The organism is Rahnella sp. ATs2, assembly GCF_051851855.1.
Taxonomy (GTDB): domain Bacteria; phylum Pseudomonadota; class Gammaproteobacteria; order Enterobacterales; family Enterobacteriaceae; genus Rahnella; species Rahnella variigena.
The window spans coordinates 1-56,179 of record NZ_JBLYPL010000025.1; the positions used below are offsets into that span (position 1 = coordinate 1).

The window sequence follows — 56,179 nt, forward strand, 5'->3', positions numbered from 1 at the left end:
AGATGGTGAGATGGTGAGATGGTGAGATGGTGAGATGGTGAGATGGTGAGATGGTGAGATTTTATATCCTGATGCGGTCATGTCCAGTCATTTGATTCAACATGTACTTCCTGTCATCTGGAGATAACGGGATAATTGAATCTCAAGATTCAGAGATTCAGAGATTCAGAGATTCAGAGATTCAGAGATTTAATAATCACCGGATAGCAGGGTTGACGCAAACGCATTGCAAGCAGGTTCAACCAAAACCTGAAGATTTCGTAATCCTAAAATCATTAAATCCTGACCTCATAAAATCCTGTGATTTATGCGAATTGCCATTCTCGTATTATCGAATGACGACTTCAATAACAACACAGAATCCTGTAATCATGGGATATTGTAATTCGATAATCCTTAAATATTGAAATCCCAGGCTGCAAACTTTATAGTAGCACTCCAATCCTGTGATTCATGGATTAGAAAATCTCAGAATCCTAAGATTACAAACTTTATGAATCCTAAAATCTTATGATTTTGGAATCCTGATATCTTTACTGAACGCTTCATTAAGAGGTTGTCATGGCAGCGAAAATTATTTCCTTTCTTAACGGGAAGGGCGGAGTAGGGAAAACCACGACATCAATAAACATCGCAACCTGTCTGGCAAGACAAGGCCATAAAGTGGTGATGGTTGATACCGATCCACAGGGAAGCATCAGCAACTGGTATGACGAAAGCAAATGCCAGTTTGACCTGGCTGAAGCCGCTTCAGAAAAAGAAGTTTATACCGTACGCAAGCAACTGAAAGAATACGATTACGTAGTGATCGATGGGGCAGCCGCCATTTCTGCAATTTCATCTGCAGCGGTTATGGTCAGTGATTTAGTCCTGATCCCCGTGACACCGTCACCTTTAGATTTTGCCGCCTGTGGCGCTATTCTGGCCGTGGTAGAAGCCCGCGAAAACCTGCAACCGGTAATTGCCCGTTTTCTGATCACTAAAAAAGTGGCATCCGCTAAAATGCTTGAAGTACTTAAAGAATCCATTGCCGACACGGGTGTTCCTGCACTGCGTACCGGCACGACCCAACGCCAGGTTTACATACGAACCATGATGGACGGCGGCACCGTTTTCGATACAACGGACGGCAATGCGAAGGGTGAAATTGAAATTATGACCAAAGAAATCACGGAGTTGCTGAAATGAAAATGAAACTTGGCCAGCACAGACAACTGACTACAGCACTGGACGCTGTGGCTAAACCACCTGCATCGGTGAAAAAATTACAAACGAATATCGATGAGGAACTGCATCGCCGGTTCAAAACCAGCTGCTTCCTGCAGGATCGCGAAATGAAAGATGTTCTGACAGAACTGATCGAAGCATGGCTCATCCACAACGAACGCGCATAAGAATATGATCACTGGCTGGATCGGGTCTTACAGGCCCGTTTCAGGTTTCATCCAGCCTGTAACCTTTGCTTTATCTGCCTTAAACGCTAATCAATCCCTTCCTGAAGTATTCTCTCCGTTGTTATCAGATCCCAAGATCAAATAATGTTTTGTTTATTTTATAAGTTTAGATGTTTCTCTTTAGGGAGCACTTTTACTTTTAATTATCATGTAGTTAAAACACATATTGTGGAGTCATTTCCTGCCAGAGGTGGAGATCCTTCATGTTAGATGTGGATCCTTTTCATGGTCAATGTAGAGTCTTTTTCTGTGGATAATTTCTATAGGGATCAAGCCATTAACAAGGTGGAGTAATTTTCTGTGGATACTTTCCTCCTGTGTGATCCTGCACTGCCCAAATAGCCCAAATAGCCCTAAACTGCCTAACATACTGCCATAACTGCCTTTTCTCATACGTGGAGACTTTTCCTGATCGAGGAGGAAAGTGGGTTATGTGGAAGAATTTCCTGTGACAGCGTCACGTGATGTCACAAAGACCAAAATAGGATCCCCGAAAAGGCTGCTGGCAGGGGACAGAAGGCTATTCAGGGCGGATAAAGCCATTATGTGGAGATTTTTCCTGATCCCTGAAAGCCTATATGTGGAAACATTATCTGATCCCAAAAAGAGTATTTGGGATCAAGATTGAACTCGGGTCATTGAAAATCAATGAGTTAGATTTATTGTGACGGTGTCACTTTATGATATGTGGAGATTTTTCCTGATCCAGGACGTCGTTTAAGCTTTCAAACACCAGATTGAAAAAAGAAGTGCCCACAATAAGTGGAAAGATTTCCTGATCCCGTAATCCGGTATATGTGGAAAGATTTTCTGTGATCTGATCGCTGCGGCTATGTGGAGAGATTTCCTGATCAAATGCCCGTCGCGTCGCTAATGTGGAGACATTTTCTGATCCCACTCACAGGCATATGTGGAAAGTTTTCCTGATGATCCATTTGGGGACCCGAATACAGCCTTAAAACGAAGTGAGAAGGGGATCACATTGCAGAGATTGATGGTTAAGCGTGCTATCACACCTCTAATGTGGAGGAATTATCTGATCATCGGCCAGTGGAAGGGGAGGTTCTGTGCTGCATGAACGTTGAGGATCCCTGAGAAGATATGTGGAGTGATTTCCTGTAAAAAGACTGTCGATCCAGCATGTTAAAAAAAGGATCCCTGCTGGGCCTGAAATGCTTATGTGGAGATTTTTCCTGATCGGATTTTTTCGATCCTTACTTAACGCAATGATTTATAGGCATTAAATAAGCCTTGTTTTTACTTTACGACAGCATTTTTTATGTGGAATAATTTACCTACTTTCCACTTATGGATCCTGCTACATGGAACTGAATAAACTCACAGTAGTTCAGGGGAACGATCTTCTTGAAGGCGCCTATAGCGTTACTCTGGATGAAATGCGCCTGCTTAACCTGGCGCTGGCTCAAATTGATAGCAGGAAACCGCAACCGGATACGCTTTATCGACTTTTCCCTCAGGATTATCAGCGGATCTACGGGGTTAACCCGACAAGCAGCCACCGCCAGTTGCGCGAAGCAGCTGAAAGCCTGATGAAAAAGCCGGTGACCATCTACAAGCCTGATGTGAAAACCGGCAAAGTGCGTACCGTGCAGCTTTCCTGGTTTTCACGTCTGGAATACGTCAGCAGTGACGATCATAGTGCAGTCGTACTGAGATTCGGGCAGGACGTGGCTCCGTATCTTTATGAACTTAAAGAATCTTTTACCAAACTCAATTTCGCCAATATCGCGAAACTGGATACCCCGTTCTCCGTACGCCTGTATGGCTGGCTAATCAAAGCCAAGAACCTCTACGGGCGACGCAGTGGCAAAGCCATCGAAGTGACGCTTGATCTCAACTGGATGCGCGAGAAGGCCGGTTTGGCGGGCAAATACGAGGACTATCGTGACTTCCGCCAGAAGCTGCTTGAGCCGACGATCAATCGGATCAATGCCAATACGGATATTTCAGTGGTCTGGGAGCCGGTAAAACAGGGCAGAACGGTCGTATCCATTAAGTTTGCCTACGTGGATGAATCTGCACCAGAAGCCAGCAAGCCGCTGCGTCCGCGCTTACCACGACGTCCGCGTGCCGTGGCCGGTTCCGCACTGGAAGGCGAGTGGGCACGTCGCTGCATCGCCATCTTTGAAGAGTATCGTGAGAAATTAAGTGCTTACGATGTTGAGGAAAAGGCTACCTTACCGGATCTTCGCAAGCTTTCAGGTTGGTACAAAATGATTGGCGAAAAGAACAAGCAGAAAGAGATCCTCGCAGAAGTCAGTTCCCGCAGCAAAAAAGTGGCTGCCTGACCTCACAGCATTCATCTTCACATTCAACGGCGTATCCTTAAAAAGATACGCCGTTTTTCTTTGCCTGTAATCCGGCAGAAATAGATAAGTTTCCTAAAGTGCTTCTGATGTAGTTGGCTCTGTGAGGTTAGTAAGTACTCACTGGGTGTGATCAGATAATCTTTCCACATTAGCCGTTTTGGCGGCTTTTTCAGCGTACTGTTGCAAAAGCTATAAGCCATACGTTACGAAAATGGATCACATGAGCCATAAAACCCAGGGTGGAAGCCTATTTCTAGCGTATATGCAGGTTTGGGATGTAAGTGAGTACTGACACCATCTGCCACGCATTTCCTTTAATTGCCAGTATGCACCATTTGCACCGCCATTTTATCGCCATTTAAGCCAGGGGGTTTAGCCTCACTGCTTCCTCAAGATGCTCGGGTGCAAAGTGGGCATAACGCATTGTCATTTTGATATCGGTGTGGCCTAAAACACGCTGCAAAACGAGAATGTTTCCCCCCTTCATCATGAAGTGAGAAGCGAAAGTGTGACGGAGCACATGCGATGATTGACCGGCTGGTAACTGTATATCGGTGCGTTGCAAGGCAGAGCGAAATTCGCGGTAGCAGTCTGTAAATAGCCTCCCGCTTTTTACTGCTGGTAACGAGTCGTATAGGCCTTTACTGATCGGTATGGTTCGATTCTTACGGCCTTTAGTCTTCGTGTATGTGACTTTATATTCCGTCACCTGGCTTCTGTTGAGTTCCTGAGCCTCCGACCAGCGTGCGCCCGTTGAGAGGCATAGTTTTACAATACATTCTAAGTCGCCGTTACTTTCGTTCCTGCATTCCGCCAAAAGCTGCTCTATCTGCTCTTTTGTCAGAAAAGCCATTTCGCTTTCATCTGTGCGGAACGGCCGAACATTCTTGATCGGGTTTTCACCTTTCCATTCTTCAAGGCGAATAAGCTCATTAAAAACAGCTCTAAAATATGCCTGCTCAAGATTGATCGTTTGTGGGGTGATCTTCTTCACTCTGTTGCCGCGTGAAAAATCCCCTAAAAGTCTCTTTTCCCGATAACGGGAAAACATCTTTGCATCGAATTCCCTGGCAAGTGGTTCGCCCATGCAAACAGAAGCGTGTGTCATTACGGCGAGACGTCTGTCTGCATCTTTTAGCGTAAGGCCATGGGCGTAGTACCAGATTTTCAGCACTTCTATCAGAGTGCGGTTATCGTCCTTTTCATCCTGCCAGGGTTTGGTAATGGTGTGTTGCTCGAAGGCCAATGCTTCGCCTTTGGTGGCGAATTTCTTGCGTATACGCTTACCCTTTGCACCGTTCGGATAAAGCTCGCACAGCCACCATCCATCAGCCTGTTTTCTGACTGCCATCAATTTACCTCTGCATAAATCCCTATCACACGACCAAGCGTTTTTATCTCATCAATGCCGCATTCAAAAGGGACTTTGCCGCCAGCAACGTGAAGCCTCCTTGCCGGTAATAACGTCAAGTCGCGGATGCTGATAGATCCTTCAATATCGACCAACCATGTTCCATCAGAAAGAGACGCATCTTTTTCAACCATATGAGTCTTTCCATCAGACTTAACACAGATAGGTTGAGTAAGAGCTTTACCAAAAAGCTTGTGATCGATGTTCAAAGAACCGTCTTCACTAAGTTTTCCTTCACTTAAAGTGAATAATTTAAATGTTGAAGAAGAGTTTTGAGTATTTGAAGCATCTAAACCACTTCTTAAGCTTTGTCCTTCCCCAGTAAGCAACCAGCGTGTCTCCGCTCCGGTTTCGAGAGAGCAGTGAACTAAGAAGTCATAGGAGATGGAGCCGCGTGTATAGCGGTTTTGCAGCGAACTTGCGGCAATGTTGAAGTGCCTGGCTAGCTGGATTTTCTGGCTAAATCCGTAGGCTTGGCAGATTCGATTAAGAACATCTTCATTACTTATCCCAGCATCTTTTTCCATGAAATACGTACCTACGTATTGATTAATGCGTTTTTACGCATTAAAGTGCGGTTAAACCTGATTCATTGATGGCGATAGTTGGCAAACGGTGGCAATCAATGACAAATAAATCACTAAAAAGGGAATGATGCATTATGACCGCTCTCATTACAATTAAGATCCCCCGTGCAACTGTGCACCCAGAAGAATTCGCAGCCCTCGAAGGTGTATCTGTTCGTACCGTATATCGCCAGACAACCGGCGAAAACCCTCGCATTCCAATAGAACCGCGCACTATCAAGAAGGGCAACAAGCGCGCCGGTGGTCCAATCAGAATTCTGTACGCTCGTTATAAAGAAATGGAAGCCAAAAAGAATCTTGGTCATTCACGATTTCAAATTGTTATTGGCGCTTAATTCACATTAAGTGAATTTTGAGAGGTAAACATGTTTGATTTTCAGGTTTCCAACCAGCCGCACTTTGATAACGCGTGTCGTGCTTTTGCCGTTCGTCACAACCTGTCAAAACTTGCTCGCACTATTGGAATGAAAGAACAGACCCTGCGTAACAAGCTAAATCCTGATCAGGTTCATCAGCTTACTGCCATTGAAATTGCAGTGATAACTGATGCTACCGAAGACGCAACTCTGATCGATGGATTGCTGGCTCAGATGAAATGTATGCCTGCGGTTCCAGTGAATGAGCTGGCCGAGGGGAATATTGCTACCTACACGCTTCACGCCACGGCAGCGTTGGGATCGGTTGCTGCGGGTGCGGCATCACCGGAACGACAAACACGCCAGGCTAAAAACGCAATTATGGAAAGTGTGAACGCAGGGATCCGCCACTTGTCGCTGATCGGCTTGGCGATTCAGGGGCGGGTAGAAGGTTCACCAGTGCTGGCCTCTGCCGTCGGTGCCGTCGCCAGCGTTGCTACCAATGGGATGATGTGATTATGCCAATCTCAATTGCACCACTTCTGAAACAGCAAAGTCCTTTACGTCACTTTGGTCATGGTTGCATCGAGTTGCCAGGCGGAAAGCGTTGGAGTCCTTCACTGTTAAAAGCCACTGCCCCGCAGGCCGTTAGAAATTCAATGCCGCTTCTTAAGCGACTGTTTAGTTGAGGTGACTATGTTTTTAGGGAACGAAGAACATATCCAGATCGGTAAAAAGCATCTGACAAGAATTAAAGAGATGTTGGAACACAAAAAGAATGTAGCGCAGGAAACATTTGATAGTCAGCCGCTACATATGCGCAAAACGATCTGCTTTCATGCTGGCCTGAAAAATCGCCACGTAGAAATGAAGTTTGCAGAACTAACGCCGACTGAGCGGCATCAAGTGGTTGCGGCGCTGAATTCCTTACTGGGTTTAACTGAGTCACTTCCGAAATTTATCAGTGAAGATGACTGCAAGATAAATATCAGACACTAACCCGAATTGAAATTAATTGGCGTAAACCCGCCGGGCATTTTTTTGCCTAAAAACAGGAAATTATTATGCGAAATATTGAGACTCACCCAATCAAATTTTCATCTAATCAGGGGGCAGCGCAGGCCGAATATATTGCTTATTTAGCTTCATTATCTGATGCACGTTTAGACGAAAGGCGAAATCTGGCTGCCGTATTCTCTGCCCGCCTTGATGCGATTGCGGCTTTCATTCTTCAAAAGGATGTTGGGGGGCGTGGTGCTGTTGAAATACTGCGCCAAGAAGCTGAGCGCATTCAAAACCAAGCGTGGGAGGTTGTCTGATGCCGGATTTACTCGATTCAATCACAGAGCGTCAGGCAGAAATACTTGAGTCCCAGATTAACGCAGTTAGACAGGTAGTGACGGGTGTTTCTGCAATGTTCTGTCTTGACTGTGAGCGCCCAATTCCCGAAGAACGCCGCGCAGCTCTGCCAGGTGTTGAGCTTTGTGTGTATTGCAAAGAACTTCGTGAACTCAATGCCAAACACTACCGAGGCAACCAGTGATCATATTCGCGGTGGTGTTGCTCGTATTGGCTGCTATCAATGCGGGCTATCTGGTCATTGATCTCAAAGACGGCATGTAATGCAGACCAGCCGCTTTACTCCGCAGATTAAAACGCCCGAAGTCTGGGCGTTTCCCTGGAACAAACCACGCCAGGCCGTTTCTGGCCTGGAAAGACCGCTTACCCGTGATGAATACGATCAGGGGCAAGCTGTTTTAATCAAAGTAAAAAACCTCTCCACCGATCTCCGCGAAATTTTTACAGGCCGCTATAAATTTCTGCTGAAAGAGCAGGGCGTTCACGCTGCACATAAATATCTGGTCTATACGTTGGGGCGCAGCATTCTGCCGCGTGTGGATGCAGTCAATTCTGCGCATGAAATGAATCTTAATGCCTCCATGAAGTTTATGTCTGAGGCTGACACCTATCACCGGCTGCCGAGCATGAGCGATAAACCGCTGCGGCGGTTCGCTCAGGACATCGCCGGACAACTGAAAGAAATCTATGAAGACCGTTGTGATCAGCTGCTTGCTCAATACAACGGGGATAATTCGATTCTTTTTGAGGGTGATACTCAGTGCGAGCTGTACAGCGAAATCGCAGGTATGGCACAGGCTTTCAATGTCACGCCGATGTACTGGACAAGGTATTGCAAAGGCAAGCTGGATGCCGTTTCCGCTATCGCCTCCATGTCGCGCCTGGTTAATCCGGATTGGTGGTTACGCCAACTGAAAGGCCAGCGCACCCGCTGGCGTGAATCCTTACTGATCGCCATCGGCAAAGTGAACCGCGACGCTTCCCCATATGCCAGTAAGCAGGCTATCCGTGAAGTACGTGCGCGCCGTCTGTCGAATCTCGACTACCTGAAAAGCTGCGACCTGGAGAACATCGAAACCGGCGAACGTTTCAGTCTGATCGACAAAGTGATGGCGAGTATTTCTAACCCTGAAATCCGCCGTATGGAGTTAATGAGCACGATCGCCGGCACCGAAAAATATGCCGCTGCGAATGGCGACGTCGGGATGTTCCTGACCATCACCACCCCTTCCAAATATCACCCGACCCGCATGGTGAGCAAGGGCGATAAAAAGCGCGTTCAGCGAAATCACGCCTGGGACAAAGAAGCCTATACCCCGAAAGATGCGCAGCGTTATCTGTGCGGGATCTGGAGCAAAATGCGTACCGCGTTCAAGGATAACGGTCTGTCACTCTACGGGATGCGCGTTGTCGAACCTCACCACGATGCGACGCCGCACTGGCACATGATGTTATTCACTAAACCTGCCATGCGGCAGCCGGTGATCGATATCATGCGCAAATACGCCATGAAAGAAGACGGTGACGAGCGCGGTGCGTTAAAGAACCGCTTTGACTGTAAGCATCTGAACCGTGGCGGCGCGGCTGGCTATATCGCCAAATACATTGCAAAGAACATCGACGGTTACGCCCTGGAAGGCGAGCGCGACCACGAAACCGGCGAGCTGCTGACAGATTCTGCTGCCGCTGTTACTGCCTGGGCTGCTACCTGGCGTATCCCGCAGTTTCATCCTATCGGCCTGCCTACCATGGGTTCATACCGTGAGTGCCGCCGTATCCGTTCCATCAGTCTGACTGAAACCTTTGACGAAGAAGTGGAAGCTGTCCGCGCTGCTGCTGATGCCGGTGATTTTATGGCGTACATGTCAGCTCAGGGTGGCGCAAATGTCCCACGCGACGATCAGACGGTGCGTGTCGCCCGCCGCGTTGCTAACGAGCTGAACGCATATGATGAGGAAGTGAAAAAGGTTGTGGGCATTTTCGCGCCTCACCTCGGCGACTCCCGTGTTTATGAAACCCGTACAACTCAATGGCGGATCGTTTCTTCCGCCGTTGACGTTGAGGTTTTGACCTCAAAAAGCGCCCACGGCGCGCCTCGGAGTCCTGTCAATAACTGTGGGTTAGGTGGAAAGAAACAGGCCACAAATTGGCGTGATAGCCAGGCTGGGAGCACTGCTACAGCGTCCAATTCTGACAACCTGCGAGTTATTGACTGGACAGACACAGCCGCCGTGAGGGCGATTGTGGCGCGTATACGAGAGGAAACACCGAGGGTGAGTAAGTTACAGCGAAGTTTTGACCCAACGAAAGCCCGGGACGTTGCTCCATCGGCAAGACTGACTGCTGAGGAACGGGCGCGATTGCCTCAGATTGGACGGGAATTGATGAAAAACGGCATCACTGCGCATCGCTGGGAGCTGGAAGCATTAAGCCGCGGGGCGAAAGTTAGCTTTGGTGGTCTGGTTATGAGTTTTGAACCGCTGCACGATTGGGCTGAATTTGAATGATGTGTATCGAGCATAACGTTAGGGCGATGGATGATATCTATACGTTCTAGATATATAAATTTCAATAACATATAGATTTTTATGGAAATTATATTCATATAATTTTATAGTACTGTATAAACAAACAGTATTTTTTTGGGGGCAGAATGGATTTTTTACACACGGCAGTACTATTGGAACGCATATCTTTGATTGCGAAACTTTCCACTCGTGTTGACTGCGATGCAGAAGAACGGGAGATGGTTGCTGCGTGGATTTCGGAAATGGCATCGTCAGCGAACGAGGAGCTGCTTAAAGTCATTTTTAACGTAAACGCCCCAGGAAAGATCCACTGAATTCCAAGTAAAAGGTTCTAAGTGAACGCCGCATGCACTATATGCATGGTTTTGCATGATCCCTAAAGGATCAAAAAAGACCTGATCATCCTTTGGGCAGGGCTTTGCGGCGTTCTAAGACATGCATTAAAATCGGTAAGATAAGTCAGAAGCGGGCAGGCGGGTAACATTGCGCGCAAGGGGCGAATGCACATTGAGATATGTACAAGTAGGTAAATTCTCAAAAATGCTTTATATTTTTGAAATTACGTATCCTCTCAGGGATGAATGTCAATGCATAAGCAAGATGACACTGATGTGTTTGAGATTTTTAAGGACTATGAAGATGCTGACCAAGGCGGTCAACATGGGATTTTGGGGTTTAGTTACCAAGTTTGGTGGGCTGTTCAGGAAGCGTTAGTTCGACATGCCACTGAGGACGATTATGCGGTGGTGCTTGAATGGCTTCAAGATGTGGCAATTTTGGATTCATCCGTCAATCCAAGTAAAGTTCATTTTATTCAACTAAAGAAAAATGAATCAACACTTAATTGGACGCTTGCATCCTTAATTAAGGCAGAGGGAGAGGAGGAGAATACTATTGCTCCTACAACTGTGCCAATCCTTTTGCCACAGCAGTCAGAGAATACACAGAAAATTAATAAAAAGGTTAAAGTAAAAAAAGCGAAGACCCCGAAAAAGTCAATTTTATCGAAATTATATCATCATAGGGATCGTTTCAAATCGTGTAGTGATATTAAGTTAAGCTTTATATCTAATGCCCCATTTACCTATAAAAATGACGATAATGGAACTTCGAAGTCTAAGGATGAGGTTGTGCTGTCATCTCTATCCATAATTCAAAAGGGAGAAATCGAAAATGCTATAAGAAAACAATTGGAACTTAGTGATGAATCAATCATTAACCTTGATGATTTTCTTTTGTGTAAATCAGTTTTACCCGTCCATGAAACACATGTTTTTGTAACCGGGGTTTTAGCTAGTATGATCGAAGAGAACAAATTCAAGTATGAAATTGTCTCGCCACTGAAAACAGTTCTAATTATTGCGCAATATGTTTTTAACAAGGCTGGAAAAATCAGATTTGCAAAAGATTTTAATGGGTTGCTAGAAAGGGCAATTACGAGAACTAATGTTAATGAATATATAATGATGGCCAATGGTTCAAGTACAAATACAAAAAAAGATATTGAATCTGTTGTCGCTAGGCTTGATAGTGAAGTTGCTCCTTTTTACATGATAGAAGACATGCGCACCGAGTTAAATAAGGTTTGCATCGAAGTGACTAACAGAAATAGCCCCATTTGGGGGTTAATTAAAAATGTTAAGTCCGTTTATGACGTTAATATGTTGTCTTTTAGAAAGTTGAGAACGTTAACAGATGTATTTGAAGAGTGGCTTTCAAAGTTAAAAGAACTTTCTAACTTTGAATCCGGTATATACAGTGAAGGATGTATTTATTGCCTAATGGCTATGGTGATTAAAAATGCTGATCCAATCAGACAGTTACAACATATTAAAATTAGTTCGGAACCGGAGGAAGCGAAATGAGATCAGTAGTCGTATACGAAGAAATCTTATTGCTCTCAGAAAGAGACGGCAAGGCCAGGAAGATAACATTTAGCCCAGGTAAAAATATAGTCTATGGAGTTAATGAAACAGGGAAGTCTAGAGTAATAAAAAATTTATTATGGTGCCTTGGTGGTGATGCTTCATTGCGGGATGCTGGCGGGTTCGACCCAAATATTGTCTGTGCTTTATCGCTTAGTATTAATGAGAAAAAATATATTATTGTTCGGCAGAATAAAAAAATGGGTTTCTTCCAGCAAGATAACCATGATTTAGTTTTTTGGTGTTCAACAGGTAAAGAGTGGGCGGAGCTATTCTCAAGTTATTTTAATTTTCCGATAAAGCTTCAAAGGAATGATGACGGAGAATTTGATTTTGCAGGGCCGGAATATGCTTTGTTACCTTTTTATATAGATCAGGATAATAGTTGGGGAAATAGATGGTCAACATTTATGCATTTGGGCCAATTCCAAAATTGGCAATCTACTGTTTTTAACTATTTCACCGGCATTAAAAGTGCTCAATTTCTTTCTTTAAAGTTATTATTTGATGAGCAAAAGCTTCAGGCGAATGAATTTAGGCGGCAAATAAAGTCAAATAAAAACTTTCATGAAAAGGTGCTTTCTTTACTGCCAGTGAAAAATTTAACATTAAGTACTGATGCATTCAAAACGGAAATTACCACATTAGCTGCGACAACTGAAAAGCTTATTATAGATCAAGAAAAGCTTAGGGATAGCATCATAGATATTGCTAGTCAGCGGCAAAGATTGAATACTGAACTACGACTTGCAAAAAGAGCTGAAGTTGAAACTTATGGTGATATTGAGTATTTATCTAAGTTTGTTGATAATCAAGAGTTAGAGTGCCCAACGTGTGGAACTATCCACATGGTAACATTTCACGCGCGCTTGGATTTATCAGAAGAGGCAGATCAATTACATCATTTTATTGTTCAAACTAAAAATGAAATTGATGCCCTTACGATTAAAGAGAAAGTTCTTAAAGAAAAATATAGTGTTATATCTGAAGAGATTATATCCGTAAGAAATTCGATTCAAGTTGAACATAATGGGGTATCTTTAGATAGCATCATAAATGCTCGAAGTGGAGATGTTTTACATGAGGCAATGGCGCTTACTACAAAAGTTATTGAAGATGAGATTGATATTGCTAATATAAAGGCTACGAAATATCAATCTCAAATGGATTCTATTTCCGATCTAAATCTTGAGAAAGAAATTAGACGTTATTGTAGAGAACAATATAGAGCATATAGTTTGAATCTTTTAATAGATCGTTCTGAGTTAGGGGACATTACGGCTATTGGCTCAAGACCCTCGACTACAGGTAGTTCTGGCCCTAGAGGTATATTAGCACTTCATTGCAGCTTGTTAGCTACATCATTTAAATACACACAAAGCACTTTCTTTCCTTTTGTTGTTGATACACCACAGCAGTCAGGCCAAGATGAGTCAAATTTGAAACGAATGCTCGATACCTCGTTAGGCATGTCTAAATATACAGGGCAAGTCATTGTTGCAACTGAAACAATACCAAATGAATGGAACCCTGAAAGTGTGAAAGTCATCCACTTAACCGAGAAAAGAAGCCTTCTTTCAAGTGAGGAATATAACCCAATAATAAAATTCATCAGGCCATTGTTGCAGGATATTAATTCTCGACTTGAAAACTCCTAGTTAAGTTGGGGGGCTGCCCCCCGATTTAACTAATGTGAGTAAGACTCAGACCGTAATGGGTTAAAATTCATAGGGTTTAAATTCAATTATAATTTCCTTTAGCCAAAGATTTAACTCCTTCATTCGTTCCTGCAACGGCGTCAGCTCATTCCTGACAAATACCTGTGCAGCCTTCTCTACATCCCCAAAGCCGCCGCTGTTCTCCGGGATAATCCCCATCATCTGTGGCGGCACGCGGTGCGCGCAAAGCAGGTCGTTCTGGCTGGCTTTCTTGATGTTGAAGAAATCGTCTTTGGTGGCGACTTCACTCAGCGGCAAAATCTTGATCCCGTCCGGCTTGCCGTTCGGCGCGTACATGAACAGGTTGCGGAAGTTGCCCAGGCCTTTTGTGTCACGCATCGCCTTACGCATCTGGTCAATATCACTGCTGCTCTGTGCCGCATCAGTCATGTACAGGATATATCCGGCGTGCGCGCCGTTCTGGTAGTACTTGCGGCGGAACAGCGTCGCGGCCTCATTCAGCCAGGCTGAGTTCAGGGCGCTGAGATATTCCGGCAGGCCGTACAGCTCCTGATTAATATCCGGCTCAATCAGATGAAATACGCTGCCTGCCTCGAACTGATGGGCATCTTTCCATTGTTGCACAAACCAGTAAGTATCTGGCTCAACGCCTCGGCGGGCGTATTTTGCAGGCACGGTTTTCATCACCACGGCGTCGCCGAGCTGGTTGCGGATCACTTCCAAAAACGCATTCCCGAATACCAGATAATCCAGGGCAAACCGGCTGAACTCCTGCTGTGATAGCAACGGGTGCGGGACATAGGTCGAGGCCAGAATATTACGCTTAACGTACAGCGACGAACTGTGGTGAACCGCAGCGCGCAGCGTGCGAGCCAGACCGTCAAAGCTGACCGGCGGCTCGTACCACTGACCGTTCCCCGTACATTCGATGTAATCCAGAATTTCACGGCGGTCTAATACCGGCGTCGGGTCGCCAAAGCTGAACGCCTCCGCGCCGCTGGTCTGCTGTACCGTTGCGGTGACCGTTGTCTGTGCCGCCTTGCGGAATTTGCGCTTACTCATAATTAATAAAACTCCAGGATGTTAGGGCTTTGACCGCCGTTCGCGGCTGTCAGGGGCTCGTTGAGCAGTGCGTGCATGATTGCCCAGGCGACATCGGCGTGGCTGGCCTCCTCGCTGCGGCTGGCCTCGTATGTGGAACGGCTGCCGCTGGCGGTCATGGTTTTGCGGATCGCCATGAATGACGACGTGATGTCTTTGTGGTTGGTGTCGTATTCCAGGCGGCCTGACGTGATGGTGTCTTTTGCTTTCAACACCATTTTCGTTTTGGTTTCGGGGCTGTAGCGGATTTCCATCGCGGCGGGGAAGAACTGACGGACAAGTTGGAACACGCCCTGGCCGATGCCGGTGGCATCCACGCCGATGTATTCCACGCAGTACCGTTTCGTTAACGCCTCAATGCTTTTCGCCTGCGCCGCAAAATCCATACCTTTCCACTGGTGGCGTTCCAGCACGCGAAATTTACCCCCGTCCACCAGCGGCGGAGCCACGACGGCACAGCCCGCGCTGTCGCCGGTGTGTGACGGGTCGTAACCAATCCAGACGGCGCGATAACCAAACGGACGCACGGCGAACGGGCTGAAATCCTTCCATTCTTCCACGCTTTCCACCATGCAGCGCTGTAGCTCCGCGAACGGGAACACGGACGCCTGGTCGTCAACAAACTCGCACATGAACAGGTTGCGAAAATCCTCGGCGCTGTTTTCCTGTTTCAGCGTGTCGATGTTGAACAGGTTGCAGCCACCGGCTAACGCGTCCTCAATGGTGACGATTTGCCGCCATTGCCCATCCTCACAGAGCCGACCTTTCGCCAGGGCGTGATGGCCGATATCCAGCTCAATCCTGTCGCGAGGATTTTCCCGCCCCTTGTTAAACAGCTCACCCGACCAGAACGGATACGCGCCGTGCGTCAGCGCTGACGGCGTGGAGAAATAGGTGGTGCGCAGATGTTCCTGCGACGCCATGCCGCTGGCCACCTTGCGCAGCTTCTGGAAGTTCGGGATCCAAAAGATTTCATCCACGTACAAATCGCCATTGTGGCTTTGGGCGGTGTTGGAGTTGGTGCCTAAGAAAATCAGCTTTGCGCCGTTGTTGCCGAGCACTATCGGGTCGCCGGTCAGTTCGACATCGACCAGCCGCGCAAACTGAATGATGTACTCACGGAACACGTAAGCCTGGGTTTTACTGGCGGACAGAAAAATCTGGTTGTGGCCAGTGGCCAGTGCGCGCAGCAGCGCTTCGCGGGCAAAGAAGAACGTTGCGCCAATCTGGCGGGATTTGAGGATGTCACGAATGCGATGCTTAAGCCCCGCGTCATACCAGACGCGCTGATACTGGAAGCACTGGGCAAGGAAAATACCCTCCAGCTTTTCCAGGGCGTCGTCGCTGAAATAGTTTTTAGTCGGCTTCTTGCGATCGCCTTTGTTGCGGTTGGCCACGTTGGGATTTAAATCCGCCTCGTTTCCGCTCTGGCTGTAGCGATTCACCCGTGCCAGGCGCTCAATCATCCGGCCTAACGCATCAATCTCTTTGTAATCCGCATTCCCCTTCACGTCCTTAGTGACGAGCTGAATTAAGCGCGCCTCCAGGCTGGATTCAACGCGGGTAATCGGCGCGGCGTTCTCCCACGCGTCGCGGGTTTTCCAGCTTTGCACCGTCGGTATTTTTTGGGTCAGCAGTTCCGCAATCTGACGCACAGAAAACCCCTGCCAGTAAAGCAGTGCCGCCTGTCGCCGTGGGTCGCTGATGATGGTTGAGTTTGTCGTTTTCATGGCTGCAACGTTACCGGCTGGCCTGCGGCTTTTCGCGCTGCCCACGTTGTGCCATCGAGCATCAACCCGCCTCGGCTGGCGGTGTCGGACGTGTGTCTGGAAACTTGGGTTTCTCAGAAGCACACACCGACTGGAGTCCGACAAATGGCAAAAGCAACAAAGCGCTTTCGTATCTGTACCGAAGGGGCAACCACCGACGGACGCGAAATTACCCGCGACTGGATCGAACAGATGGCCGCGACCTATGACCCGAAGGTCTACGGTGCGCGCATCAACATGGAGCACATCAAAGGTTATTACCCTGATAGCCCGTTCCGCATGTACGGCGATGTGACCGGCGTTTATGCCGAAGAAATTGCCGACGGTGCGCTGAAAGGCAAGCTGGCACTATATGCCGATATCGACCCGACGGCTGATTTAGTATCGCTGGTGAAAGCCCGCCAGAAGGTTTACACCTCCATCGAAGTGAACCCCTCGTTTTCCGACACCGGCAAAGCCTATCTGATTGGCCTGGCCGTGACCGACAGCCCCGCGAGCCTCGGCACCGAGTACCTGCAATTCAGCGCGAAGGCGCAGCAGAACCCGCTGGCTGGCCGCAAACAGGATGCCGGAAACCTGTTCACCGTCGCCGAAGAAACGGCGTTCGAGTTTGAAGAAGATAAACCGGCTGCCCCGTCGCTGTTCTCCCGCGTGAAGCAGCTGCTGTCCAGTAAGTCCGCCTCGGATGATGCCCGCTTCAAAGACGTCCATGACGCCGTGGAAGTGGTGGTTGAACACGTCGAAACCGGCCTGCAAGCCAGTGATGAAAAGCTGTCAGCGCTGCAATCCTCACTGACGGAACGCCTCAACGCGCTGGAACAGACAGCGAAAGATGACCGCGAACAGTTCAGCACGCTGAAAGGCAAGCTGGAGAAATCCGCGCCGCAGAACTACACGCAGCGCCCCGTTTCAAGCGGCGGCGGCAAGGGTGATGCAGCCAATTTCACCGACTGCTAAGCACAACGCTCGCTATTGACCCGTTAACAAACTTGGATAAAAACGCATGAAACAAACGACCCGTTTTCAATTTAACGCCTACCTGTCCCGCATCGCCGAGCTGAACTCAGTGGACACCGGCGACCTGGATAAAAAATTCAGCGTTGAGCCGTCGGTGACGCAGACGCTGATGACCCGCGTGCAGGAGTCCTCCGCGTTCCTCCAGATGATTAACATCATTCCGGTGGATGAAATGAAGGGTGAAAAGGTGGGCGTCGGCGTGTCCGGTTCGATTGCCAGCACGGCAGATACCACCGGCGACGGTGAGCGCAAAACGGCGGATTTCAACACCCTGACCGCAGAAGGCTATGAGTGCCGCCAGACGAACTACGATTTCCATTTCCGTTACGCCACGCTCGATCTTTGGGCGCGTTACCAGGATTTCCAGGCGCGCCTGCGTGACGCCATCGTGAAACGCCAGGCGTTGGATCGCATCACCATCGGCTTTAACGGCGTTGAGCGTGCGGCGACATCTAACCGCGCTAAAAATCCGCTGTTGCAGGACGTGAACGTGGGCTGGCTGCAAAAGTACCGCAACAACGCGCCTGAGCGCGTGCTGAGCAAAATCCTTGATGATGATGACGCCGTGATTTCCGAGACCGTCCGCGTCGGTGCCGGGGGGGACTTTGAGAACCTGGACGCGCTGGTCATGGACGCCACCAACGACATGGTTGACCCGATTTATCAGGACGACACCGGCCTGGTGGTGATCTGCGGGCGTCAGCTGCTGGCCGATAAGTATTTCCCGCTGGTGAACAAGGCGCAGGAGAACTCCGAAAGCCTGGCCGCGGATATGATTATCAGCCAGAAACGCATCGGTAACTTACCGGCGGTGCGCGTGCCAGGCTTCCCCGCTAACGCGCTCATGATCACCCGTCTGGATAACCTGTCCATCTACTGGCAGGACGGCACGCACCGCCGTCACATTGAAGAGGTGCCAAAGCGTGACCGTATCGAAAACTACGAATCCATCAATGAGGATTTCGTGGTGGAAGACTATCGCGGCGGCTGCCTGGTCGAAAATATCCAGATCGGCACCTTCAAAGCTGCCGCACCTGAATCAGCGGAATAAAGGGGGACATAACATGATTAGCCCTTGCCGTCGTCACATGCTGCGGCAGTCAGCTATCAACGCAGCGCAGCAGGCCTCCGGCCTGTTGCGTCACGCCACCGGCTACGAACTGCAAATGCAAAAGCTCAATGCGGATAAGCAGGAATTGAGCAAACATCAGTCCTTCCAGGCCAAAGCGGAAGTAAAACGCCGCCTGCTGCCGGAATATGCCCCGTGGGTGTCGGGCGTGCTGGCCGAAGGGAACGGCGCGCAGGATGCCATCCTGATGACCGTCATGATCTGGCGTATCGATGCCGGTGACATTGCCGGGGCGCTGAACATTGCCCGCTATGCCTTTAAGCACCGGCTCGCCATGCCGTTCGGCAACCGCACCACGGGCTGCGCCTTCACCGAGGAAGTGATCGACCAGGCCACGCGCGCCCGCGACGCCGGTGAAACGGTCAGCATTGAGCTGATGCTGGAGGTGCTGGAGCTGACCGACGCTGAGGATATGCCCGATAAAGTCCGTGCCCAGTTGCATAAGATTATCGGCTATCTCTACCGCGACGGCGGCAAGGAGGCGTTAGCCCTCGAACGCCTGAAAAATGCCTTAATTCTTGATAACAAATCAGGCGTTAAGAAAGACATTGAGCGCCTGGAATCCGCCATTAGAAAGGCATCCGGCAGCTAAAAGAATGCGCCCCGCGCAGGGCGGCACGCCAGCCGCGGCAGGTCTTTGACCTTGTTCAACGCTGGCGTCCACCGCCCCCCATTCAGAGGTCAACATGTCGTCTCTTGTTATACCTGCACCAAAGCCGGACGCCGCGACGGAACCCGCGATTAAGAACACCCATTTTTGGCCTGATGTTGACCCGCTTGAGTTGCGCGACACGCTGCGCCTGGAGGGCACCGTCACCGCTAAACGCCTGCGCGCCGCCGCGAAGTTTGCCATGACGGAGGTGAACGCCGAGCTGTACAGCTATCGCGAAGCGCAAAAGTCCCAGGGATTTAAGACGCTGGAAGACGTGCCCGCCGACCAGATTGACGATGAAAGCGTGAAGGTCGGTGCCTATCAACGCGCCGTGGCGTCCATCGCGGCGGCATTTCTGGCGGAGCGTTACCCGAACAGCGACACCACCGACGCGGGCAGCAAAAAGGCCGCGATCGTCGAAAGCACCGTTGATGATTTATGGCGTGACGGCCGAAACGCGATCAGCGACGTCGCCGGTGTGTCTCACTGCATCATCGGGCTGCTCTGATGAAAGTCATTGCCGAACAGGGCGACACCGTGGACTCGCTCTGCTGGCGATACTACGGGCGCACCGAGTCGGTGGTCGAGCAGGTTTACGCGGCTAACGTGGGGTTAGCTGCCGCCGGGGCAATATTGCCCCATGGCTACGCGGTGGAACTGCCGGATATTACTCAGGCCGCAGTCAGTGAAACCGTCTCACTTTGGGACTGATGACCATGGAGCGCATCACCTCGTTTATTTGTTATTGCGTCGCGGCCTTTCTTGCATGGCTCGGCGCAATGTCGCCGCAGGATATTGCCTTTTTAGTCGGTGCCGCCGTCGGCGTCGCGACCTTCCTGGTGAACTGGTACTACCGGCGCAAAACTTACCGACTGCTGAAAGCTATGGGCGTCAGAGGAGACATTAATGCAGCCATCAATCGTTAGACGCTGCGCCGTCGCCGCCGTCCTGGCGATTGCCGCGCTGCTGCCGCAAACGCCGACGTTGAAAACCTCCGCCGCCGGTCTGGCACTGATTGCCGATTTTGAAGGCTGCCGTCTTTCCGCCTATCAATGCAGCGCGGGCGTCTGGACAAACGGCATAGGGCACACCGCAGGCGTGAAGCCGCAGACCCAAATCAGCGAACGTCAGGCCGCCGTTAACCTGGTGGAAGACGTGATACGGGTGGAGAAAGGCATTGCCCGATGTATGCCGGTTGCCATGCCACAGCCGGTGTATGACGCCGTGGCGTCTTTTGCGTTCAACGTCGGCGTGACGGCGGCGTGTAAATCTACCCTGGCGTTTTTCATCAACAAGGGGGAATGGCGAAAAGCCTGCGAACAGTTGCCGCGCTGGGTATTTGTGAACGGTGTCCGCGTCAGCGGCCTAGATCGTCGCCGCGCGAATGAGCTGGCCTACTGCCTGCGGGGTGTCTGATGCGCATTTTAATTTTGTTAATGCTGGCCGCGTGCGCGCTGGCGGGGGTGCAAACCTGGCGTATCGGCGGCCTGCATGACGAGGCAGACCAGGCGCAGCGTATTATCGGCACGCTGTCCGCCGGTATCGAAAGCCGCGACAACGCCATTCACCGCCTGAACGATGACGCCGTGACGCGGGAACGCCAGGAGCAAAGCCTGCGCACCCAGCTCTCACGGGCAAGTCAGCAGGCACGCGTCCGTGAATACACAATTCAAAGGTTACTCAATGAAAATCAGGAAATGCGCGATTGGTATAGCGCTCGCCTGCCTGACGGCATTGGCCGGATGCACGCCCGTCCCGCCTTCGCCAGCGCCGCAGATTATTTACGTTGGCTGTCCGGCGGTGACGAGCTGCCCGATACCGGCAAGTTCACCCGCCACTAACGGCGATTTAAGCAGTGATGTCAGAAACCTGGAGGCCGCGCTGACAGCCTGCGGCCTCCAGGTGGAAGCGGTCAAACAATGCCAGGAGGAACACCGTGTTAAAACCCGCACAGCTACGAAAAGCCCTCACTGACGCCTTGCCGGTGCTGCAAACCAGCCCCGACCAGCTTCGGATGTTTGTGGACAATGGGCGTATCGTTTCCACGTTAGCCAGTTCGCTGTCGTTTGAATACCAGTATCAGACCGAGCTGCTGATCACCAACTTTGCCCAGGACTGCGATCTGATCATTGTGCCCATCCTTGCCTGGTTGCGTGAGAACCAGCCGGACATTATGGCGACACCGGAAAAGCAGCAGACCGGCTTTAAGTTTAAGGCCGATATGCTGGATGATGGTTCCTACGATATCGCGATTGATGTGCAGCTCACCGAGCGCGTGATCGTGAAACAGATTGATGCCGGTCTGTACGTGGAGCATTTTCCGGAACCGCCGCTGCCGGAGCCGGTGGAAAGGCCGCGTGAGCTGTACCTGCACGGCGAGTTAGTGAGTCAGTGGAATGAGTGAACTGTCTGCGTTTGATACCCGCCTGGCGGGATTGATTGCCGCGCTCTCACCGCAAAGCCGGAAGGCGATGGCGGCGACCATTGCGAAGCGGCTGCGCAAACATCAGCAGCAGCGCATTAAGCAGCAGGTTACGCCAGAGGGGCACCCCTTCACGCCGCGCCGCCCGCAGCCTCTAAGAGCAAAGAAAGGCCGCATCAAGCGGGAAATGTTCGCCAAACTGCGCACGGCAAAATACATGAAAGCCAAAGGCACCGCTGACGATGCCGTGGTGGAATTTACCGGCCAGGTGCAGCGCATGGCTAAAGTGCATCAGTACGGGCTGCGGGATCGTCCGTCCGTCCGGGCAAAAGAAATGCAGTATCCGGCGCGCCCGCTGTTAGGTCTGGATGGGGAGGATATGAAGATTGTGGAAGATGAGATTATCAAAATTTTGCACGGAGTTGAATAAAGTGCAAATTCCATTTAACTTTCCATCCATCAAAGATATTATTTATGATCAATTATTGTCTTTTCTAATAAGTTAATGATCGAATCAAATCCTGAAAAATCGATGGATTTGTATTCCTTCTTTATTATTTTTTCGACAAAAACTTGCTTACTATAATGCATTGTATTGTCAGTATCATTATCAGGATGAAAAGTTTTACCGTCTAACTTTCTAGCAAGCAGCTCTTTAGTGAAAAAGTCTTCAATTTTGCTACTATTCTTATCATTAAGCAAAGGCGTTCTTATTAAATATAAATTACTAGTAATGAAATATATTCCGTCTCTGTCTTCGGACTCCTTGTACTTCCCATTTATTGCGTGAATTAAACCTTTAATTCCGTCATCATTGTCAGTAAGAATAATAACTGGGTTGTTGAGAGGGGGGCATTTATACTTTGACAATCTTGTAGCATAAGACTCGACGAATCTTTTAATTGCAGTGGTACCTGTAAGAAGATCTAGCAAATGGTTCACTAAGAAAGAAGCACCTAAGATCTGTATTTTTAGTGCCTTCTCTTTTTTCTTAATTTCAACTAAGTTAGGATATTTTTCATATCTTGATTTTATTGCATGCTTCAAATACACAACATCAGTTTTACCTTCGCAAATTACAATCGGCTTATCGTTAGCCACAAAATTTTTATAAAAAAGAAAATCCGAATACAATCTATCGCTAGCATCAAGAATAGGTATTCCTTTGCCGTCACGAGGGATGGTACTGTCAAAGTTTTTGTGTATAGTAATTTTTCTAGTGCTATAAATATAACTGAGCATTCCATTTAGTTGATTTTGCGTCCCTTCAATACTTTCCCCGTCAGGAAGCTTTATATAAAACTCATTTGTTCTGAATAACTCATGAGCCATTGATTTAGTCAAGCGTCTATAATCACTAGGTACATTGACGAATTTATTTACTACTAATCCGGTAACATCTTGCCTAGAGTCTTTGTATTGAAGTCTTGTTTTTGATTTGTTTATTATAAATCCACACTTGGTGATTTCTTTATGTAGTTTGTTTCCAACAACCCAATCTCCAAGTTCATCTTTGACTATATCGATAGGAAATTCTTTCCTATTTGTAGAAAATGTTAAATCATCCGCATAACGAGTGTAATTACAACTATTCTTAAATGCTAAACTTGCTAGTCGGATATCCAGAATATTAAGTATTAGATTTGAAATTACAGGAGAGCATGGACTTCCTTGTGGTAATCTACCTTCATGACAAGCAATCTGGGAAAAAACAGTTGCTGCTTTTTCATCCATGGAAAAATATTTATTTTTTATGAAAAAGCCACGAACACGACCAAAGTTTATAGTATTGAAAAAATCAGATAAATCAATATTGAATACGAGGTTTTTATTTCTATGTTGACTGGCATTAGTAATAATTGTTTTTCCTTTCACAAAACCATGTGATATTTTATTTCCACCATGTGTATTGTAAATCTCATCCAAGCATTCACTTAAATATCCAGCTAGTATCTTCTGCAAAGATTTTAGTTTTTCATTGGGTGCATTAATAATCCGTACCCCACCACTTTTTTTATAAATTTCAAAAGATTTATATTTATTCTTTGCGAAATATAAAGAGTAAGCAAGGTTCTTCGGTTCGCAACCCAAAAAATCTGCAACATCGCTGAGACTTTTTAAACTACGTATATCCGCTAGTTTTGACATAATATCCATATTAAAAATTGAGGGGAGGGGTCTATAAACACTCTTATCGCACTCATACGGCGACCCACCGGTGGCCATATTATTTCAACGCGGCGGTTGTCTCCAACCTTACTTTCACTTATCGCGATACGCGACACAAAATCTGTTTATAGACCAAGTTTTTTTTATCACTTCTATCCAATAAAATCAACGTTTTTCGAAACTTGATTGGGTAGCGGAAAGGTATGTTTTTATCTTTTTAATACCCTACGTTGTGCCACCCGCCATCAACTCGCCTCAAATTGTATGCCGCCTGACAGGGCGGCATTCTTTTATCCATGAATACATCCATCCCAAACAACGATATTCCGCGCCTGCTGCGCAATCTGATCCGCATTGGCACCGTTGCCGAGGTGGATTTGGTTGCAGGCACCTGTCGCGTGAACACCGGCGGCAACGTCACCGACTGGCTGCACTGGCTGACTTCCCGCGCAGGGCGCTCACGTTCCTGGTGGGCACCGTCCGCCGGTGAACAGGTTCTGCTGTTCTGCCTGGGCGGCGAGCTGGATACCGCCTTTGTGATGCCTGGTGTTTTCTCTGATGAATTCCCTGCGCCGTCAGCGTCAGCCGATGCCGTGCACGTCACTTTCCCCGACGGCGCGGTGATCGAGTACGAACCCAAAACCGGCGCGCTGCTGGCAACCGGCATCAAGTCCGCCACGGTGAACGCTGCCGATAAGGTGGCGGTGACCGCACCAAATATCACATGTACTGCGACAACCCGCATCACGCTCGACACGCCGGAGGTGGTCTGCACGAAAAAACTCACCACCAGCACTATCGAAATTAAACAGGGCGGCAAGATGACCGGCAACCTCACACACAGCGGCGGCAGCATCACGTCAAACGGCGTGGTTGTGCATACCCATAAACACGGCGGCGTCCAGACGGGCGGCGGTCAGACGCAGGTGCCTTCATGAGTAACGCAAAATACATCGGCATGTCCCGTGAGACGGGCGGCAGCTTCGAAGACCTGGCGCACATTCAGCAGTCGGTCAGCGACATTTTGCGCACGCCCGTCGGCTCCCGCGTGATGCGCCGCGACTATGGTTCGCTGCTATCGATGCTGACTGACCGCCCGCAGAATGCGGCGCTACGCCTGCAAATCATGGCGGCCTGTTACAGCGCGATCCTGAAATGGGAGCCACGCGTCAGCCTGACCGGCATCACCTTTGAAACGACGTTTGACGGAAAAGGCGTAGTGGATATCACCGGCATCCGCATAGACACGTCCGCCGCCATTTCCTTAACCCTACCCGTGAGCTGAATTATGGCAACTATCGACCTGAGCCAGTTACCCGCCCCCGACGTGGTGGAGGTGCTGGATTACGAAATCCTCCTGGCGGAACGCAAAGCCACGCTGGTATCGCTTTACCCCGAAGACCAGCAGGCCGCCATCGCCCGCACATTGACCCTGGAGTCTGAACCGATTGTGAAGCTGCTGGAGGAGAACGCTTATCGCGAAGTGATCCTGCGTCAGCGGGTTAATGAAGCTGCGCAGGCGGTGATGCTGGCTTATGCCACCGGCACAGACCTGGACAATATCGCCGCCACGTTCAGCGTGGCACGCCTGACGATCACCCCTGCGGATACGGTCAGCGTGCCCGCCGTGGCGGCAGTCATGGAAAGCGATGCTGATTTGCGTATCCGTGCGCAGCAGGCGTTTGAAGGGCTGAGTGTAGCCGGTCCGGTCGGCTCCTATGAATATCACGGGCGCTCGGCTGACGGGCGGGTGGCGGATATTTCGGTGATCAGTCCGTCGCCTGCCTGCGTGACGATTTCCGTGCTGGCGCAGACCGGCAACGGCACCGCGCCCGCCGACCTGCTGGCGAAAGTTCAGGCCGCGCTCAATGACGAGAACGTCCGTCCCGTGGCCGACCGCGTGACCGTTCAGTCAGCAACCGTCGTGAATTACACCATCGATGCCGTGCTGTACCTGTTCCCTGGTCCGGAAGCCGAACCCATCCGCGCAGCCGCCGAAGCGAAGCTTATCGCCTACACCACCGCGCAGCACCGACTAGGCCGCGACATCCGGCTGTCGGCCATTTATGCCGCGCTGCACGTTGAAGGCGTGCAGCGGGTGGAGCTGAAAAGCCCGAAGGCCGACATCGAGCTGGACAAAACCCAGGCGTCATTCTGCACCGCGTACACCTTGAAAGTGGGCGGTTACGATGAGTGATCCTCTGCTGCCCGTCGGTTCCTCTGTGCTGGAAGTCGCCGCCGCCGATGCCTGCGCGGAGCTTGAAAACGTGCCGCTGCCGCTGCGGCAGCTCTGGGATCCGCTGACCTGCCCGGTGAAGTTCTTGCCCTATCTGGCCTGGGCGCTGTCGGTTGACCGCTGGGATGAAAACTGGCCGGTTGCCACTAAGCGGCGCGTGATTCAGTCGGCCTGGTTCATTCACTGCCATAAGGGAACCATCGGTGCCATCCGGCGCGTGGTGGAGCCGCTCGGCTACCTGATTAACGTGACCGAGTGGTGGGAAACGAATGACGAGCCAGGCACGTTTCGCCTGGACATCGGCGTACTGGAAACCGGCATCACCGAAGAAATGTATAACGAGATGGAAAGGCTGATTGCTGACGCCAAGCCTGCCAGCCGCCATCTGATCGGGCTGACCATCACCCAGGATATTAAGGGCGATGTTTACATTGGCGCAGCGCAATACCTTGGCGAACTGCTGACCGTTTACCCCGCATAAGAGGACGATATGAGCACATTTAAATCCGTTGTCACCACGCTCGGGCAGTCGCGCATTGCGGCAGCCATTGCGGCGGGAACTGACATCAACATTACGCAGCTTGCCGTCGGTGACGGCAACGGCAAGGCGACCACACCCGTCGCCACGCAGACCAAACTGGTTAAAGAGGTGTACCGCACGCCGCTCAATTCCTTAAAGCTGGATCCGACCCATGGCAACTGGGTGATTGCCGAGGCGGTGATTTCTGCCAGCATTGGCGGTTTTTGGATGCGTGAAATGGGGCTGTTTGCTGACGACGGCGCGCTGATTGCCGTCTGCAACATGGCGGACACGTACAAGCCAACTTTGGCGGAAGGTTCAGGCCGCACGCAGACGTTGCGCATGGTGATTGCCGTCAGCAACACCGAAGCGATCAGCCTGCTGATCGACGACTCGGTGATTATGGCAACGGAGCAGTATGTGAATGACCTGCTGGCGGCGCATGAAAAATCCCGTAACCATCCCGACGGTACGCTGACAGCAAAAGGTTTTGTGCAGCTTAACAGCTCGGTCAGCAGTACCAGCGAAACGCTGGCGGCGACGCCAAAGGCGGTGAAGACCGCCAACGACAATGCCAACACCCGCGTACCTTCCACCCGCAAGGTCAATAATAAGGCGCTGAGTGCTGATATCACTTTGGCGGCGGCGGACGTCGGGGCAATGAGCAATCTGATGCTGGCAACGGACACGACCAAGGTTAAGCGTTTGGATGACCCGTCCATTATTGACGTCACTAATCCCGTCAGTATTTCTGCCACGTTTGAAGATCATCCTCTGGGTGCGACCTACGTCGTTGCCGGTCAGTTGCACAACTGGCGGCGCTACTGGGCGGCGGGTGCGGCGGCCTATCAGCGCCTGATTAATAACGACGGACAGATTTTTGAGCGCATTGGATCATACACCGCAGCGGGCGGCTGGAAATGGTTCCTCAGCGACAGCGGTTATCCGTTCGGCTGGCGGAAGATTCTGGACAGCGGCAGCATGACGCTGACGGATTTGACGCGGCTGGGCGTCGCCCGATCGGGTGAGAACGCGGATATTACCGGCCTCAGCAAACTTACCGACATTGCGTCCAGCGTTAAAATGGCGGCTAACCTGGAGGTCGCCAGTTCGATCCAGGCTAATTATCGCGTCGGCATCATGAGACCGAATGACTATGAAGCTTACATGTCTTTCACCAGCCGCGTCGGCAAGGTGTCCGCCGCAAATCTTCCCTCTGCGCTGACCTCAATGGGGAATATGTATTTTCGTTTGCCGAATACGCTGACCGATACAGACCCGCACGCAGGGCGTGCGCTGGGTGGCCTGTCCGCTGCCATTTATCCCGCTGGTGAAGGCGTGATGCGTATGGATGCCAGGGATGAAACCGGCACCATTAAAGCCCGTATTGTCTGCGACGGACAAACTGACAGCGTACAAATCGCAAACGGCGTTTTACGGCCTGAGTCAGGTATTACACTTTCCTCAACGAATGCGAATTCAGTGATCCGCGGGCGTAATGATGCCGTCATTCTGCGTGACCATAACAACGGCAATGTCACCTTGTCAGCCAGTCTGAAGGATGCAGGTTCAGGCACCGGCGGGACGTTGTATCTGGGATATAACAGGGACACTGCCAACATCTTCACGTCGGCGGTTTCCATTGATTCGCCACTGACCATCAATGACACCATGAAGGTCGTTAAAGATGCCACTTTTGCCAGTGCCATGACGGTGGTGGGTGGGCTGACATTAAACACGGCATTGCCTGTTTCCAGCGGTGGCACCGGCGCAAAGAATGCCGCTGAGGCGCGGGCTAATCTTGGCGCGTTAGCCGTGGGTGACGTGCTGGTGGGAATGCCGGTTCCCTGGCCTTCTGACACCGTGCCCGCCGGTTTTGCCCTGATGGTCGGGCAGACGTTTAACAAGACAACGTATCCGTCGCTGGCTATCGCGTATCCGTCCGGCGTCATTCCTGATATGCGCGGGCAGACCATCAAAGGCAAACCGGCGAGCGGGCGCGCCGTGCTTTCCCAGGAACAGGACGGCATCAAATCGCATACGCACGGGGCGTCTGCCTCCAGCACCGACCTCGGCACGAAAACGGTCAGCACCGTCGATTATGGTACCCGAACCACATCAACCTTTGATTACGGTAACAAAGGCACGGACGGGCAGGGAAACCACAATCACGGCGACGGGATCCGCATTCCTCAAAACCAGGACGGCGCGGTGCTCTATGGCCTGCGTGAAGCTGCCGCAGGAAATGCCGCCTGGGCAAAAGGCGGGAGTAATCAGGCTGCTCAGGCCGTGACCACCACAGATGGCAACCATGCGCACACCGTCTACATCGGCGCACATAATCACACCTTAGATATTGGTCCACATAGCCACACCGTGGCAATTGGGGCGCACGGTCACACCATCACTGTGAATGCCACCGGCAACACAGAAAACACGGTGAAAAACACCGCCTTTAACTACTTAGTGAGACTCGCATAATGTTCAAATACTCAGACAAAATTCAAACAGTGAAAGTGTATGACTTTGCCGCCCTGACCGGTGAATTCATCGGTCAGAGTGATGCGATGATTGCGCCCAATACCGGCCTGCCTGCCCGCTGCACCGACATCAAACCGCCTAAGACCGAAAGCGGAACGGTCGCCATTTTCAAAAATGATGCCTGGGTGATCGTTGAGGATTTTCGCGGGCAGACGGTTTACAGCACTGACAACGGGCTGCCTGTCGTGGTGAATGAGCTGGGCGCGCTGCCCGCCAATTCCACCCGTTTAGCGCCTGCCAGCCGTTTTGACCGCTGGGACGGTGAGGCCTGGGTAAAAGATGAGGCGGCAGAGTTGCTGCAACAAACCCAGGACGCAGAGTTACAGAAAAAAGAACTGATGAGTCAGGCGGTTTTGCAAATCGACACCTTGCAGGATGCGGTTGATTTAGACATGGCATCCGAAGAAGAAAAGACGCAGCTCCTCGCCTGGAAAAAATACCGCGTGGTGCTGAACCGCCTGGATACCTCGGCAGCGCCTGATATCGCGTGGCCTGGCACGCCGGTGTAAACCCGTCAGTTAATACCCTGCATTGGATTGATCGCTGAAAACGATCAATTGCGGATAATTGATCTGTAGTAACTATTTGATAGCTGTCCGCAAATGCCCAACGATAACCGCAGATTATTCAGGAGGATGAAATGGAATTAAACAAAGAGGAAGCGGAAATTATCGCGGGCTTTCTGGCGGCGAACTGGTCAGCCTTTTCACAAGCGGCTGAGGACGTCATGACCGTCAGCGCGCTTCACCGGCTGGCTGAAAAGTTGGGGCTGGAAAACTAGCCCCCCGCTTTTCAAATCTATTGACGACTGCCCCCCTGAGGGGCTTTTTTGTATCTGACCTTCACCACGTTGTGCCATTCCCCACACTCCGCCCCCGCCGTGCCTGATTGTCCCCAACACGCGATGATTGACGTCACCCCAATTACAGGAAAAAACACCATGGCTGATTATCATCACGGTGTGCGCGTTGTTGAAATCAATGACGGCACCCGCGTTATTTCCACCGTTTCCACCGCCATCATCGGGATGGTCTGCACCGCAGAAGACGCAGACGCGGCGACGTTCCCGCTGGATACGCCTGTACTCATTACCAACGTATTAACCGCCGCAGGCAAGGCCGGTAAAACCGGCACGCTGCGTTCATCCCTGATGGCAATCGCCAACCAGGCTAAACCGGTGGTCGTCGTTGTTCGCGTGGCGGAAGGCGAAACCGACGCGGAAACCACCTCAAACATCATCGGCGGGTCAGATGAAACCGGCATGTATACCGGCATGAAAGCCCTGCTGTCTGCGCAAACTGAACTCGGCGTAAAGCCGCGTATTCTCGGCGTGCCGGGGCTTGATAATCAGGAAGTCGCCACGGCGCTCGCCGCCGTCTGTCAGCAGCTGCGCGCCTTTGGCTACGTCAGCGCGTACGGCTGCAAAACCGTGTCCGATGCCATCAAGTACCGCGACAATTTCAGCCAGCGTGAGCTGATGGTTGTCTGGCCTGATTTCGTGTCCTGGAACACCACCACCAACGCCAGCGACATCGCGCCCGCGACGGCTTACGCGCTCGGCCTGCGTGCCAAAATCGACGCCGAAACCGGCTGGCATAAAACGCTTTCAAACGTCGGCATCAACGGCGTTACCGGCCTGTCTGCCAGCGTGTACTGGGATTTGCAGACCACCGGCACCGATGCCGACCTGCTGAATCAGGCGTGCGTGACCACGCTTATCCGCAAAGACGGCTTTAAGTTCTGGGGGCAGCGCACCTGCTCTGACGATCCGCTGTTCCTGTTTGAGAACTATACCCGCACCGCGCAGGTGCTGGCGGACACCATGGCAGAAGCGCACCTGTGGGCGATGGACAGGCCAATGACCCCGACGCTTATCAAAGACATGATTGCGGGCATTAACGCCAAGCTGCGAGAAATGAAATCTGCCGGTCTGATCATTGATGGTTCCTGCTGGTACGACCCCGAAGCCAACACCGTCGAAACCCTGAAAGCGGGCAAGCTGTTCATTGATTACGACTATACGCCGGTGCCGCCGCTGGAAGATTTAACCCTGCGTCAGCGCATCACCGATCAGTACCTGGCGACGTTCGCCACCTCCATCAATAGCTAAGAGGCGCTAAAACATGGCACTGCCTAAGAAACTGAAATATCTGAACCTGTTTAACGACGGGAACAGCTACCTCGGCATGGTCAGCGCGCTGACGCTGCCGAAACTCACCCGCAAGCTTGAGAACTACCGCGGCGGCGGCATGACCGGTTCGGCCTCCATTGATTTTGGCCTGGACGATGACGCGCTGACCTTTGAGTGGACGGTGGGCGGGCTTGATGAACTGGTGCTGAAACAGTGGGGCGCGGTGGATGCCGTGCCGCTGCGCTTTGCCGGTTCCTTCCAGCGTGACGACACCGGCGACACCTCCGCCGTGGAAGTCACCCTGCGCGGACGCCATAAAGAAATGGATTTCGGCGAGTACAAACAGGGTGAGGACACCGAAACCAAAATCACTACCCAATGTACCTATTTCAAACTCACGATTGACGGCAAAGACGTGATTGAAGTCGATACCGTGAACATGGTGGAAATCGTCGGCGGCGTTGACCGCGTGGCGGAGCACCGCAAAAACATTGGCCTGTAATCCGTAACCCGCGCCGGACTCCGGCGCAAAACCTCAAATTTGAATAAGAGACACCGCTATGTCAGAACAGAATGAAAACATCGTTATCCTGGAAGAACCGATCAAGCGTGGCGACACCCTGATCACGCAGATTGAAATCATCAAGCCGAACGCCGGACACCTGCGCGGGATTGGCCTGGCGGCGCTGGCGAATGCCGACGTTGACGCGCTGACCGTGATCCTGCCGCGCATTACCGTCCCGAACCTGACCACTCAGGACTGCAAAAGCCTGCATCTGCCCGACCTGATTGCCATGGCGGGCAAGGTGATTGGTTTTTTATCGCCGAAATCGGAACAGTAAAACTTCCTGCGGCACTGACCGTTGATGACCTGATGGCGGATATTGCGGTGATTTTTCACTGGCCGCCGTCAGAACTGAACCCGATGACGCTGACCGAGCTGCTGGTGTGGCGTCATAAGGCCATGCAGCGCAGCGGAGCCACCGACAGTGAGTAACGTAAAGTTAGAGGTGTTGTTAAAGGCGGTTGACCAGGCGACCCGCCCGTTCAAAGCGGTGCAGAACGCCAGTAAGGCGCTGTCCGGAGATATTCGCAATTCACAAAACACCCTCAAAGACCTGAACGCCCAGGCCGGAAAGATTGACGGTTTCAGGAAATCCAGCGCACAGCTGGGCGTGACCAGCCAGAAACTGAAAGACGCCAAAGCGGAAGCGGCGGCGCTGGCTATCCAGTTCAAAAACACCGCCAACCCGACCCGCGCACAGGCGCAGGCCATGGAGTCCGCGAAGCGCACCGCCGCGCAGTTGCAAACCCAGTTCAACGGGCTGCGGCAGTCGGTGCAGCGTCAGCGCACGGAACTCAGCCAGGCGGGCATCAGCACGCGCACGCTGTCTGACTCTGAGCGCCGCCTGAAAACCTCCATCAGTGAAACCACCGCGCAGCTCAACCGGCAGCGTGAATCCCTGGCTCGTGTCAGCGCGCAGCAGTCCAAGCTCAACGCGGTCAAAGGCCGGTATCAGGCCGGTAAACAATTCGCCGGTAGCGTGACGGGTGCGGGGGCTGCGGGTGTCGGGATTGCGACGGCGGGCACGGTAGCCGGTGCCGGGATGCTCAAGCCAGGATATGACTTTGCCCTGAAAAACTCAGAGTTACAGGCGACGTTAGGATTAGAAAAAGACTCTGCCGATATGACCGCGCTGCGCACCCAGGCGCGGCAGCTCGGCGACAACACTGCCGCCTCTGCGGATGATGCCGCCGCCGCGCAAATCATTGTCGCCAAATCCGGCGCGGACAAGGACGGCATTCTGGCGGCGACCCCGACCATCCTGAATTTGTCCCTGGCAAACAAGCGCACCATGGAGGAAAACGCCACCCTGCTGATGGGCGTGAAATCTGCGTTCGGCATGACCAATGACACCGTGGCGCACATCGGCGACGTGCTTTCAACAGCAATGAATAAATCTGCCGCCACCTTTGACGGGCTGTCAGACACCATGACCTATGCCGCGCCGGTGGCAAAACAAGCCGGTATCAGCGTCGAAGAAACTGCCGCGATGGCTGCCGCCCTGGCGGATGCCAAAATCACCGGTTCAATGGCGGGTACGGGCAGTCGCGCTGTCATTACCCGCCTGCAGGCACCCACGGGCACCGCAGCGGCGGCGATGGGTGAGCTGAAGGTGAAAACGGCGGACAGCAAAGGCAACATGCGCCCGCTGTTTACCATCCTGAAAGAAATGCAAAAGAGCTTTGAGAAAAATAAGCTTGGTGATGCCCAGCGGGCGCAGTACATGAAAGCCGTCTTTGGCGAGGAAGCCAGTTCGGCGGCGATGGTGCTGATGGATGGGGCAACGTCGGGCAAACTCGACAAACTTACCCAGGCATTCAAAACCTCGGACGGCAAAACCAAGGCGCTTGTGGAGGTGATGCAGAACAACCTCGGGGGCGACTTTAAGGAATTTCAGTCAGCCTATGAGGCCGTCGGCACCGACCTGTTCGATCAGCAGGATTCATCCCTGCGCAAACTGGTGCAAACCGCCACCGGCTACGTGCTGAAACTCGATAAGTGGATTGTGAACAATAAAGCCCTGGCGACGACGCTCGGCAAAATTGCGGGCGGTGCCCTGCTGATTATCGGCGCGCTCGGTGTGTTTGGCCTGGTGGCGGGTCCGGTTATCAGCGGCATTAATCTGATCGTAGCTGCTGCCAGTACGCTCTGGACAGTTCTGACCATAGCAGGCGGAGCAATAGCCACGGTTATCGGCGGGTTAAGTATGCCCCTGTGGGCTGTGGGAGGGATCATTGTTGGTGTGGGCGCGCTGTTTGTCGCCGGTGCGCTGCTTATCCGCAAATACTGGGAACCGATTAGTGCTTTCTTTGCCGGTGTGGTGGAAGGGTTAAGTGTGGCATTTGAGCCTGTTAAGGAGCTTTTCGCCCCGCTCAAGCCGATGTTTGATTCGCTCGGTGGCTGGCTGAAATCTGCCGTTCAGTGGTTCAAAGACCTGATTGCACCGGTGAAAGCGACCCAGGACACGCTGAATAATTTCAAAAATGCGGGCGTCATCGTCGGGCAGGGAATTGCCGACGCGTTTACCTGGCCTCTTAAAGCATTCAATAAACTGCGGCATGGCGTGGACTGGCTGCTGGAGAAACTCGGCATCATCAAGGATGAATCGGCAGATATTGATAAAACGGCGGACAAGGCTGATCAGCGTTCGAAGCAATCCGGCGACGGGGATCCGCAAGCGCACCCGCTGGATAATCCCGCCCCTATTGCCCCGCCGTCGGGCGGTCTGCTGGGCGGCGGTTACACGCCGGTTTCCGTCGGCGGCGGGCGCAGCTATATCGACCGCAGCACCCACAATTACACCATTGCCGCCGATGCCGGTTTAGGCGTCCAGGATACCAGTCGTCAGATCCGCGCCGAGCTGGAAGCCCGTGACCGCGCCCGCGTCGCAAAGCAACGTTCCCGCATGGATAATGATTAAGGAGATATCCGCATGATGTTAACGCTCGGGCTGTTTGTGTTTCAGTTGCAGACCGTCCCTTACCAAAGTTTGCAGCGGGACGTCGATTACCGCTGGCCTGCGAATAACCGCGTCGGCCTGCGTCCGCTGCCGCAGTTCCTCGGCGTGAATGAGGAGAAAATTACCCTGTCCGGCGTGCTGATGCCGGAAATCACCGGCGGACGGCTTTCCCTGATGGCACTGAACCTGATGGCTGACGAGGGCAAGGCGTGGCCTCTGCTGGAAGGCAGCGGCACCATTTACGGGATGTTTGTGGTGAACAGCGTCAGCGAAACCCACACTGAGCATTTTTCCAACGGAGCCGCCCGCCGGATTGAATTCACGCTGACGCTGACCCGCGTGGATGAATCCCTGGCGGCGATGTTTGGCGATATGAAAGCCCAGGCCGACGGGCTGCTGGATCAGGCCGGTGGTTTAACCGGTCAGTTAGGAGGGCTGCTGTGATTACGGATATGACTATCGGCGCTGGTGCGCAGTTTGCACCGGATTTCACGGTGACCGTCGGTGGCAAAGACATCACGCAGGACGTCAGCAACCGGCTGATTTCCCTTACGCTCACCGATAACCGCGGCTTTGAAGCTGACCAGCTCGACATCGAGCTGAGCGACACCGACGGCCTGCTGGACATGCCGCCACGCGGTGCGGTGATTAATATCGCGCTGGGCTGGAAAGGCCAGGCACTGACGAACAAGGGCGACTTTACCGTGGATGAGGTGGAGCATCGCGGCACGCCGGACACGCTGACCATCCGCGCCCGCAGTGCGGACTATCGCGGCAGCCTGAACTCCCGCCGCGACAACTCCTATCACGACACGACGCTGGAAGCGGTGGTGTCTGCCGTGGCGGCGCGCAACAACCTCAAGCCCGCGATTGCGGAACCTTTCAGGGGCGTGCCGGTGTCGCACATCGACCAGACCCAGGAAACGGACGCGAAATTCATCACGCGTCTGGCTGAGCTGAACGGCGCGGTTGTCGCCATCAAGGCGGGCTGCCTGCTGTTTATCAAGCCTGGGGCGGCAAAGACGGCGAGCGGGAAGCCAATCCCGCAGATGACAATTATCCGCAGTGACGGCGACGGGCACACGTTCAATATTGCTGACCGTGGGGCTTATACCGGCGTGTCGGCAAGCTGGCTGCATACCAAAGACCCGAAGCCGAAAAAAGTGAAGGTACAGCGCAAACCGAAAGTGCAGTACCTCCGCGCCCTGCAACATCCGAAGGCAAAGAAGACCAGCGCGAAAGTGCAGAAAACGCCGGAGGCTAAGGAAGGGGATTATCTGGCGGGCAGTGATGAAAACGTGTTTGCGCTCACCACCATCTACGCCACGCAAAAGGCCGCCATGCGGGCAGCCCAGGCGAAGTGGGACAAACTCCAGCGCGGTGTCGCAGAGTTCTCGATCTCACTGGCACGCGGACGGGCTGATTTATTTCCTGAGACGCCGGTGGCGGTGTCAGGCTTTAAATCCGTGATCGACGCGCAGCTTTGGATAATCAGCAAGGTGACACACACCTTGGGCAATAGTGGATTTGTAACGACGCTGAATCTGGAGGTGTTGCTGTCGGATGTGAGTTATGAGGCGACGGAGGATGACGAGGCGAATTAACGCCTCGTTCATTAGTCAGGATTCAGGTGTAAATTCCCACTCACTAGGTGAAGAATATTCGGTGCCATCTTCATCCATAACTTTTGCATTTAGCACCGTGGCAACTTGTAGCATTTTCAAATACAAAGCGGTATCAGGCCATTTTGTTGAGATATTGCCATTGTTCCATTCAAGCCACGGTTCTGGATAAGCACTTTTACCAGACCATAAGGCAAAGAATTCACCATTTGGCGCGTAAATTGAAAGCTCCGGATCATGATTAACAATATTCAGCCATTCTTCGCTGGCGATCTGACTGTCTTCATTATCAGCCCAAAACTCAGCCCGTGTGATATGAAACTCGACTCCCATAGCAATCCCCTGTGTTTAATGTAAATCACTGTAATAGCGAGTGTATGATTTTTGAAATAACATACAATGATTGCATCTGATTAAAATGATTACATGGTGATTGTTATGATGCACTGCCCGAAATGCCAGCACGCCGCTCACGCCCGTTCCAGTCGTTACCTGAGCCTCAACACCAAAGAGCGTTATCATCAGTGTCAGAATATTAATTGCAGTTGCACGTTTAAAACTCATGAATCGATCGCCGACATTATCGTAGAGCCTGGGACTGTTCACGCCGTGCAGTTGCATCCGGACAAACATCAGCAGCAATCTCTACAGATGCACTAAAACATGAAACCCGCCAATGGCGGGTTTCTTATCTATTGTGCCTAATCAATGATTACAGGCTATGATTGCTATCCGCTTTAAAAGGTGGGGTGGCTAAACTCCACCGCCATTTCATCGCCATCATTAAAACCATAGCTAAAAAGCAACTTAAGTAATCTAAAAATAACATTATGAATTTATTGAATTTAACTTGATTATTTGAAATTATTTTTCGGCATTAAGAAATAACAATTAGCTATAAGCCATATTTTTTCGTTGTTAGACAAGGCTAAACCGCATCCTTACTCTTTGTCATGTTTTGTAAACCGTTTGCACACATTACAGATGAGGGATCTCTTTTGGCTACGTTATTACGTTCCGCTTTCGCGCCAGCCGTACAACGCGCACGTCGCACTGCCTCTTTCAAAATCGCATTACTGGCCAGTGCCGTAATGTTGTCTTCTTTTGCTTTCGCTGATGATGTCTTAAAAGAAGGCATTACACCGGCCACCGATGCCAGTCAGGTTCCTGCTGCAGCAAAACTGCGCACCGATACAGTGATCGCGGGGATCTCTGAACCTCAGGGTATTTTTAACCCTTACTTCTTCGTTAACGGCTGGGATGAAAACGTCACTAATGTGATTTTCGCCCGTCTGATTGACTGGGACAGCCAGGGCAAACTGGTCCCTGGTCTGGCAGAAAGCTGGACGGTCAGCCCTGACGGCAAGACTTACACTATCAAACTGCGCCATGACCTGAAATTCAGCGATGGTTCTCCGCTGACGGCAGAAGACGTCGCGTTCACGCTGACGGTGTTGTACGACCCGAAATATGATGGCGACACCGATATCACGCTGGCACACATTACCGGCGGTGATGACTATAAGCAGGGCAAGGCGGACAGCATCAGTGGCCTGAAAGTGATTGACCCGCTGACGTTACAGGTCACCACCACACAGCCGGGCGCTACGACGCTGCAAAAAATCGGCGGACCGGTACTTTCGAAAGCGTATTACGGTAAAGGCTACACGCGCGGTAATCTCGATTATTTGCGCGCGCTGCACGGCAAACCTCTGGGCAATGGCCCGTATGTGTACGACAAATATATTCCGGGGCAGGAGATCCGTTTCCACGCCAACGCGAATTACTATCGTGGCGTACCGCCGACTCCGCGATTTATCTATCGCGTGACCAATCCGTCGACTAACTTCCAGCTGTTCCAGACGGGTGACACCGATTATGACGCGTTCACTTCGCGTCCGGATGATATCGAACAGCTGAAGATGCTCGGCTTTGCCAATATCAACCTGTACGGTTCCAGCGATTACAGCAAGATTGAGTTCAACGTCAGACGCCCTGCATTACAAGATGTGAAAGTCCGTCAGGCGCTGATTTATGGTCTGGATCGCCAGAAACTGATCGACGTGGTGTATCAGGGCTATGGATCGGTGGCGATTGAGCCGATCGCGCCGATTTCCTGGGCGTATAACACTGATGGCGTGAATCCGTACAAATTCGATCCGGCGCAGGCCAACAAATTGCTGGATGAAGCAGGATGGAAAGCCGGCAGTGACGGGATCCGTGTGAAAGACGGTAAACGTCTTGAACTGACGCTGCTGGTCAGCAAAAAAGTGCTGAACGATGCGCTGATCCCGATCGCTAAAGTGAACTATCAGAAAATCGGTGTGCTGCTGAAACCACAGGTGGTGGATTTCAACGCGCTGATGTCTCAGCGCAAGGCCGGGAATTACGATCTGGCGTCGTTCAGTACAAGCACGCTTAACGATCCGCACGATGGCGTCTGGGATTACTACAGCACAGAGTCCACGGAATCGGGCTATAACAATCCTGAAGTCGATAAGCTGATCAATGAAGGCAACGCCACGCTGGATATCGAAAAGCGTAAGCCGATTTATCATGAACTGTATAAAGTGCTGGCGAACGATCCGCCGGTGATCCTGCTGGGTAACCGTAAAATTCTCTCGGCCAGCAGCGCCCGCGTGACCGGTTTTAAACCGGATATCTATAACGGCCTGACCGGCAGTCTGCCGGACGTCAAAATCGTAAAATAATCAGAAATAATGCGGCTGCCGGATCCTTCCGGCAGCTTCAATGAGAAAGTCATGAGAAATTTCATTCTGCGTCGTTTGCTTCAAACCATTCCGATGTTGTTCCTCGCTTCGCTGCTCATCTTCATGCTGTTTGCCAAAACACCGGGCGATTTCATTGACGGGAATATCACCCTGACTGCGCAGCGCGCCGCCGAACTTAAAGCGCTTTATGGACTGGATCAACCGCTGCTCAGCCGTTACCTGCACTGGCTGGGCAATCTGCTGCGAGGCGATCTCGGCTTCTCGCTGCAATATCAGATCCCCGTCAGTCAGCTGCTGAACCAGTACATCTGGAACTCCTTCCTGCTCGCGACCATTGCGATGGTGCTGTACTGGGGGATCGCGCTGGCGGTGGGCATTGTCTCTGCGATGAAACCTTACTCCCTGTTCGACCATGTGGTGAGCATTGTGATTTTTGCCGCGATGTCTTTCCCGACCTTCTTCCTTTGCCTGCTGCTGATTAAATGGTTTGCCGTGGATCTTCACTGGCTGCCGGTGGGCGGTATGACCAATACCGGCAGCGATGCCACGGGCTGGGCGTGGGTAGCACAAGTGGCTGCGCATCTGGTGTTGCCGGTAGTTGCGCTGGTGATGTTGCAGGCGGGCAGCCTGACGCGTTATTTCCGCGCCAGTATGCTTGACGTGGTGCGTATGGATTTCATCCGTACCGCGCGCGCCAAAGGTCTGCGCGAGCGCACGGTTATCCTGAAACATGCGCTGCGAAATGCGCTGCTGCCGATTATTACGCTGCTGGGTTTCGAGCTGCCGGGGTTGTTTTCCGGAGCGCTGATCACCGAAAAAGTTTTTAACTGGCCCGGAGCAGGGCACATTCACATTGATTCACTGGCGGCGCGTGATTACCCGGTTCTGATGGGGGTTTACGTTGTTTCTGGCGGTATTAACCATTCTTGGCAACCTGATTGCTGATGTCCTGTATGCGTGGGCGGATCCGCGCATTCGTGTGAGGTCGTGATGTTTGGCTCTTTATTTTCTACCAACCGGCGGTTACGTGAAGCACAGATCCCCGCGCTGGCACAGGTGACACCGTCACCCTGGTTACAGGCATGGCGTGCTTTACGGCAGAACCGTCTGGCGATGCTCTGCCTGATTTTACTGGTGGTAATGGCAGTCTGGTGCATAGTGGGCCCTTACTATTCGCCATGGCGGGATGATGCGACCGATGCGCTGATGATCAACAAAGCGCCCAACGCTGAGCACTGGCTGGGTACCGATTTTCTCGGGCGTGACGTGTATACGCGGCTGCTGCTGGCCGGTCGAATCTCGCTGATTATCGGCATGCTGACTATGTTGCTCTCCGTGACGCTCGGCTATCTGATGGGCGCTGTATCCGGCTATGTCGGCGGTATCACCGACAAAATCATCATGCGCTTTGCCGATCTGGTGATGACCATTCCGAGTTTGCCGCTGCTTATCGTTATGGGCGCGATGCTGTCTGAACTGGATTTCTCGCCGGATTCCCGCGTGTACATGGTGATCGTCATGCTCAGTTTGCTGGAATGGCCGAAACTGGCGCGTCTGGTGCGCGGGCAGATCCTCTCCCTGCGTGAGCGTGATTTTATGCTGGCGACTCAGGTTCTCGGATTGTCATCGCGCCGTCGCCTGTTCGGTCACTTACTGCCCAATACCGTGCCGATCCTGGTGGTGATGGCGACGATGGCCGTGGCGAACGCCATCCTCAGCGAGTCTGCGCTCAGTTATCTGGGATTAGGCGTGGTGCCGCCAACGCCGTCGTGGGGAAATATGATGGATGCCGCGAACAGCCTGATCGACTTCCAGCGCCGTCCGTGGTTGTGGATGCCGCCCGGCGTGGCGATTTTTATTACGGTGATTGCGATTAATGTGCTGGGCGATGGCCTGCGCGATGCGCTGGATCCCAAGATGAAACGGAGCAAAAAATGACTGAACCCTTGATCCGTTTTAACCAGCTTTCATTATCTTTTGCCAGCGATGAAGGACGTGTGCGTGCGGTGCAGGACGTCACGTTCGACATTCAGGCCGGGCAGACTGTCGGCGTGGTTGGTGAATCAGGCTGTGGAAAAAGCGTCACGGCGATGTCGCTGATGGGGTTATTACCGCCACAGGCCGCCCGCATTGATGGCGGAGAAATCCTGTTTCAGGGGCGTGATTTGCTGAAACTGCGTTCGTCACAAATGGCGGATCTGCGCGGCAATCAGCTGGCGATGATTTTCCAGGAACCGATGACCGCGCTCAATCCGGTGCTGACCATTGGCGAACAGCTGGTGGAACCGCTGATCCGCCATCGTGGTGAATCACCGAAATCGGCGTGGACACTGGCAACGAAGATGATCACTGAAGTCGGACTGGCGCGCGCGGAAAGCCTGATGACCAGTTATCCGCACCAGCTTTCCGGCGGCATGTTGCAGCGCATCATGATTGCGATGGCACTCAGTTGTAAGCCGCAGCTGCTGATTGCGGATGAACCCACCACTGCACTCGATGTCACCGTGCAGGCGCAAATCCTGCGTTTACTGCGCGATCAGGCACAGCAAAATCATATGGCGCTGATGCTGATCACCCACGATTTAGGCGTGATCGCCCAGATGGCGGATCACGTGGTGGTGATGTATGCCGGTAAAATTGTTGAGCAGGGCGCGACCGCCGATGTGCTGCGTAATCCGCTGCATCCTTATACGCAGGGGCTGATCGCTTCGCGGCCCACCGCGGGAGAACGTCGCCGCCGCTTGTATTCCATTCCGGGACAAGTGCCAAGTCTGGCCGCTTTGCCGCCTTACTGCGCGTTTACCGATCGTTGCGGGCGCGCTACCGAACGTTGCCGTGAAGGGATCCCGCCGCTGGAAGGTCAACACCGTCAGGCCGCCTGTTTCTATAGCGGGTTAACGACGGCGCAAGAAGATAAAGACACGGAGCTGCAATCATGAACGCGGAATATCTGATTGAAGTCGACGGGCTGAAAAAGTATTTCCCGATCCGCGACGGCGTATTCGGACAGGAAACCGGTCAGCTGCGGGCGGTTGATGGTGTCAGTTTTAACATCCGCAAGGGCACGATTTTCGGGCTGGTCGGGGAATCTGGCAGCGGCAAAACCACGGTAGGGCGCACACTGCTTGGGCTGTATGACAAAACCGCGGGCAGCGTGAAATTTCGTGGCGAAGAACTTCATGCCCTGAAGCCAAAACAACTGAAAGCGTTGCGTCCGAAAATTCAGCTGGTGTTTCAGGATCCGTACAGTTCGCTGAATCCCCGCATCCGCGTCGGCGACGCCATTGGCGAGGCGATGCTTGAGCACCGGTTATGTTCACGCGCAGAACTGCGGGAAAAAGTGCTGGAAGTGATGAAAATCTGCGGGCTGTCCCCGTTGCATTACAACCGCTTCCCGCATGAATTTTCCGGCGGTCAGCGCCAGCGTATTGGCATTGCCCGTGCGCTGATCCTGCAACCGGATTTTATCATTGCCGACGAACCTATTTCGGCGCTGGATGTGTCCATTCAGGCGCAGATCATCAATTTGTTCTCGGATTTACGCGACGATCACGGCGTGACATTTTTGTTTATCTCGCATGATCTTGGCGTGGTGGAACATCTTTGTGATGACGTGGCGGTGATGTATCTCGGCCAGCTGGTGGAAACCGCCAGTCGGGATGTGCTGTTTGAGCGGCCTTTGCATCCGTACACGCAGGCGCTGCTGGCGGCAGTGCCGACGCTCGATCCCGACAGCGAACCGGTCGCGATGGTCAGCGGGGAAATCCCGGATCCGTCAAAGCCGCCCGCCGGTTGTCGTTTCCACACCCGCTGCCCTCACGCCATGGCTCGTTGCCGGGCGGAAACTCCGTTGCTACGTGAAGTGGAAAACGGTCACCGCGTGGCCTGTCATCTGGTGTAAAACAGATTGATATAAACCTGACCGCCGGATTTCAGTCTTCGAGGATCCGGCGGGCTTCCATCTGCATTTTTTGCCCGACGCTTTTGGTCACGTCGATCACTTTTTGCGTCGCCGGTGAAAGAAACGCGCCTTCCAGCCAGGTGATGCCCACCCGACGTTCCATCACTAACTGATCGTTATCGATACGGATCAGCCGCGAAAGAAATTCTTCTTCGACCAGAATGTTTTCGGACAAAAAACTTAGCAAACCGCTTTTTGCGATTAGCCCCGGCACCGATGCCAGCGAGCTGATTTCCACTTTGACGTCTGGTGGCGAGCAATGATTTTCATAGAACATCTTATCCAGCCACTGGCGCATCGAGACGGTTTTCGCCGGTAAAATCCAGCCATAACGGCTGAGTTCGCGCAGACTGGCGGGTTTACCGGCCAGCGGATGGTCGCGTGAGGCCGCGACAATTACCCGGTCAGCGGTGACCGGAAGCTGTACTACCGGACTGTCGTAATTGACCAGCGGACCAATAATTACATCAATGGCATGACGCTCCAGCAACGTAAAAAGTACGTCGTTCATGCCGATCTGGATTTCCAGTTTCATATTCGGCACCTGCGATTGCAGCATTTTGCAGATTTCAGGGAGCAGGAATTGCGTTGCGGAACCGGAAACGCCGACGCGCACAATCCCGCCCGCGCCGCTGCTCAGTTCATTCATGATTTCGCCCAGCTCAAGGTAGGAGCTTTGCAGCGCTAAACCACGCTGATAGAGCACCCGTCCTGCTTCGGTCAGTTCCAGCCCGCGACCTGCCCGTTTGAACAGTTTGATGTTCAGTTCTTTCTCTAAACGGGTGATAGATTTCGAAAGCGCAGGCTGAGTTATATTTAAATTTTGTGACGCAAGTCTCAAATTCATTATCTCTGCGGCTGTCACAAAATACTCTAAGTCTCTGTTATTTAACATTAATTCCTGAAATTCATCGATTTGATAATAAAATATAGTAGAAGGCATGAGAGGCAGGGTCAATAATCACGCCAACGTTGCGACGGGCAAGCCGTTTTCGCAACACGAACGCCAGCGAATTTACCTGTTTTTAAGTAAAATAAGAATCTAAGTGCATCTATGAAAATTGTTAATTTCACCATCAGTAAAGACCACACCAAAAGCTTCGGCATCTATAAAGAAGAGGGGATTGTCGATGTCGGCAGTCACTCAGGATGCCGCGATATTAACGAATTCATGGCACGCCATTCACTTTCCGGGCTGCAACGCTACGCTGATCTGCCTGCGGATCTTCAACTGAATGACATCAGTTTCCTGCCGGTTATCGACCGTCCGGGAAAAATCTTCGGCGTGGGCATGAACTACGCGGAAAAGCGTAAAGAATTTAATGAAACCAGCGACGCGCCAACCCTGTTTGTCCGTTTTGCAGATTCTCAGGTCGGCCATAACGGCACGATAATCAAACCGGCTTCTTCTGAGCAGTTTGATTATGAAGGTGAACTGGCGATTATTATCGGCCGCACCGGTCGCAATATTTCAGCAGAAAACGCACTCGATTTTGTCGCCGGTTACAGCTGTTATATGGATGGCTCAGTACGAGACTGGCAGCATAAATGGTATACCGCCGGGAAAAACTGGCCGTCGACGGGGGCGTTTGGCCCGTGGATGGTGACGCCGGATGAAGTGGGCGACCCGCAAAACCTGAGTATCAAAACCTGGCTTAACGACCGGCTGGTGCAGGACGATACGACCGCCAGCATGATCCACACTATTCCGCAGATGATTGCCTATATCAGCACATTTACTCAGCTTTCTCCGGGCGATGTGATCATGACCGGTTCACCGGGCGGCGTCGGTAAAACCCGCGTACCGCCGTTGTTCCTGCATGAGAATGACAAGATTGAAGTGGAAATCGAAAATATCGGACGTCTGACCAATCTTATTCAGAACGCACCGCTGTCTGAGATGTCGCATTCAAAGACAGCGGCCTGATAAACCTCAGCGCGTCTGATTAACCAAAGGCACCGATTGTTCGGTGCCTTTGGTTTTGACGACCATCAGATACGTCAGCGTAAATGACAGCCCCAGTGACAGCACCACGCCCATCAGAATGTAGATAAAATACGGACCGATGTAGGCGGGCAGGCTGAAAATACTCGACAGAATATAGCCGTACAACCGCACCCCGAAGAATGCGATAAATGCAGACGCCACAGAACTGCTGATGGTGGTGGCGATAAACGCTTTTTTGTAGCGCGTCAGCACGCCAAACAGCGCAGGTTCGGTGATCCCCAGCAAGCCGGAAATTGCCGCAGACAGCACCACGGATTTTTGCTCGCGGGTTTTGACGTGGAAGTAAATCGCAAACGTCGATCCGGCAATTGCCATGTTGGCCATAAACATCATCGGCATGAGCATGTCCCAGCCCTGATCGGTAAAGTTCTGCAACGCAATCGGCGTCATCGCATGATGCATACCGGTGAGGATCGCCACCGGGCGGATCGCACCGACAATAAATCCGGCAAATACTGCAGACACGTCAAACAATCCCTGAATGCCAAACGCCAGCAACTTACCGAGATAAATCCCCGCCGGACCGATCAGCGTCAGTGATACCAGCGCCGCAATGAACAGTGTCAGCGTGGGTGTAAACACGGTTTTCAGCACGTCCGGCATGATTCTGTCCACCCAGCGGTGGATGTAACTCAGCGCCAGCACAGAGAAAATCACCGGGATCACGCTCGCCGAATAGTTGAAAACGGATACCGGCAGCACATCCATAAAATACAATGCGGTAGGTGCGCCAGCAGTATGGCTGGCGAGCGCTTTCGCGGCGTCCATCAGCGTCGGATACATCAGACAGGCGGCCACGGCAGCGGCCAGGTATTCATTGGTTTTGAAGATCTTCGCCGCAGAAACCGCGAGGAAAAACGGCAGGAAGTAAAACACGCCGCTGGCGATCAAATCGATGATCATCACCGTTTCGCTTTTGGCTGAAATCACCTTCAGGGCGATCAGTCCGGCCAGCAACCCTTTGATCATCCCCGCGCCCGCGATGGCCGGAACGATCGGGCCGAACACACCGGAGACGGTATCCATGAACATCGAGATCAGACTTTTACGTCCTTTTGTGGAAACATTTCCTGTTGCAGCGGTGGAGTTTGTAGTGACCGGCTCCAGTTGTGACACGATGGCTTCGTACCAGATATTCACCTTCGGCCCGATAATGATCTGCACCTGATCACTCTGGCTTTGTGCGCCCAGTACGCCGGGCAGATTTTTAATTTCTTCCCATGCCACTTTATTTTCGTCACGTAAATCAAAACGCAGACGGGTCATACAATGCCAGACTTTATTAATATTTCCCGCACCGCCGACCAGTTTAATGACTGACTGCATTATTTCTGTATTCACCCTGAACCCCGCGACGAAAAAATGAATTATTCTTTATTTGATTGAAGGGGAGTGTAATGAGGGTGGTTTTCAAAAACAAACCAATAAAACAGGATCTTCATCACAAAACTTCACTGAATGGCGCTTATTTTGCACATCAATGCCAAATTGGTCTGTTTTTTATCGAAAATACGCCGTGCTTTCAAACCAAAATAAAAGCCTGAATTTTAGGTTTACAAGCAGGATAAAAATACGTTGAAATAACGCCAATACGAATATTCCCGCCGCCTTTTTTATGAAAAGGAATAACGGTTTTTATTAAGGATTTATCATGCAGCCTGTGCTGATTACCAATATCGAATGCCAGATAACACGTCCCGATCGTCATAATTTAGTGGTGGTCAGAATTGAAACAGATCGTGGAGTCTTCGGTCTGGGCTGCGCGACATTCCAGCAGCGCCCGCTGGCGGTGAAACTGATGGTGGATGAATATCTCAAACCGCTGCTGATGGGACGCGATGCGAATCATATAGAAGATTTATGGCAGATGATGATGGTGAACGCTTACTGGCGTAACGGGCCGGTGATCAATAATGCTATCGCGGGTATTGATATGGCGTTGTGGGATATCAAAGGCAAACTGGCGAATATGCCGCTGTATCATTTGTTTGGCGGGAAATCGAAAGATGCAGTGACGGCGTACAGCCACGCCGCGGGTGAAACGCTGGAAGCATTGTACGGCGAAGTCGATCGTCTGCTAGCCGAAGGTTACCGCCACATCCGCTGTCAGCTGGGTTTTTACGGCGGCAATGCGCGTGATTTTCACAGCACCCGTGAACCGACGGCGGGTGCGTATTATGATCAGGATCAGTACATCGATACCACGCTGGCGATGTTCAAAGCGCTGCGTGAAAAATACGGCAATCAGTTCCACATTCTGCACGATGTTCATGAACGGCTGTTCCCGCAGCAGGCGGTGCAGTTCGCCAAAGCCGTTGAACAATACCGGCCTTACTTTATTGAAGACATTCTGCCGCCCGATCAGAACGAATGGCTGGCGCAGATCCGCAGTCAGACCGCCGTTCCGCTGGCAACCGGCGAATTATTTAATAATCCTGCAGAATGGAAAGATCTGATTATCAACCGCCGGATCGACTTCATCCGCTGCCACGTTTCGCAAATCGGCGGCATCACGCCAGCCTTAAAACTGGCGCATTTTTGCCAGAGTTTTGGCGTGCGTCTGGCCTGGCATTGTCCGCCGGACATGACCCCGATTGGCGCTGCGGTAAATACGCATCTGAATATTCATCTGCATAATGCGGCAATCCAGGAATTTGTCGCGTATCCGGCTAACACGCAGCAGGTCTTTCCAGGCGCACGGGCACCGGAGAACGGTTATTTCTATCCGGGAGAAGAAGCGGGGATTGGCGTGGGCTTTAACCAACAGGCTGCGGCAGAATTTCCGGTGGTCTATCGTCCGCATGAATGGACGCAAAGCCGTCTGCCGGATGGCGTGATCCACACGCCTTAACGCGCTTACGTCTGGCGAAAAGCCAGATTGTCCTGATTAAACGGGATGACGTAGGTGCAGGAATAATCGATATCGACAATATCGCTGAACGCATAAACCTTGCCGCCCTGCAAAATACCTCTGTTGGTGATATGCATGGCAGCAATGCCTTTTTTACAGCCAAGTATTTGCGCCTGCTCTTTATTAATCGTGACGGCCTGGTAACGGGTCAGGGAATGCGAAATCGCGTAGCCCTTACTCAAAACATATTGCTGAATGGAATGCTCAATGGTTTTCTGATTCAAATCGGCAAACACTTCCGCGGGCATACGGGAATATTCAATCTGCACATTGCGCAGATTAATCCGCCGCAAGCGGGTGAACGCCCAGATAAAGTCGTCGGTGCTTAAACCGAATACCTGTTGTTCCTCTTTATCTGGCCGGCGCTTGTGCAATTCGAGCATTTTGAAACTGATTTCAGCGAATTTTTTCTCGGTCACAGAGTTGTAAATCAGCGGATTGCTGCTGACGCCCGCATTGATGTAAATGCCCGAACCCTGCACGATATGCACAGCTCCGATACTGACCAGCTTTTCCAGTGCCTTACGCACGGTAAAGCGCGAAACCCCGTATTCTTCCGCCAGCTGGCGCTCCGGAGGTAACTTCTCCGGCACCGAACCGCTGTTCTGATAAATCTTGCTCAGTAAATCCTGAGCGATAAATTCGCTTTTTTTCATGGGGTTTCATCCGTGCGTGGAACAGGCATTTGAGCATGAGGAGGCGGTAGTGGGCAAATTACAGCGTATAAACTGTATTTATATTTTACAGCTTTCAGGCTGTATTTTGATTTTACAGCCTTTAGGGTGTAATGTGCTGAATACAGCCTATAATCTGTATAAGAACCCCGATACCAGAGCCAAAATAATGAATACAGTCTATCCGTTAAAAACACTTAACCAGCTTCGTCCGTTACTGGTGGGGTTCCGTAAGGAAAAAGGTCTGACGCAAAAGGATGTGTCAGAAAAACTGGGAGTGACTCAGCAGACGTATGCCCGGCTTGAGGCAAACCCTGCTACTGCCAGCCTTGACCGGCTGTTTCGGGTATTTAATGTATTAGGTATTGAGATGGTGTTTTCCTCACAATCCGATCCTGAAAAATCCTCTATGGAGGAAATTAAGCCGGATTATTTAAGTACGCCCGCCAGAAAGGAACAATGGTGATGATATGCGTCGTGCGCAGCAGCGTTTAGCGATATGGATGAACGGTATTCCTGTGGGGTACTGGGATAAGCAAAAAGGCGAGGATCGTTTACAGTATTCGCTGGAATGGACAGAAGACCCACAAGGGCGACCTTTGTCGCTTTCCCTGCCGTTTACGCCGGGTAATCAGGTGCATCGCACCTCTCTCAAAATCGTTATCACATGACGCCGCTGTACGATATTTTGTCAGCCTGGCCGGTGATTGGCCGGGGAAACAATAAGATCGCATGGCAGAAATGTAAGCTGGCTATGGCCGTCCGTGGCAGCAGTAATTATTACCTGATCAGCAAGATCCAGCGCAGACACTGGATTAAGCAGGGTGAGCAGAGCGGATTGGGGAAACGACAAATAGAAACCATGATTGATGAAATCATCGAACTCACCCCGGCCGTTATTGAAAATGTCGCGAGGCAATTGCCCGAATCGTTTCCGGCTGAACTGGCAGACGCCATCTTTACAGGAATGCAACAGCAGCGGGTCAGGCTGAAAGCACAGGCTTAACCTGTAAGTCTTCCCCAACAAAAAAGCCCGCCGGTCTTCACCAGCGGGCTTTGTCATTGACTGCTAAATCTTACTTTTCGTCAGGCAGTGCGTAGGCGATCACGTAGTCGCCGCGTTCTGCGGACTGACGTGCGCCACCGGCGCTGATGATGATGTATTGCTTACCGGTTTTCGGTGAAACGTAGGTCATCGGGCCAGACTGGCTGCCGACCGGCAGACGGGATTTCCAGATCTCTTTACCGTTTGCGGTATCAAACGCGCGCAGATAGAAATCCTGCGTACCCGCGAAGAACAGCAGGCCGGATTGCGTTGACAGGCTCGCACCCAGCGTTGGCATACCGACTTCCATTGGCATGCGCATTTTGATGCCCAGCGGACCGGTGTCTTTCACCGTACCGACAGGAACCTGCCAGACGATTTTACCGGTTTTCAGGTTAACCGCAGACATAGTGCCGAACGGTGGTTTCTGGCAAGGAATGCCCAGCGGTGACAGGAAACGCTCGCGGACTGCGCCGTAAGGCGTACCGTCCATCGGCACCATCCCCATCTCGATGCCGCTCGCGCCGGTCGGAACCTGTGCACGCGGAACCATGTAGTTCGCCAGACCCAAACGCATATCATTCACGAACATGATGGCGTTGTTCGGGTCAACCGAGACGCTGCCCCAGTTCATGCCGCCCAGAGAACCCGGGAATTGCAGGGAACGATCCAGACCCGGAGGCGTGTAAACGCCTTCGTGACGCATGCCTTTAAACTCGATGCGGCACAGCAACTGATCCATCGGCGTTGCGCCCCACATATCAGATTCTTTCAGCGTCTGGTTGCCGATGTTTGGCATGCCGACAGAGAAAGGCTGCGTTTTGGAGTAGCGTTCGCCAGGGACGTTACCCTGCGGCACTTCGCGGTTTTCCACTTTCGCGACCGGCTGGCCGGTTTCGCGGTTCAGCATGAAGATCATGCCTTGTTTGGAGGTCTGCACCAGAACCGGCGTGCTGCCACCTTTACCGTCCGGCAGGTCATACAGCAGCGGCTGAGACGGCAGGTCGAAGTCCCACAGGTCGTGATGCGTGGTCTGGAACGTCCAGCGGACTTTACCGGTTGCCACGTCGACTGCAACGACTGAAGAACTGTATTTGTCATCCAGCTCAGTACGCGTGCCGCCGAAGAAGTCTGGCGTCGCGTTACCGGTAGGCATGTAAATCAGACCCAGTTTCGGATCGTAGGACATGGCAGACCAGACATTCGGGGTACCACGGGTGTAAGTCTGACCTTCCGGTGGCAGTTTGGTGATGTTCGGATTACCCGGATCCCATGCCCATACCAGTGCGCCGGTGTGCACGTCGAATGCACGGACCACGCCCGGAGGTTCGCCGGTAGAGAAGTTATCCGCTACGCGACCACCGACAACCACTACGTTACCCGCGACCAGCGGGGTAGAGGTTTGCTGATAGTAGCCAGGTTTCACTTCACCCATGCCGACTTTCAGGTCAACCACGCCGTTGTCACCAAAATCAGCACAAGGCTTGCCGGTGTCAGCGTTGATGGCGATCAGACGCGCATCGATGGTTGGCAGGAACAGACGACGTTCGCAGGTAGCGCTGACGGTGCCGCCGGTGGCAGCAGGCGTTTGCGGTGCGTTAGTGGCAGGCGTGGCCGCTTCTGAAGCGGCATTTGGCGTGGCCGGTTCAGCCGCAGGAGTTGCAGCGGGCTGTGCCGCCGGAGCCTGTAGCGCTGCGCCGTTTACGCTGCTGTTCTCGTAATAGCCCAGACCACGGCAACGCTGCCAGTTAGGCGCGGTAGAATTGGAGTCGTAAGACCACAGCTTTTTACCGTCATCCACATTCAGGGCGATCACTTTGCTGTAAGCGGTACAGACAAACAGCTTGTCGCCGATTTGCAGCGGAGTGTTCTGGTCTTCAGCGCCAGAACCGTTGCTCTGCGGGATATCACCGGTATGGGCAATCCACGCAACCTGAAGTTTATCCACGTTGGTTTTGTTGATCTGATCCAATGCAGCAAAACGGTCGCCAGCGGTAGTGTTACCCCAGTTTTCCCAGTTCTTCTGCTCTGCACCTTTATCTACTGGTTTCACTGGCACCTGATCATTGTCAGCGCTGATGATTGGCGTCGGCACAAAGGTGTTACCGAAAGCGGCAATCAAGGCAACAGCCAGCACAGCCGCCAGCGAGAAGCTTGGCCCTTTACGCGCCACAAGACCCGCGCGTGCTTTCAGCAGCGGATAAGCCAGTGCGACCAGGAATGCCAGCACGCCGAAAGTGAACAGGCGGGAGAACAGAGGCCAGAACGTGAAGCCCGCATCCCAGACAGCCCAGATAATAGAAAGCACAAAGGCCACGGCATACAGCCATGCACCTGAAGGCTTACCTTTAAAAATCAAAACGGCGGAAACGATGAGCGCCAGACCCATCAGCAGGAAGTAAACACTTCCTCCCAATGTTGCCAGATACGCGCCACCGATACCAAGTGTCAGACCGATGACGACCATCAGCGCACTCAGCAGCCAGAGGAGCCAGGTCCACTTGCTATTTGTTGTTGGCATGATTTATCTCACTGCATAGTTGTAGATAACTGTTGATGAAAAGAGGTAACACTTAATGACCACCCGTAATTAAATGAACCAAATAGAACAATTTCGCGCAAATAGTAATACTTCTCATCGAGGTTGTGAATGTGTAACGAAGAGTTTGAATTTAGGTAAATTATTATAGAGTAGATTATTATTTATGCAGGGAAATTTTATGCGTTGATTTTAAAGAATAAAATAAAGTGTGTTATTCATTATTTTAATTAATACATAAGTGGATATACTTTTTTCATCTAACCGATAGCACCAACTGTCCGCTCATTTTTCGTCATTGAGACTGAAATGTAACATTGTGGACTCATTGGTACGAATTCGGCGAACCTGACGGGGCGTTTTACAAATAGCCTTCGATTAAGGTCCTCATTTCTTTGGTGATGTGTTCCACCAGACGACTTTTCGGGATCTGCGGCGGGAAAACGGCCAGATACGCAATGCTGATATCCGGTGTAAAGGGTTTGAGCACCAGATCACTTTTATGGCTGCGGGCGGTGATGAAATCGACCACGCCGACGCCCAGATTGTTTCCTGCCATCACACAACAGTTATTGAGCGAGGTTTCGATCGGATTGTTGAGATATAAGTCCAGGCGGCTCATCACCTGATCAAGCTGTTCGCGCAGCGGCGTCTTGCGTCCGGGAATAATAGGGCGATAGCGCGTCAGATCCATCGCAGTCACCACGTCTTGTTTCGCCAGCGGATGGCGCGGCGACATCACGGCAACCGCTTTTGCCCGTGCCAGCATTTCCGCTTCCAGACCTTTCACATCCGGCTTGCCGAAAATGAACCCAACGTCGTACTGATTGCTGGTGACAACATCGGTGATATGCGTCGTGCTTTCGATATCCAGAAACAGCGAGATATCGCCAATACTCTCAATCAGCGGCGGGAGAATATGCTCGACGCACAGCGCCGATAACGCTGCCACTGAACCAATGCGCAATACGCTGCCTTTGGAATGACGGATTTCGTCGGCGATATGTGAAATATGTTCAAGTCCGAGGTATAAACGCTCGACTTCGCGGTACAACTTGATCGCATCGTCACGCGGGATCAGCCCGCGACCGTCGCGGTCAAACAGCTTCAGATCCACGGCATATTCAAAGTCGCGGATCAACCGGCTCACCGCAGGCTGGGTAATGTTCATCATATTCGCGGCTGCGGTAATGCTACCTGTCAGGATCACTTTGTGAAAAGCTTCGACCTGACGGGGATTAATTTTCATAATATATCCTCAAGATCCATAACATTTGTTTATGGATGTAACACAAAATACAATTTTCAATTCAGAAGTCCACCCCCTAGACTCCAATTTACGATCTGACACACATTGCCTGAAAATCTAAAATAATTAAGGGTTAAATGCATGAGAAAGTCCGTTCTGGCAGGAGTGCTTTCCTCAGCACTGGCCACGCTTTTCGTTTTTCATACCCTCTCTGCACAGGCTGCTGATCTGAAAATCGGCCTTGCCGCGTCAACTACTTCAATGGATCCGCAATTTTATGTCGGGGGTGCCAACAGCGCCATGGCGCGTAATATTTTTGACGGTCTGGTGAATCAGGACGAAAAACAACACATCACGCCTGCGCTCGCGGTGTCATGGAAAGTGATTAACGACACCACATGGGAATTTGCCCTGCGGCCCGGCGTGAAATTCCACGACGGCAGCGATTTCACCGCCAAAGATGTGATTGCCAGCGTGAAACGCGTGGCGCTGGCGTCGAAAAACAGCCCGAGTGCTTATACGCCGTACGTGAATGACATCGCCGATGTCACCGAAGTGAATCCTTTAACGGTGAGAATTGTCACCAAAGCGCCAACACCTTTATTACTCAATAACTTAAGCCGTGTCGCTATTTTACCGGCACGTCTTGAAACGGTCGGATCGCAAACCCTTAATGAAGGGAAAGACGTCATCGGTACCGGCCCGTTCAAATTTGTTAGCTGGACGCCGGACGATAATGTGGTGCTGGCGCGCAACGACCAGTACTGGGGCGGAAAAGCGCAGTGGGATCACGTCACGCTGCGCGTGTTCAAAAACCCGAGCGCCCGTGTCGCCGCGATGCGTTCCGGTGATGTGGATATGATTGAAAGCGTGCCGACCGCGGACGGACGGGATCTGGGCAAACAAACCAGCCTGCATCTGGAGTCCGTTGCCGGTAACCGCATTTTGTATTTACACCCGGATCAGGATCGTGATGTGTCGCCGTTCGCCAAAGGGCCGGATGGCAGCAATCCGCTTAAAAAACGTGAAGTACGTGAGGCGATGTCGCTGGCGATAAACCGTCAGGCGATTGTAGACCGCATTATGGACGGGCAGGGCGTTCCGGCGTCACAGCTGGTGCCAAAAGGCTATTTCGGTTATACGCCGTCGATTGCCGCGCCGGTCTATGATCCGACGAAAGCCAAACAACTGCTGGCGCAGGCCGGTTATCCGGACGGTTTCACGCTGACGTTCCATGCATCGAACGACCGCTATCCGAATGATTCTAAAATCGCCCAGGCGCTAGGGCAGATGTTCAGCCGCGTCGGCATTAAAACTGACGTTGTGACCATGCCGGGCAGCGTGTATTTCTCGCGTGCGTCCAAACGCGATTTCAGCCTGATCATGGGTGGCGCGGCGATTGAAACCGGTGAAGCCTCCGGCGTGCTGGGGCCGTTGCTCGAAACCTTCGGGCCAAATGGCGGACAGGGCAACCGCGGACGCTACTCAAACCCTGAATTTGATAAAACACTGGCAAAAGCGCGGGAAACCCTCGACGACGGCCAGCGTGAAAAGCTGTTGCAGCAGGCCACAGAGATTGCGATGAAAGACGAAGGCACTATTCCGTTGCTGTTCCTTTCATACACCTGGGCGATGAAAACACCTTACACCTACGTTGGCCGTTCCGACGGCTATACGTTGCCGTACTTTGTGCATGAGAAACAATAAGCGCATAGTGCAGACCGAACCCAGGCGGGGAATACAGCACCAACACCAGGGCTGTACTAAGGTAGTAGTTTAAGAAAAGAGAGAGAAGCTATGACTTCTTTTAGCGGTGTGTATCCCTATCTGGTTTCGCCTGTCACTGATGGCGGCCAGATAGACAAACCAGTGTTAACAGCGCTGGTCGAACATCTGATTAACAGCGGCGTGCACGGTCTGACGCCGCTCGGCAGTACAGGTGAATTCGCTTATCTCAATGCAGATCAACGTACGGAGATAGTGAAAACCGTCGTCGAAGCCGCTCGAGGCCGCGTTCCGGTAATCGCCGGAGTTGCAGCCACCACCATCCAGGACGCTGTCGCGCAAACCGCTCGCTACGCCGCTCTGGGTGTCGACGGTATTCTGGCGATACTTGAAGCGTATTTCCCGGTGCCTGAACAGGGCGTCGAGGATTATTTCCGTGCCATCGCGACTGCCGCAGGAAAACTGCCGGTCGTGCTGTACACCAATCCGCAGTTCCAGCGTTCTGATCTCAGCCTGCCGGTGATCGAGCGACTGAGCCACGTAGAAAACATCAACTATATTAAAGACGCCTCGACCAATACCGGCCGCTTACTGTCGATCATCGAACGCACGCAGGGACGGATGCAGGTATTTGCCGCATCGGCGCATATTCCGGCGTGTGTGATGCTGATTGGCGGCGTGGGCTGGATGGCCGGTCCGGCATGTATTGTGCCAAAGCAAAGTCTGGCACTCTATGAAGCCGCGAAACAAGGCGACTGGAAGAAAGCGATGGAGTTGCAGCGTCCGCTGTGGCGCATCAACGAAATCTTCGCCAAATACTCGATAGCCGGTTGTATCAAAGCCGCACTGCAATTGCAGGGCTTCGCGGTAGGC

General features: G+C 51.9%; 59 protein-coding genes and 2 pseudogenes (1 of these 61 cut by a window edge). 50 read left to right on the forward strand and 11 right to left on the reverse strand.

The features are described from left to right. Positions 1-561 precede the first annotated feature (561 nt). The 3 genes from parA to ACJY2G_RS21670 all read left to right on the forward strand — a co-directional run bounded on the left by parA (position 562) and on the right by ACJY2G_RS21670 (position 3,763). Positions 562-1,188: a ParA family partition ATPase gene (gene parA, locus ACJY2G_RS21660; protein ID WP_014341720.1), complete on the forward strand. Its 627-nt coding sequence runs from the start codon at positions 562-564 to the stop codon at positions 1,186-1,188. After that, complete coding sequence (locus ACJY2G_RS21665; protein WP_112289538.1) at positions 1,185-1,394, forward strand: plasmid partition protein ParG; 210 nt, start codon at positions 1,185-1,187, stop codon at positions 1,392-1,394. The genes parA and ACJY2G_RS21665 overlap by 4 nt, the downstream gene beginning before the upstream one ends. 1,382 nt (positions 1,395-2,776) lie before the next feature. After that, positions 2,777-3,763, forward strand: a complete 987-nt coding sequence (locus ACJY2G_RS21670; protein WP_112289539.1) for a replication initiation protein — start codon at positions 2,777-2,779, stop codon at positions 3,761-3,763. A gap of 379 nt (positions 3,764-4,142) precedes the next feature. On the opposite strand, the gene ACJY2G_RS21675 is transcribed toward ACJY2G_RS21670, so the two are convergent. Continuing rightward, positions 4,143-5,135: a phage integrase gene (locus ACJY2G_RS21675; RefSeq protein ID WP_439292113.1), complete on the reverse strand. Its 993-nt coding sequence runs from the start codon at positions 5,133-5,135 to the stop codon at positions 4,143-4,145. Beyond that, entirely contained in the window at positions 5,135-5,722 is a 588-nt protein-coding gene (locus tag ACJY2G_RS21680; protein WP_120164070.1) for a phage repressor protein CI, read from the reverse strand. Before ACJY2G_RS21680 ends, ACJY2G_RS21675 begins: the two co-directional genes overlap by 1 nt. A 134-nt stretch (positions 5,723-5,856) precedes the next feature. Between ACJY2G_RS21680 and ACJY2G_RS21685 the strand changes: the two genes are divergently transcribed. The 9 genes from ACJY2G_RS21685 (at position 5,857) to ACJY2G_RS21725 (ending at position 13,608) form a co-directional block, all read left to right on the forward strand. Further along, positions 5,857-6,117 carry a hypothetical protein gene (locus tag ACJY2G_RS21685; RefSeq protein ID WP_120164071.1) on the forward strand — a complete coding sequence of 87 codons (261 nt, stop codon included), beginning with the start codon at positions 5,857-5,859 and terminating at the stop codon, positions 6,115-6,117. A 30-nt stretch (positions 6,118-6,147) separates the two neighbouring features. After that, on the forward strand, positions 6,148-6,654 hold the full coding sequence (locus ACJY2G_RS21690) for a phage regulatory CII family protein (protein ID WP_279920040.1): 507 nt from the start codon (positions 6,148-6,150) through the stop codon (positions 6,652-6,654). A gap of 2 nt (positions 6,655-6,656) precedes the next feature. Continuing rightward, the gene (locus tag ACJY2G_RS21695; RefSeq protein WP_120164072.1) at positions 6,657-6,827 is read left to right on the forward strand and encodes a phage filamentation protein Fil family protein; all 171 of its coding nucleotides are present in this window, start codon (positions 6,657-6,659) and stop codon (positions 6,825-6,827) included. Between the two features lie 7 nt (positions 6,828-6,834). Further along, on the forward strand, positions 6,835-7,137 hold the full coding sequence (locus tag ACJY2G_RS21700) for a hypothetical protein (protein WP_013573902.1): 303 nt from the start codon (positions 6,835-6,837) through the stop codon (positions 7,135-7,137). Positions 7,138-7,202: 65 nt separating this feature from the next. Then, a complete protein-coding gene (locus tag ACJY2G_RS21705) occupies positions 7,203-7,457 on the forward strand; it encodes a DUF2732 family protein (protein WP_439292115.1) in 255 nt (84 codons plus the stop codon). After that, the gene (locus ACJY2G_RS21710) at positions 7,457-7,681 is read left to right on the forward strand and encodes a TraR/DksA C4-type zinc finger protein (RefSeq protein ID WP_120134825.1); all 225 of its coding nucleotides are present in this window, start codon (positions 7,457-7,459) and stop codon (positions 7,679-7,681) included. Before ACJY2G_RS21705 ends, ACJY2G_RS21710 begins: the two co-directional genes overlap by 1 nt. Positions 7,682-7,760: 79 nt before the next feature. Then, the gene (locus ACJY2G_RS21715; protein WP_439292116.1) at positions 7,761-10,004 is read left to right on the forward strand and encodes a replication endonuclease; all 2,244 of its coding nucleotides are present in this window, start codon (positions 7,761-7,763) and stop codon (positions 10,002-10,004) included. A 608-nt stretch (positions 10,005-10,612) separates the two neighbouring features. Beyond that, a complete protein-coding gene (locus ACJY2G_RS21720) occupies positions 10,613-11,890 on the forward strand; it encodes a dsDNA nuclease domain-containing protein (RefSeq protein WP_439292117.1) in 1,278 nt (425 codons plus the stop codon). After that, complete coding sequence (locus tag ACJY2G_RS21725; RefSeq protein ID WP_439292118.1) at positions 11,887-13,608, forward strand: hypothetical protein; 1,722 nt, start codon at positions 11,887-11,889, stop codon at positions 13,606-13,608. The genes ACJY2G_RS21720 and ACJY2G_RS21725 overlap by 4 nt, the downstream gene beginning before the upstream one ends. Before the next feature lie 60 nt (positions 13,609-13,668). On the opposite strand, the gene ACJY2G_RS21730 is transcribed toward ACJY2G_RS21725, so the two are convergent. Further along, positions 13,669-14,691 (reverse strand): phage portal protein, encoded by a 1,023-nt coding sequence (locus ACJY2G_RS21730; protein ID WP_439292119.1) that lies wholly within the window; start codon positions 14,689-14,691, stop codon positions 13,669-13,671. Positions 14,692-14,693: 2 nt separating this feature from the next. Continuing rightward, entirely contained in the window at positions 14,694-16,460 is a 1,767-nt protein-coding gene (locus ACJY2G_RS21735) for a terminase ATPase subunit family protein (protein WP_439292120.1), read from the reverse strand. A gap of 144 nt (positions 16,461-16,604) precedes the next feature. Here ACJY2G_RS21735 and ACJY2G_RS21740 point away from each other — a divergent pair, with 144 nt between their 5' ends. The 11 genes from ACJY2G_RS21740 to ACJY2G_RS21790 all read left to right on the forward strand — a co-directional run bounded on the left by ACJY2G_RS21740 (position 16,605) and on the right by ACJY2G_RS21790 (position 22,149). After that, the gene (locus tag ACJY2G_RS21740) at positions 16,605-17,456 is read left to right on the forward strand and encodes a GPO family capsid scaffolding protein (protein ID WP_439292121.1); all 852 of its coding nucleotides are present in this window, start codon (positions 16,605-16,607) and stop codon (positions 17,454-17,456) included. Between the two features lie 46 nt (positions 17,457-17,502). Continuing rightward, complete coding sequence (locus ACJY2G_RS21745; RefSeq protein WP_439292122.1) at positions 17,503-18,567, forward strand: phage major capsid protein, P2 family; 1,065 nt, start codon at positions 17,503-17,505, stop codon at positions 18,565-18,567. A gap of 13 nt (positions 18,568-18,580) precedes the next feature. Next, a complete protein-coding gene (gene gpM, locus ACJY2G_RS21750) occupies positions 18,581-19,237 on the forward strand; it encodes a phage terminase small subunit (protein ID WP_439292123.1) in 657 nt (218 codons plus the stop codon). A 94-nt stretch (positions 19,238-19,331) separates the two neighbouring features. Next, the gene (locus ACJY2G_RS21755) at positions 19,332-19,805 is read left to right on the forward strand and encodes a head completion/stabilization protein (protein WP_439292124.1); all 474 of its coding nucleotides are present in this window, start codon (positions 19,332-19,334) and stop codon (positions 19,803-19,805) included. Next, on the forward strand, positions 19,805-20,008 hold the full coding sequence (locus ACJY2G_RS21760) for a tail protein X (protein ID WP_056779122.1): 204 nt from the start codon (positions 19,805-19,807) through the stop codon (positions 20,006-20,008). Before ACJY2G_RS21755 ends, ACJY2G_RS21760 begins: the two co-directional genes overlap by 1 nt. A 5-nt stretch (positions 20,009-20,013) precedes the next feature. Further along, the gene (locus ACJY2G_RS21765; RefSeq protein ID WP_047609759.1) at positions 20,014-20,223 is read left to right on the forward strand and encodes a phage holin; all 210 of its coding nucleotides are present in this window, start codon (positions 20,014-20,016) and stop codon (positions 20,221-20,223) included. Further along, positions 20,204-20,713 (forward strand): lysozyme, encoded by a 510-nt coding sequence (locus tag ACJY2G_RS21770; RefSeq protein ID WP_439292125.1) that lies wholly within the window; start codon positions 20,204-20,206, stop codon positions 20,711-20,713. The genes ACJY2G_RS21765 and ACJY2G_RS21770 overlap by 20 nt, the downstream gene beginning before the upstream one ends. Beyond that, positions 20,713-21,138, forward strand: a complete 426-nt coding sequence (gene lysB, locus ACJY2G_RS21775) for an Rz-like lysis system protein LysB (RefSeq protein WP_439292126.1) — start codon at positions 20,713-20,715, stop codon at positions 21,136-21,138. The genes ACJY2G_RS21770 and lysB overlap by 1 nt, the downstream gene beginning before the upstream one ends. Continuing rightward, entirely contained in the window at positions 21,032-21,271 is a 240-nt protein-coding gene (gene lysC / locus ACJY2G_RS21780) for an Rz1-like lysis system protein LysC (RefSeq protein WP_259463060.1), read from the forward strand. The genes lysB and lysC overlap by 107 nt, the downstream gene beginning before the upstream one ends. Then, positions 21,234-21,701, forward strand: a complete 468-nt coding sequence (locus ACJY2G_RS21785) for a phage tail protein (protein WP_439292127.1) — start codon at positions 21,234-21,236, stop codon at positions 21,699-21,701. The genes lysC and ACJY2G_RS21785 overlap by 38 nt, the downstream gene beginning before the upstream one ends. Beyond that, a complete protein-coding gene (locus tag ACJY2G_RS21790) occupies positions 21,694-22,149 on the forward strand; it encodes a phage virion morphogenesis protein (protein WP_439292128.1) in 456 nt (151 codons plus the stop codon). The genes ACJY2G_RS21785 and ACJY2G_RS21790 overlap by 8 nt, the downstream gene beginning before the upstream one ends. A gap of 38 nt (positions 22,150-22,187) precedes the next feature. Here the strand turns inward: ACJY2G_RS21790 and ACJY2G_RS21795 are convergent, their stop codons facing one another. Continuing rightward, positions 22,188-23,867, reverse strand: a complete 1,680-nt coding sequence (locus tag ACJY2G_RS21795) for a retron Ec67 family RNA-directed DNA polymerase/endonuclease (protein ID WP_167459689.1) — start codon at positions 23,865-23,867, stop codon at positions 22,188-22,190. A 317-nt stretch (positions 23,868-24,184) separates the two neighbouring features. Between ACJY2G_RS21795 and ACJY2G_RS21800 the strand changes: the two genes are divergently transcribed. The 14 genes from ACJY2G_RS21800 to ACJY2G_RS21865 all read left to right on the forward strand — a co-directional run bounded on the left by ACJY2G_RS21800 (position 24,185) and on the right by ACJY2G_RS21865 (position 36,444). Further along, positions 24,185-24,826 (forward strand): phage baseplate assembly protein V, encoded by a 642-nt coding sequence (locus ACJY2G_RS21800; RefSeq protein ID WP_439292130.1) that lies wholly within the window; start codon positions 24,185-24,187, stop codon positions 24,824-24,826. Continuing rightward, positions 24,823-25,173 (forward strand): GPW/gp25 family protein, encoded by a 351-nt coding sequence (locus tag ACJY2G_RS21805; protein ID WP_439292131.1) that lies wholly within the window; start codon positions 24,823-24,825, stop codon positions 25,171-25,173. Before ACJY2G_RS21800 ends, ACJY2G_RS21805 begins: the two co-directional genes overlap by 4 nt. A 3-nt stretch (positions 25,174-25,176) precedes the next feature. Further along, on the forward strand, positions 25,177-26,085 hold the full coding sequence (locus tag ACJY2G_RS21810) for a baseplate assembly protein (protein WP_439292132.1): 909 nt from the start codon (positions 25,177-25,179) through the stop codon (positions 26,083-26,085). After that, entirely contained in the window at positions 26,078-26,605 is a 528-nt protein-coding gene (locus ACJY2G_RS21815) for a phage tail protein I (protein ID WP_439292133.1), read from the forward strand. The genes ACJY2G_RS21810 and ACJY2G_RS21815 overlap by 8 nt, the downstream gene beginning before the upstream one ends. 9 nt (positions 26,606-26,614) lie before the next feature. Then, positions 26,615-29,125 (forward strand): phage tail-collar fiber domain-containing protein, encoded by a 2,511-nt coding sequence (locus tag ACJY2G_RS21820; protein WP_439292134.1) that lies wholly within the window; start codon positions 26,615-26,617, stop codon positions 29,123-29,125. After that, positions 29,125-29,694 carry a tail fiber assembly protein gene (locus ACJY2G_RS21825; RefSeq protein WP_439292135.1) on the forward strand — a complete coding sequence of 190 codons (570 nt, stop codon included), beginning with the start codon at positions 29,125-29,127 and terminating at the stop codon, positions 29,692-29,694. The genes ACJY2G_RS21820 and ACJY2G_RS21825 overlap by 1 nt, the downstream gene beginning before the upstream one ends. A gap of 131 nt (positions 29,695-29,825) precedes the next feature. Beyond that, positions 29,826-29,966 carry a hypothetical protein gene (locus ACJY2G_RS21830; RefSeq protein ID WP_439292137.1) on the forward strand — a complete coding sequence of 47 codons (141 nt, stop codon included), beginning with the start codon at positions 29,826-29,828 and terminating at the stop codon, positions 29,964-29,966. Between the two features lie 159 nt (positions 29,967-30,125). Beyond that, positions 30,126-31,295, forward strand: coding sequence for a phage tail sheath protein (locus ACJY2G_RS21835; RefSeq protein ID WP_439292138.1), 1,170 nt, complete (start codon positions 30,126-30,128; stop codon positions 31,293-31,295). Positions 31,296-31,308: 13 nt separating this feature from the next. Continuing rightward, a complete protein-coding gene (locus tag ACJY2G_RS21840; RefSeq protein WP_113876562.1) occupies positions 31,309-31,818 on the forward strand; it encodes a phage major tail tube protein in 510 nt (169 codons plus the stop codon). Positions 31,819-31,876: 58 nt separating this feature from the next. Then, entirely contained in the window at positions 31,877-32,158 is a 282-nt protein-coding gene (locus ACJY2G_RS21845; RefSeq protein WP_120349675.1) for a phage tail assembly protein, read from the forward strand. Positions 32,159-32,190: 32 nt separating this feature from the next. Next, positions 32,191-32,313, forward strand: coding sequence for a GpE family phage tail protein (locus ACJY2G_RS21850; protein ID WP_113876560.1), 123 nt, complete (start codon positions 32,191-32,193; stop codon positions 32,311-32,313). Next, on the forward strand, positions 32,306-34,801 hold the full coding sequence (locus ACJY2G_RS21855) for a phage tail tape measure protein (RefSeq protein WP_439292139.1): 2,496 nt from the start codon (positions 32,306-32,308) through the stop codon (positions 34,799-34,801). Before ACJY2G_RS21850 ends, ACJY2G_RS21855 begins: the two co-directional genes overlap by 8 nt. 12 nt (positions 34,802-34,813) lie before the next feature. Then, complete coding sequence (locus tag ACJY2G_RS21860; RefSeq protein WP_113876558.1) at positions 34,814-35,284, forward strand: phage tail protein; 471 nt, start codon at positions 34,814-34,816, stop codon at positions 35,282-35,284. 8 nt (positions 35,285-35,292) lie between these two features. Further along, complete coding sequence (locus ACJY2G_RS21865) at positions 35,293-36,444, forward strand: phage late control D family protein (RefSeq protein WP_439292149.1); 1,152 nt, start codon at positions 35,293-35,295, stop codon at positions 36,442-36,444. 15 nt (positions 36,445-36,459) lie between these two features. On the opposite strand, the gene ACJY2G_RS21870 is transcribed toward ACJY2G_RS21865, so the two are convergent. Further along, positions 36,460-36,795 (reverse strand): hypothetical protein, encoded by a 336-nt coding sequence (locus ACJY2G_RS21870; protein ID WP_439292140.1) that lies wholly within the window; start codon positions 36,793-36,795, stop codon positions 36,460-36,462. Between the two features lie 105 nt (positions 36,796-36,900). Here ACJY2G_RS21870 and ACJY2G_RS21875 point away from each other — a divergent pair, with 105 nt between their 5' ends. The 6 genes and pseudogenes from ACJY2G_RS21875 (at position 36,901) to ACJY2G_RS21900 (ending at position 43,095) form a co-directional block, all read left to right on the forward strand. Further along, positions 36,901-37,122 carry a DNA-binding transcriptional regulator gene (locus ACJY2G_RS21875; RefSeq protein ID WP_014341711.1) on the forward strand — a complete coding sequence of 74 codons (222 nt, stop codon included), beginning with the start codon at positions 36,901-36,903 and terminating at the stop codon, positions 37,120-37,122. 431 nt (positions 37,123-37,553) lie between these two features. Continuing rightward, positions 37,554-39,173, forward strand: a complete 1,620-nt coding sequence (locus tag ACJY2G_RS21880) for an ABC transporter substrate-binding protein (RefSeq protein ID WP_430319649.1) — start codon at positions 37,554-37,556, stop codon at positions 39,171-39,173. A 51-nt stretch (positions 39,174-39,224) separates the two neighbouring features. After that, a pseudogene (locus tag ACJY2G_RS21885) lies at positions 39,225-40,185 on the forward strand (ABC transporter permease). Next, entirely contained in the window at positions 40,185-41,132 is a 948-nt protein-coding gene (gene opp4C / locus ACJY2G_RS21890) for an oligopeptide ABC transporter permease (protein ID WP_439292141.1), read from the forward strand. The pseudogene ACJY2G_RS21885 and the gene opp4C overlap by 1 nt, the downstream one beginning before the upstream one ends. Next, positions 41,129-42,133 (forward strand): ABC transporter ATP-binding protein, encoded by a 1,005-nt coding sequence (locus ACJY2G_RS21895; RefSeq protein WP_113876555.1) that lies wholly within the window; start codon positions 41,129-41,131, stop codon positions 42,131-42,133. The genes opp4C and ACJY2G_RS21895 overlap by 4 nt, the downstream gene beginning before the upstream one ends. Next, the gene (locus tag ACJY2G_RS21900; protein WP_120163334.1) at positions 42,130-43,095 is read left to right on the forward strand and encodes an ABC transporter ATP-binding protein; all 966 of its coding nucleotides are present in this window, start codon (positions 42,130-42,132) and stop codon (positions 43,093-43,095) included. The genes ACJY2G_RS21895 and ACJY2G_RS21900 overlap by 4 nt, the downstream gene beginning before the upstream one ends. Before the next feature lie 31 nt (positions 43,096-43,126). Here ACJY2G_RS21900 and ACJY2G_RS21905 read toward each other — a convergent pair whose 3' ends face one another. Then, positions 43,127-44,098 carry a LysR family transcriptional regulator gene (locus ACJY2G_RS21905; RefSeq protein WP_430324170.1) on the reverse strand — a complete coding sequence of 324 codons (972 nt, stop codon included), beginning with the start codon at positions 44,096-44,098 and terminating at the stop codon, positions 43,127-43,129. A gap of 111 nt (positions 44,099-44,209) precedes the next feature. On the opposite strand from ACJY2G_RS21905, the gene ACJY2G_RS21910 reads away from it, so the two are divergent. Next, positions 44,210-45,082, forward strand: a complete 873-nt coding sequence (locus tag ACJY2G_RS21910) for a fumarylacetoacetate hydrolase family protein (RefSeq protein WP_112289547.1) — start codon at positions 44,210-44,212, stop codon at positions 45,080-45,082. Positions 45,083-45,088: 6 nt separating this feature from the next. On the opposite strand, the gene ACJY2G_RS21915 is transcribed toward ACJY2G_RS21910, so the two are convergent. Further along, complete coding sequence (locus ACJY2G_RS21915; protein ID WP_430319648.1) at positions 45,089-46,489, reverse strand: PTS transporter subunit EIIC; 1,401 nt, start codon at positions 46,487-46,489, stop codon at positions 45,089-45,091. Positions 46,490-46,814: 325 nt separating this feature from the next. Here ACJY2G_RS21915 and ACJY2G_RS21920 point away from each other — a divergent pair, with 325 nt between their 5' ends. Continuing rightward, a complete protein-coding gene (locus tag ACJY2G_RS21920) occupies positions 46,815-48,014 on the forward strand; it encodes an enolase C-terminal domain-like protein (RefSeq protein ID WP_430319423.1) in 1,200 nt (399 codons plus the stop codon). A 5-nt stretch (positions 48,015-48,019) separates the two neighbouring features. Here the strand turns inward: ACJY2G_RS21920 and ACJY2G_RS21925 are convergent, their stop codons facing one another. Next, a complete protein-coding gene (locus tag ACJY2G_RS21925; RefSeq protein WP_112289552.1) occupies positions 48,020-48,730 on the reverse strand; it encodes a GntR family transcriptional regulator in 711 nt (236 codons plus the stop codon). A gap of 187 nt (positions 48,731-48,917) precedes the next feature. Between ACJY2G_RS21925 and ACJY2G_RS21930 the strand changes: the two genes are divergently transcribed. The 3 genes and pseudogenes from ACJY2G_RS21930 to ACJY2G_RS21940 form a co-directional block, all read left to right on the forward strand. Beyond that, positions 48,918-49,214, forward strand: a complete 297-nt coding sequence (locus ACJY2G_RS21930) for a helix-turn-helix domain-containing protein (protein ID WP_112289735.1) — start codon at positions 48,918-48,920, stop codon at positions 49,212-49,214. A gap of 37 nt (positions 49,215-49,251) precedes the next feature. Continuing rightward, the gene (locus ACJY2G_RS21935) at positions 49,252-49,419 is read left to right on the forward strand and encodes a hypothetical protein (protein ID WP_430324174.1); all 168 of its coding nucleotides are present in this window, start codon (positions 49,252-49,254) and stop codon (positions 49,417-49,419) included. Next, positions 49,389-49,754, forward strand: a pseudogene (locus ACJY2G_RS21940) (type II toxin-antitoxin system HipA family toxin); the annotation flags it as partial. The gene ACJY2G_RS21935 and the pseudogene ACJY2G_RS21940, both read left to right, overlap by 31 nt. Positions 49,755-49,824: 70 nt before the next feature. Here ACJY2G_RS21940 and ACJY2G_RS21945 read toward each other — a convergent pair. Then, entirely contained in the window at positions 49,825-52,314 is a 2,490-nt protein-coding gene (locus ACJY2G_RS21945) for a membrane-bound PQQ-dependent dehydrogenase, glucose/quinate/shikimate family (protein ID WP_439292144.1), read from the reverse strand. 379 nt (positions 52,315-52,693) lie between these two features. Next, positions 52,694-53,581 (reverse strand): LysR family transcriptional regulator, encoded by an 888-nt coding sequence (locus ACJY2G_RS21950; protein WP_439292145.1) that lies wholly within the window; start codon positions 53,579-53,581, stop codon positions 52,694-52,696. A 141-nt stretch (positions 53,582-53,722) separates the two neighbouring features. On the opposite strand from ACJY2G_RS21950, the gene ACJY2G_RS21955 reads away from it, so the two are divergent. After that, positions 53,723-55,288 carry an ABC transporter substrate-binding protein gene (locus ACJY2G_RS21955; RefSeq protein ID WP_439292147.1) on the forward strand — a complete coding sequence of 522 codons (1,566 nt, stop codon included), beginning with the start codon at positions 53,723-53,725 and terminating at the stop codon, positions 55,286-55,288. 90 nt (positions 55,289-55,378) lie between these two features. After that, positions 55,379-56,179 carry the 5' portion of a dihydrodipicolinate synthase family protein gene (locus ACJY2G_RS21960; protein ID WP_120163326.1) on the forward strand. It continues 84 nt past the right edge of the window, so the window shows 801 of its 885 coding nt (coding positions 1-801); it begins with the start codon at positions 55,379-55,381; the stop codon falls past the right edge of the window.

Coding starts and splice junctions, on each gene's coding strand:
- ACJY2G_RS21935 (WP_430324174.1), top strand. CDS start 49,252: ATGAACGGTATTCCTGTGGGGTACTGGGATAAGCAAAAAGGCGAGGAT.
- ACJY2G_RS21710 (WP_120134825.1), top strand. CDS start 7,457: ATGCCGGATTTACTCGATTCAATCACAGAGCGTCAGGCAGAAATACTT.
- ACJY2G_RS21670 (WP_112289539.1), top strand. CDS start 2,777: ATGGAACTGAATAAACTCACAGTAGTTCAGGGGAACGATCTTCTTGAA.
- ACJY2G_RS21815 (WP_439292133.1), top strand. CDS start 26,078: ATGAGTGATCCTCTGCTGCCCGTCGGTTCCTCTGTGCTGGAAGTCGCC.
- ACJY2G_RS21930 (WP_112289735.1), top strand. CDS start 48,918: ATGAATACAGTCTATCCGTTAAAAACACTTAACCAGCTTCGTCCGTTA.
- ACJY2G_RS21955 (WP_439292147.1), top strand. CDS start 53,723: ATGAGAAAGTCCGTTCTGGCAGGAGTGCTTTCCTCAGCACTGGCCACG.
- ACJY2G_RS21795 (WP_167459689.1), bottom strand. CDS start 23,867: ATGTCAAAACTAGCGGATATACGTAGTTTAAAAAGTCTCAGCGATGTT.
- ACJY2G_RS21700 (WP_013573902.1), top strand. CDS start 6,835: ATGTTTTTAGGGAACGAAGAACATATCCAGATCGGTAAAAAGCATCTG.
- ACJY2G_RS21905 (WP_430324170.1), bottom strand. CDS start 44,098: ATGCCTTCTACTATATTTTATTATCAAATCGATGAATTTCAGGAATTA.
- ACJY2G_RS21805 (WP_439292131.1), top strand. CDS start 24,823: ATGAGTAACGCAAAATACATCGGCATGTCCCGTGAGACGGGCGGCAGC.
- ACJY2G_RS21950 (WP_439292145.1), bottom strand. CDS start 53,581: ATGAAAATTAATCCCCGTCAGGTCGAAGCTTTTCACAAAGTGATCCTG.
- ACJY2G_RS21800 (WP_439292130.1), top strand. CDS start 24,185: ATGAATACATCCATCCCAAACAACGATATTCCGCGCCTGCTGCGCAAT.
- ACJY2G_RS21810 (WP_439292132.1), top strand. CDS start 25,177: ATGGCAACTATCGACCTGAGCCAGTTACCCGCCCCCGACGTGGTGGAG.
- ACJY2G_RS21755 (WP_439292124.1), top strand. CDS start 19,332: ATGTCGTCTCTTGTTATACCTGCACCAAAGCCGGACGCCGCGACGGAA.
- ACJY2G_RS21895 (WP_113876555.1), top strand. CDS start 41,129: ATGACTGAACCCTTGATCCGTTTTAACCAGCTTTCATTATCTTTTGCC.
- ACJY2G_RS21740 (WP_439292121.1), top strand. CDS start 16,605: ATGGCAAAAGCAACAAAGCGCTTTCGTATCTGTACCGAAGGGGCAACC.
- ACJY2G_RS21730 (WP_439292119.1), bottom strand. CDS start 14,691: ATGAGTAAGCGCAAATTCCGCAAGGCGGCACAGACAACGGTCACCGCA.
- ACJY2G_RS21945 (WP_439292144.1), bottom strand. CDS start 52,314: ATGCCAACAACAAATAGCAAGTGGACCTGGCTCCTCTGGCTGCTGAGT.
- ACJY2G_RS21765 (WP_047609759.1), top strand. CDS start 20,014: ATGGAGCGCATCACCTCGTTTATTTGTTATTGCGTCGCGGCCTTTCTT.
- ACJY2G_RS21865 (WP_439292149.1), top strand. CDS start 35,293: ATGACTATCGGCGCTGGTGCGCAGTTTGCACCGGATTTCACGGTGACC.
- ACJY2G_RS21725 (WP_439292118.1), top strand. CDS start 11,887: ATGAGATCAGTAGTCGTATACGAAGAAATCTTATTGCTCTCAGAAAGA.
- ACJY2G_RS21915 (WP_430319648.1), bottom strand. CDS start 46,489: ATGCAGTCAGTCATTAAACTGGTCGGCGGTGCGGGAAATATTAATAAA.
- opp4C (WP_439292141.1), top strand. CDS start 40,185: ATGTTTGGCTCTTTATTTTCTACCAACCGGCGGTTACGTGAAGCACAG.
- ACJY2G_RS21690 (WP_279920040.1), top strand. CDS start 6,148: ATGTTTGATTTTCAGGTTTCCAACCAGCCGCACTTTGATAACGCGTGT.
- ACJY2G_RS21910 (WP_112289547.1), top strand. CDS start 44,210: ATGAAAATTGTTAATTTCACCATCAGTAAAGACCACACCAAAAGCTTC.
- ACJY2G_RS21875 (WP_014341711.1), top strand. CDS start 36,901: ATGATGCACTGCCCGAAATGCCAGCACGCCGCTCACGCCCGTTCCAGT.
- ACJY2G_RS21720 (WP_439292117.1), top strand. CDS start 10,613: ATGCATAAGCAAGATGACACTGATGTGTTTGAGATTTTTAAGGACTAT.
- ACJY2G_RS21830 (WP_439292137.1), top strand. CDS start 29,826: ATGGAATTAAACAAAGAGGAAGCGGAAATTATCGCGGGCTTTCTGGCG.
- ACJY2G_RS21835 (WP_439292138.1), top strand. CDS start 30,126: ATGGCTGATTATCATCACGGTGTGCGCGTTGTTGAAATCAATGACGGC.
- ACJY2G_RS21680 (WP_120164070.1), bottom strand. CDS start 5,722: ATGGAAAAAGATGCTGGGATAAGTAATGAAGATGTTCTTAATCGAATC.
- ACJY2G_RS21920 (WP_430319423.1), top strand. CDS start 46,815: ATGCAGCCTGTGCTGATTACCAATATCGAATGCCAGATAACACGTCCC.
- ACJY2G_RS21845 (WP_120349675.1), top strand. CDS start 31,877: ATGTCAGAACAGAATGAAAACATCGTTATCCTGGAAGAACCGATCAAG.
- ACJY2G_RS21820 (WP_439292134.1), top strand. CDS start 26,615: ATGAGCACATTTAAATCCGTTGTCACCACGCTCGGGCAGTCGCGCATT.
- parA (WP_014341720.1), top strand. CDS start 562: ATGGCAGCGAAAATTATTTCCTTTCTTAACGGGAAGGGCGGAGTAGGG.
- ACJY2G_RS21745 (WP_439292122.1), top strand. CDS start 17,503: ATGAAACAAACGACCCGTTTTCAATTTAACGCCTACCTGTCCCGCATC.
- ACJY2G_RS21675 (WP_439292113.1), bottom strand. CDS start 5,135: ATGGCAGTCAGAAAACAGGCTGATGGATGGTGGCTGTGCGAGCTTTAT.
- ACJY2G_RS21790 (WP_439292128.1), top strand. CDS start 21,694: ATGAGTGAACTGTCTGCGTTTGATACCCGCCTGGCGGGATTGATTGCC.
- ACJY2G_RS21735 (WP_439292120.1), bottom strand. CDS start 16,460: ATGAAAACGACAAACTCAACCATCATCAGCGACCCACGGCGACAGGCG.
- ACJY2G_RS21770 (WP_439292125.1), top strand. CDS start 20,204: ATGCAGCCATCAATCGTTAGACGCTGCGCCGTCGCCGCCGTCCTGGCG.
- lysB (WP_439292126.1), top strand. CDS start 20,713: ATGCGCATTTTAATTTTGTTAATGCTGGCCGCGTGCGCGCTGGCGGGG.
- ACJY2G_RS21850 (WP_113876560.1), top strand. CDS start 32,191: ATGGCGGATATTGCGGTGATTTTTCACTGGCCGCCGTCAGAACTGAAC.
- ACJY2G_RS21715 (WP_439292116.1), top strand. CDS start 7,761: ATGCAGACCAGCCGCTTTACTCCGCAGATTAAAACGCCCGAAGTCTGG.
- ACJY2G_RS21685 (WP_120164071.1), top strand. CDS start 5,857: ATGACCGCTCTCATTACAATTAAGATCCCCCGTGCAACTGTGCACCCA.
- ACJY2G_RS21665 (WP_112289538.1), top strand. CDS start 1,185: ATGAAAATGAAACTTGGCCAGCACAGACAACTGACTACAGCACTGGAC.
- ACJY2G_RS21705 (WP_439292115.1), top strand. CDS start 7,203: ATGCGAAATATTGAGACTCACCCAATCAAATTTTCATCTAATCAGGGG.
- ACJY2G_RS21925 (WP_112289552.1), bottom strand. CDS start 48,730: ATGAAAAAAAGCGAATTTATCGCTCAGGATTTACTGAGCAAGATTTAT.
- ACJY2G_RS21860 (WP_113876558.1), top strand. CDS start 34,814: ATGATGTTAACGCTCGGGCTGTTTGTGTTTCAGTTGCAGACCGTCCCT.
- ACJY2G_RS21695 (WP_120164072.1), top strand. CDS start 6,657: ATGCCAATCTCAATTGCACCACTTCTGAAACAGCAAAGTCCTTTACGT.
- ACJY2G_RS21880 (WP_430319649.1), top strand. CDS start 37,554: ATGTTGTCTTCTTTTGCTTTCGCTGATGATGTCTTAAAAGAAGGCATT.
- ACJY2G_RS21825 (WP_439292135.1), top strand. CDS start 29,125: ATGTTCAAATACTCAGACAAAATTCAAACAGTGAAAGTGTATGACTTT.
- ACJY2G_RS21760 (WP_056779122.1), top strand. CDS start 19,805: ATGAAAGTCATTGCCGAACAGGGCGACACCGTGGACTCGCTCTGCTGG.
- ACJY2G_RS21840 (WP_113876562.1), top strand. CDS start 31,309: ATGGCACTGCCTAAGAAACTGAAATATCTGAACCTGTTTAACGACGGG.
- ACJY2G_RS21900 (WP_120163334.1), top strand. CDS start 42,130: ATGAACGCGGAATATCTGATTGAAGTCGACGGGCTGAAAAAGTATTTC.
- ACJY2G_RS21870 (WP_439292140.1), bottom strand. CDS start 36,795: ATGGGAGTCGAGTTTCATATCACACGGGCTGAGTTTTGGGCTGATAAT.
- gpM (WP_439292123.1), top strand. CDS start 18,581: ATGATTAGCCCTTGCCGTCGTCACATGCTGCGGCAGTCAGCTATCAAC.